The following is a 56,455-nucleotide window of genomic DNA, read 5'->3' as shown; positions in this document are numbered from 1 at the left end:
CGGATTCGGTTAACATCGTCGATTTCCAATATGGTAAGACCGATGCAAGCGATGCCAACCCGGTCATCGGGTTCGATGTCGCACCGATGGAATTCGACGTGCTGGCCCGAGCCCTGAACGCCGGCGGGTACCAGTTCAGTGAAGTGACTTCAGACACGGATGTCGCCTTCCGGCTCATCCATTATGAATCCAAGCTCTTGTCACACCCCTATTTCATGACCCTGGACTTCCACGAACGCCCCGGTGCCCTCGCCGGATTTCTCAAGGCGGTCAGCCCCCACGCGAATCTATGCTATTTCAACTACGTTTATTCCGGGGAACGTGTCGGTCGCGCCCTGCTCGGCTTTGAATTCGCGGATGAAGCCGACCACAACGCCTTTCCTGATGTTCTGGCGGGCGCCCATGCCACCTACCGTGCGTACGAACCGGTTTCGGCGGAAGTCATGCAGCGAATCCTGGGTTAATCCCAACGCGGCGGGCTTTGACATACTCCGCTTTGCCATCTCCTCAGTCACCTTATAATTCAATAGCAATGCCCACCACGCAACTCATCTTCACCGCGGTCATGCCGATCTTCCTGGTCATTGGTGCCGGCTTTCTGGTACGGAAGCTCGGTTGGCTCGACGCGGAGGCGGACCGCAGCCTGATGTCGGTCGTGGTCAACCTTCTCTACCCCTGCTTCATCTTCGACCACATTCTCGGCAATGATGCGCTACGGCAGCCTTCCAACATATTGCTGCCACCCTTGGTCGGCCTCACCACAATTGTAGCCGGCTTTGCCCTGGCCATGCTGGTGGCCCGCAAATTCGGACTCGGCGACCAGCGAGAATGCCGCACCTTTGCCTTTACGACGGGCATCTACAACTACGGCTACCTACCGATTCCGATCATTGCACTCCTCTTTGACCGCGAAACAACCGGTGTACTTCTGGTTCATAACCTTGGAGTGGAAATTGCGATGTGGACCCTGGGCGTGGGCTTCATCCTTTCGGCCAATGATCCGAAATCCGCTTGGCGCCGTATCTTCAGCGGCCCCGTCATCGCGATCCTGCTGGCCACACCACTGAACCTCCTGCAAATCGACCAGCGGATGCCCGACATGTTCATCGAGTCGATTTCGCTGCTCGGACAAAGTGCCATCCCACTCGGACTCCTCTTAACCGGGGCAACCTTTGCGGACCTGGCCGCCGGAGTCAAAATGAAGGAGAACAAACGGCTGCCGGTCATCGGCTGCCTGCTCCGGCTCGGAATACTGCCCGCCCTCTTCCTGCTCGTCGCGTTTATACTCCCCTTGCCGAGCGAATTGAAGGCGGTGATGTGCATTCAGGCGGCCATGCCCTGCGGCGTGTTCCCCATCGTACTGGCCAGACACTTCGACGGATCGCCCGAGGTCGCCCTGAAACTGGTACTCAGTACGACCCTAATCAGCCTCGTCACGATTCCACTATGGATTACAATCGGACTCAAGCTGCTGGGCTTGCACTCGTAAATATCCCCAGGTCTAACCCAGCATCAAGCAACCGTCCTCATAGAGGCTGGCAGCTTGGAGCGCAGATAAACGACCAAATCGGACACACGGATCGGAGCCTCGCTGGCAAAAGCATCCAAGAAGGACATGTCCTCTCCCCAGGTCACCAAGGGCTGCACGGGCGCACCGTCCTTGACCTGGGCAAGGCCGATCGATGCCATCAATCCATTGCATAGGCAGCGCTTGCCCACGGTTTCTTCGGCCGAACCGCCCTTCTTTTCATAGACATGAGCGGGCGCAACCGGGCAACGGTAGCCGACTTCACCGGACTCCGTACGGTAGAGTTGGCGCAAGTAGCCGAGATCGCAGGGATAGCGTGGTTCCTCACCGTCGTTGCAGGCGAGATCAACCCGCTTGAAAGGATACCCGGTCGGAGAAGCCTGATAGTCCGTAATGACATCCAAGTTTCCGGAGCGGTAAAGTTCGATCACCTCTGCCTTGATTTCAGGCAGCATCCCGGATTCCTCGGTACAGGCGAAAGCCGTTCCGACCTGGATCCCCTGGGCTCCCAGAGCCAGCGCGTCCAGCAGCTTGTCCGGCGAGGCATAGCCCCCGGCCAACCAGAAAGGGCGCCCCAGCTCGGCAATCTTCGAAATATTGCAGATATCACGCTCGCCATAGCCGTCCTTGCTCCGGGGCGGCGCATTATGGCCACCTGCGGAATAGTGCTCCACCACAAATCCGTCAACGTAGCCACTGGCTTTCTTGACGAGCGTTTTGGCCAGGACTTCCGAAGAAATAATAGCCAGAAATTTCGGGCGGCTCAGGGGTTTGGCATCCTGCGGCAGATGCGCCATCGGGTCCAAACACATGCGGGGTGCCTCACCACAGGGGAAGCCGGCAACTGACATCTTCAGCTCGGCAGGCTCCAGACGCGCGAGCGCATCCAAAACAGCCGGAATACCGATCGGAATACCGCCTCCCATCAAAACCGCATCCACTCCCGCCAGCATCGCCCCAAAAATCGAGGCAAGAGTCGGCACCTGAATCTTCTCAAGCAAATTGATGCCCACAAAACCATTGTGCCCCTCTTTCGCCAAGTAGATCTCAACGAAATTCGCGACGATACAGAGCTCGACCTCGGCGATCCCCATGTCGACCACCGGCAGCGGCTTCATTTTGTAGGGGGCGTCTGCGGCCTTGCCACCAGGGATAAACCAGCGATCCACAATCGGCTTGACCATTTTAGGATAGGGAAAGGCGGCCAACGCGCGTCGCATATGCCCGTCCGGATCGCCATCCTGCAGGCGGCGAATCAGGACGCTGTCCAAGGCAGTCCCGGACACGACTCCCAACTCACCACAAGTTGAGACCGCACGGGCAAGGCGCCAATTGGACACAGCTACGCCCATCCCGCCTTGAATTATCATTGGCAAATTCTTGTCGTTTCCTGTTTCCATCTTTTTCACTACTTTCGCTGTGTGCGCGCACTCCAGCCATTAATCCTGCTTACAACGACACTAAAAAAGAATACAGGTTTCTTATAAGTTCTGCTGCTACCTGCTAGGAGGAAACTTGCATCTGCACTCGGATACGGGCAGCATGGCCGGATGTCACTCGCCCAGAATTTTTTTGAACTCTCCAACTCATTGCAGGCCAATGCTTATAACCAAAATTTGGAGGTACTAAAATCCGCCGGAAAGATGATCGCCCGGTCCATCGCAGCCGATGGCGTACTCCACACCTTCGGCAGCGGACACTCCCAGATCCTGGCTGCCGAAATTGAGCGACGCGCCGGCGGCCTGGTTCCCGTCAGCAGTATCAACGACCCCGCCGACGGCTGGCCCGAGCAAATTCCGGGCTACGGCAAACGGCTTTTCCAGCGCTATGCCTACCAGTATGACGTGCAAGCAGGCGATGTCGTATTGGTGATCTCCAACTCCGGCCGCAACGCCAGCCCGATCGAAGTCGCGATGGAAGCCAAGGAAAACGGGCTCAAAGTCATCGCCCTGACCTCGCTGGAAATGTCCAAGGCGACCAACTCGCGGCACCCATCGGGCAAGAAACTCTACGAAATCGCCGACTACGTCCTCGACAATGGCGGCGTGCCAGGCGATGCCGCAATCGACGCACCCGGATTCGCCTACAAAGTCGGCCCGACCTCGACCATGAGCGGCGCGCTCCTGCTGAACCTGCTCAACATGGAGATCATCGAGAACCTCATCGCCCTGGGCGTCACCCCACCCACCTATGTCAGCCAAAACGCCGACGGCGGCGCCGAACACAACGAGGCACTGGCCACGAAATACCGCCATCGCATTCGGCGCCCTATTTAATCGTCAAAATAGAATAGATCATTGCATGCACATAAGTTCGTTAGTACAGATAACGAAATGAGACACATACTCCTATTTTTCTTGGCTGTAATATGCTGCCATGGGTCGGAACTGGTGCAGAAGGCAGATCTGATCGAACAAATACTCGAACAAACGAGCGAGGAGGAAATCCTGAATACATTCGAAGGCGTTTCGATCATGGGCGCATCACTGCACGCGATTCAGACGCGGGGCGAAAGTACTGAAAGCGAAAAGGCCTTCAAAGCCAAAATATCGGGAATCATTCGCGAAACAGTGGGAACTGCCGCAATCGACACATTTACATCTGAGGAGTTAAAACGCTTGAAGGAACTACACGAAGGCACCGAAACAGAACGGAGCATTGCGCTCAAGACGCTGTGCCTCAGCATTTCAAACAAGCCATACGCCATGCAGAAATTCAGCAAGGTCGTCATAGAGCAATCACAATCAGACTTTCAACACGTTCGTGAAGTCAGCCGCGAAAAGATGATACGCAACAATCTCCGTCAAATCGCCAGCGCGGCCGACCAATACTTCCTTGAGACGGGGAAAGACACGGTCAAGCTGCAGGAACTTGTCGGCCCTCAAAAGTATATAAAAATCATACACCCAGCCAAAGACGAGACCTACCCCGAAACCATCACTAAGAAAGACAAGAAAATCATCGCCACGCTATCTGACGGCAGTGTGATCGCGATCAACTTCTAAGCTCTGTACCAAGGAAGATGTCCGGCAATTCGCCCCACTCGACATCCGGATCGGCGGTGATACGGGCGATCTTGTCATCCATCGCCTGCCACTGTTCCTCAGTGCAGAGCTCGTAGCTGTGGCCCCAGAAGTAGAAGAGGCCACAATTTGATGCCTTGGCCTGCTCGTACAGCTCCCAGAATTGTTCAGAGTGGAAGTGGCAGTCCGAATGGAAGAACATCGGGTCTTCCACCGGCAGGCAGGGTGTCGCATTCTTGGTCGTGCGCGCGTAGCAATGCCCCGCTTCGCGGACGACATCGGCCGTAGCTTGGTCGCAGTCGCCGAAAGGATAGACAAAACCGTGTATGGGTTGCTGGAACCAATCCTGCAAAACCTTGCGGGCATCCACCACTTCGCTCTTCCAGTCTTCCAACGGAATCCGCGTTGGCCAAGGGTGGCTCATGCTGTGGTTGGCAATGGTGAAGCCTTCGTAGACCGCCAGAAGCTCATCCTTGGCCAAACGCTGAATCGTCTTGCCCCACTTCTCATTAAACCCGCCCTCGCGCTGCGCTTTGTGTGACGCGGGGTTCAAGTTAAACGAAGCCTTGGCCCCGTGTTTGCGAAGAATCTCGATCAGACGGATGTCATCATTGACCCCGTCATCCCAGCATTGAACGACTTTCATGGTATTTGAGTGGAGGGTTGTGCTCCGTCACAACCGAAGTGTTGTCAGTTAATTCTTTGAGCATGCGAGGCAACGACGGAGCGTTGCCCTCCTAGATCACAGCCCCATCATGAATTCAAACGTCGCCTCCGGTGCACCCGGCAGACCTTCGTGACCGAAGTCCGGATAGATCAGATTCGACTTCTCCGATTGGATTGCATTGTAGGCAGCAAACTGAGTCGAAGGCGGACAGATATTGTCGATTAGGGTAATCGCCATAAGCACCTCACCTTTGATGCGTGCCGACAAATGGCTGACATCGATATAGCCCAGCTTTTCAAAGATGGCATCCTCCCGTTGATGCAGCGGGTCGAACCGGCGAAAGTAATCGCGCAAACCGGCGTACGCATTCTGGTCGAGGTCCATAGTCCACACACGCTTGTAGTCGCTCAGGAACGGAAACTGTGAATACACACGCTTGATGCGAGGCTCCAGGGCCGCACATGCCAAGGCCAACGCACCGCCCTGGCTGCCGCCGGCCACACCCACACGGGTCGCATCGACATCGCCAAGGCCCATCACGATACGGGCCATCAACGCTGTATCCAAGAATACATTACGATAGTACATTTTCTCGGGAACATCATCGAGCCCCTTGATAATGTGACCGTGCAAGGTATTCCCCTTGGTCGGGACTATATCCTCGGACAATCCGCCCTGCCCCCGGCAATCAAGACCGGCGACCGTATACCCGGCCGCGACATAGGGCAGCATTTCAATCCAATGCGGCGCCGCACCGGTATACCCATGAAAGAAAAGCAAGGCCGGCCGTGGACCAGCAGGCGCGTTGAGGGGCGTCGCAAGCTTGGCATGAACCCGCGCACCACCGGTACCTGTAAAATGCATGGACTGGCACTTTGCGTAGGGCGCTTGAAATTCCGCATCCGAGAAAGCAAGCTCCGGATCCAGGGCATCCAACTCGGCTAGGCCCTTGTCCCAAAAGGCGTCAAAGTCTGCAGGCTTCGGATTGCTGCTCGTGTATTCAAGTAGTTGTTCTAGGGGTTTATCGACGACTGGCATAAACACGATCCAATAAGGCCCAACATTCGGATGGCAAGCTAGAGGAAATTCAAAGTCGTTAAATAACCCGAACTACTAGCGAAGATCGCAATACGTTACGAACCAGGAAACAGGTTTAATTGGAGGGAGCCAGCGGCAGTGAAACCGTGAAAACAGTCCCGTAGACCGGATCGCTGGAAAAGTTCAGCTGTCCCATCAAGGACTGCTCGGTAATAAGCTTGGAGCTGTAAGTACCGAGTCCACGCTGAGTCCCCTTGGTCGAATAGGACCGCTTGAATATCTGCAGCTGGACTTCAGGAGGGATCACTCCCTCATTGCGAACCCGGAAGATACCCCGATCCTCCGAACGAAAGAATTCGAGCTGAACCACGCCCCCCGGAACCGTCGCCTCAAGCGCGTTCTTGACAAGGTTCCCCATGACCCGGCGCAACAATCCGGGGTCGGTACACAAGGCAAAACCCTCCGAAACCGGACTGACCTGAAGCTCTTTCCCACGCGCCATCTCGCTGCACTGGTAGTGAGACATAATGCGGGCTACGATATCGCCGGCCTGGGCTGAAACGAGATCGGGTACCAACTCGCCGGCTTCCGCCAGAATAAACTGCTGCTGGGAGTGAATCTCCTCGATCAGCTGGCAGGACAGGTCGTGTATCATGGCCCCGTACCCGGAAGCCTCTCCATCCGCACACAGGAACTCGGACAAGCCATGAATCCCATTCACGGTATTGAGGATATCGTGAAAGAAGATCCGCTCAAGGGCCTCCTGGCGCTTGAACTGGGAAATATCAGTGAGCTGAAAGAGCGTAAAGGACTCCCCGCCAAGCGCGTAAGGAGCCGCATGCACCTTAAAATTCATAGCCGAGCCGTCTTTCATAGAGAGTTGGCACTCACCTTTGGTCGCCACCAATGCCTCGTTCGCAAGGAGGATCGAATGCAAGGCTCCGCAAACGCTGCAATACGCAGTCGCGCCACAACCGTTACCCGAAGACGATCCCGCATGAATGCATCCCGCCAGATGCCCCGGCCGAAGTCCCTCGATCCGCTCTCTCGATTCGATCCCGAAAAACTCCATCGCCGCCCGGTTCACAAACACCACTTGCCTGGATTGGTTCAAAACCAGAATCAAACCGGGAAGCGAATCCAGCAAATTCACCACCTCAGGCCTCTCCCGGAAAATACCACACTGCCGGGACAGCTCCGCCACCGGCACAAGTTCGTCCGAAGAAAAACACCCCGGTTGGAGTCGCTCTCCCTCCACATACGGACTTTTACTGAAGCCGGCCATACACGAATGGTAAAAGGGCGCAGGGTATAGCGAAGCAAACGCTCGTCAATCAATGATTGTATAACAAACCCGTAAAGATAAGCCAAAGCTGGCCACAAAAGGTGTGCCAAAGCTACCTCGACTGGAGGCGCAGCTTATTCAAACGATGGCTCCGACATAGATCCATCACCAGGGTCACGTGTTTGAGCGGCGCGTCCTCGTCGGCGATCAGCAAAACAGGCATATCCGGGGTGGTATCACCGGCCAATTGAACCAATCCCTCCAATTGCTCCTTGTCCACCGGCCGGTCATTATAGAAAAACTCCCCCTCGGCACTCACTGCGATCAATATCTGCTCCTTGATCTCGTTCTTACCTGCCGTCTCGATCTTGGGTACGGTAATATTCAGGACACTCACCTGCTTAAACTGCATGGTCACGAGAAAGAAAAACAGCAGAACCGTGAGCACATCGACCAGCGGGACGATGTTGATGGCGGGAGGCCGGCGTCTTCGATTGACCAGTGACATGGCTCAAGCCTTGGGTTTCCGGGAGAGCTCGGTCATGCATTCCACACCCACACTGATCCGGGCTGCCAGCGACTCGACGCGACGCAGCAGGTAAGCGTGGGCGGCCAGCGAAGGGATCGCAATCGCAAGGCCAAGGATGGTGGTATTCAGCGCCAGAGCAATCCCCTTGATGAAGGCAGCCGGATCCGGCAAACCGGTATCCGCCGAAAACCCGCCGAAGACCTGGGTCAGGCCGGTCACGGTCCCGAGCAGCCCCAATAATGGCGCTGCCCCAATCACCACCTCGAGCAGGAAGATTCCCCGCTCCATCCGGCTGACCTCCAGGCGGGCAAAGGCATTCAAAGCGTCGGGATCGGGCTTGCGTTCTCGGTAGAATGAAACGATGCGCCCCGAGACGGAATCCAGATCCGCTTCCACCTGCTTCAGATCGCCGAGCACAAACGCATCCACCAGATGCTTGGGAATCACCCGTGAATTCCGCAGGGCGATCAGTCGCTCTATAGTGATAAAGACCGCGAGAAAAGAACAGGCCGCAAGCGGATAGATAAAGATACCGGCGTTGGAGAGTAGATCCATAATTTAAGAGATAGGAGACATCACTCGGAGGTCATAGGCAAGCAATCGATCATGAGGAAGAAATGGCCGAATACGAAAAAGGCGCAACTTCCGCTGCGCCTTTTGTCTGATATGAAATCAATTTGTTCCCCGATTACATGACTACCAGGATCGCGTGAATCACGGCCGGTATCCAAAAGAGGAAGCAGAGGATGATATTGATGATTAGGCCTTTGCCGGCCCCCTGCTTGAGGAAAACCGCAAGCGGAGGAAGCAGGATGGCCAGAATGATTAATACGATTTTATTATCCATAGCTGTGATTAGTTAGTGTGAGTATGTTTATGTCGAATTGACACCATCACACTAGCAATCATCGGGCCGAAGTCACGCCTGCATGTAGGGCAAGCCGGCCGCCACGGCGTCCACTTCCTTCCCCCCGCTAATCAGTTCGTCAAGCGGATCGTAGGTCCCGCTCATGAGGCTGTCACGGGCGCCGGCCTTGATATCGCACGGCACCCACTGGTCGCCGAACCAAATTTTGTGAGACTCGACATTGATCGTGATTTCGAGCTCCGGATTCCGTTCGATCGCATCCTGCAAGAGCGCACGGTCCTCATCAGAGGCGGTCACACAGACAATCCCGAGATTGGTCGAATTGCCAAAGAAGATCTCGGCGAAGCTGCCGGCAATCACAGCATTGAATCCGGCGCGCATGATCGACTGGGGCGCGTGCTCTCGCGAGCTGCCGCAGCCGAAATTATTGCCACTCACAATAATGCTGGCATCGGCGAAACGCGGATCGTTCAAGTTATGTTTCTTATCCTCCCCGCTTTCGGTCTTGCGGACGTCATAGAAGAAGTATTCGCCAAGACCGTCGAAGGTGATGCACTTCATGAAACGAGCGGGGATAATACGGTCGGTGTCAATGTCGTCACCGGGGATGTACACGCCCTTGCCGGCGACTTGAGTGATAGGTGTGGAAGCCATAGCTATAAAATTTGGAAATTAGAATTACGAAAGAAGAATACCGTTAAGCCATTGCCGGCTCGGCGACACCGAAAACCTCGCGGGCATCGGAAACCTCACCGGTCACCGCGGCCGCAGCGACCATCAGCGGGCTCATCAGCATGGTGCGCCCGGTCGGGCTGCCCTGACGGCCCTTGAAGTTGCGGTTCGAAGAACTCGCACACAGCTGGTCACCGACCAACTTGTCCGGATTCATAGCCAGACACATGGAGCAACCGGCAGCGCGCCATTCGAAGCCCGCATCCTTGAAAATCTTATCCAAACCAAGTTGTTCGGCGATCTGGGCAACCACTTGCGAACCCGGCACCACGATGCCCTGGACGCCCGCAGCAACCTGACGGCCCTGAACGTACTTGGCGACTTCCTGAAGGTCAGACAGGCGTCCGTTAGTGCAGGAACCGATGAACGCGACATCGATCTTTTTGCCCTTCACCGGAGACCCGCCTTCGAACTTCATGTGCTCAAGCGCTTCGGCAATGGAATCGCGATCCGACTGGGTCGCGCCCTCTTCGACAGCGGGGATATTCTCGTCAATGCCCACGCCTTGGCCCGGAGTGATCCCCCATGTGACGGTCGGCTGGATGTCAGCTGCATCGATATTCACCACATCGTCATACTGGCAGTCCACATCCGAGGCAAAGCCCGCCCAACGCACGACGGCAGCATCCCAATCGGCTCCCTTCGGCGCATACGGACGACCCTTCAGGTATTCGAAAGTGGTTTCATCCGGATTCACATAGCCCACGCGAGCACCACCCTCAATCGACATGTTACAAACAGTCATGCGCTCTTCCATGGTGAAATTGTCGAAGACCGTGCCAGCGTATTCGTAGGCATAACCGGTACCGCCCTTGGTACCAAGCAGACGGATGATATGAAGAATCACATCCTTGGCGTAGACACCCGGACGCAAGCTACCGTCCACATTGATACGGCGGACTTTCAACTTATTCAGCGCAATCGTCTGGGTCGCCAGAACATCACGGACCTGACTGGTACCGATACCAAAGGCAATCGCGCCGAAGGCACCGTGCGTGGAGGTGTGCGAGTCACCACAGGCAATGGTTGTACCCGGCTGGGTGATCCCCTGCTCGGGACCAACAATGTGCACAATCCCCTGATGCCCGGTATTGGTATCAAAAAAGGTGACTCCGTTCTCCGCACAGTTCTTACGCAGCTCCTCAATCATGCCCTGGGCAAGTGGATCGCTGTAAGGCTCCGCCACTTCATTGGTCGGAACGATGTGGTCGACAGTTGCAAAAGTACGATTCGGAAACTTCACCGACAATTTCTTATCCCGCAGCATACCAAAGGCTTGCGGGCTGGTCACCTCATGAATCAGGTGCGTGCCGATCAGCAATTGCGTCTGGCCGTTGGCCAACTCGCGCACAGCGTGCGCTTCCCATACTTTTTCAAATAAGCTCTTGCCCATAGTTATCTCCTGTGAAGGGGTTTCATTCTCAAAAGCGTCTCAATAAGGAGAGATTTCCGCCCTCTGGCAACCGCAAAGCGTAATTTTCATCTGGGCCCGGCATGAATCCAGCCTCCGGGGGCTGCGTCCGCCCCGGGGCGGGGAACTGGCAACAAAAAAACCCGCAGCCTTCGACTGCGGGTTTTTGCAAAACGAACCAGGGGTAACCTTAGAGCGCAGCCTTCAGACCAGCGCCGGCCTTGAACTTAACAGCCTTGGAAGCCTTGATCTTGATCTTCTCGCCAGTTTGCGGGTTGATCCCGTCACGGGCTGCACGCTTAGTTACAGTGAAAGTGCCGAAACCGATCAGTTGGACAGTCTTGTCCTTCTTGATGCCCTTTTTCACACCCTCGAGAACGGCTTCGATAGCGCGCTCAGCGGCTGCTTTAGAGGTGTCTTTACCGAGTGATTTTTGCACTTCTGCAACGAGTTCTGCTTTGTTCATATATGTGTAATGTACGTTGAGGTTGATTGGTGTAATAACCGTCATCAAGCAGACGGCTCCAAAATCGCATCGTCAACAGTAAATCCGCTCCAAGGCCCTATTTTTTCAGGATTAGAGCCCCTCAATCGGCCTGAACGGGCGTGATCAGCCACTTCCACCGTCTTGCCGAGCCTCAATCACCTGTTTCAAGAGGTTCTCAGTGGCTTCCAATTTCGAAATTCCACGTTCTTCGGAGAGCTGGCCCGCCCGTTTCAACAACTGAGAGGCCATGGTTCGCGCCTGTAATTCAGACGCCCCCCAATGCTGGAAAAGCCGGGTTACCTGCTCCAACTCTCTCCCCGAACCGGGCGCGCTCATTCCGGCTCCTTTCGCAAGGGACCGGACAGACGCAAGTTCGCGCCGGCACAATCCAAATCATGTGCCGAAGCAACCACGTAGCGCAACTTGAGAAGCGCCACGCCAGTCCAAGCTTTGCCATTATAATATGCCGTACGCAGCTCCCCGATCGTTTTCCCAGCGGAATTGACAAGCATCATCGGCAAAACGGGGAGTTCCCCCCGCCCTTCCACAACGAATAAGGCACGCTGGGATTTGCCCACATTTTGCATGCGGGCCACAACCTCCTGGCCGAGGAAGCAGCCTTTGCTAAAAGAGACGGCATCCCGCTCCAAACCACCTTCTCCGGGAAGGTCTCCCGGTCCGATCTCGGCGGGGACAGCAGGAAACCCCGCACGGACACGCTCCAGCTGTATCCACTCATCCGATACGAACTCCGGATCCTCCTGCAAGCGCCCCAGAAAAGCGGACCGATCTTCAGCACAGTCAAAGACAAATTCACAGGCCGGCCGGCCCGAACGGCGGGATGGCAGCAGACGCAGGCCATCCCTATCGAGAAACCGTCCCGCGGGGGGAATGGCAAGCCCCATACGATCCAGGATACCGGGCAAATCCTCCCCGACCAGGCAGAGGCCTGAAGCAGCCGGCTCCGGCTCGATCACAACCTCATCGGCAATGATATGATGCTCGAGCTTTTCCCGGATACGATCAACCGGGCTATGGAGACTGTAGATCCGGAAGGATTCGTCCCCCTCGCAACAGACATACCCATCCGCCACCACCTTCCCCTTCACGTCCAGCCACAAGCCATACACACATTGCCCTGCCTCAAAAGGGCGCAAGTCGTTGGAGAACTGGCTTTGCAGAAAGTCGGCAGCATCCTCATCGGTCACACGGAGCCTCGCGGCCCATTCAAAACTGTGTACATAGAGCTTCCCCATAGCGCGAAACTGTGGGCATATGGCCTGATTTTCAACCCGAGATCGTCAGAATTCGGGCTTGTTCCTGAACCCGCAGTTCGTTACACCTCCCCGCCTTGTGAAAAAAGTCACCGACATCAATATTACTTCGAAGACGCTCCTGCCGACACCGGTCGAGCTCTGCACGGAGATCCAGAGAACCGACAAAGCGGAAAAATTTGTAGCGGAAAGCCGCGAAGCCATTCACCGTATCATTTTCGGAGATGACCGCCGCCTGCTGGTCGTGGTGGGCCCCTGCTCCATCCACGACATCGAATCCGGCCGCGAGTATGCGCGCAAGCTGGCCAAACTGGCCGAAGAGGTAAAGGACCGCATGCTTCTGGTCATGCGCGTCTATTTTGAAAAACCGCGCACCACGGTGGGCTGGAAGGGTCTGATCATGGACCCCAAGCTGGACGGCACCAGCGATATACCCGAAGGGCTGCGCATTGCCCGTCGTTTCCTGCGCGAAGTGATCGAGATGGGGGTTCCCACCGCCACCGAGCTGCTGGATCCGATCACACCGCAATACATCGCGGACCTGGTTTGCTGGTCCGCCATCGGAGCCCGCACCACCGAAAGCCAGACGCACCGTCAAATGGCCTCCGGACTTTCCATGCCGCTCGGCTTCAAGAACGGCACCGACGGCGGGCTGACGGTTGCCATCAACGCGATCAAGGCCGCAAGCCAGCAGCAGACTTTTCTCGGCATCGACAACGAAGGCCGCGCCAATGCTCTGACAACCAATGGCAACCCGTACTGCCACATCGTCCTTCGCGGCGGTTCCCACGGCCCGAACTATGGTGCCGACGACGTGGCTCAGGCCCGCGAGAAACTAACCTCGTCCGGCCTCGTTCCCGCCATCATGATCGACTGCAGCCATGCCAACAGCGAAAAGGATCCGGCCCGCCAACCCGAGGTTTTTGCCGAACTGGTCCGCCAAAGCCTGACAGATACCACCGTCATCGGCGGGATGGTCGAAAGCAACCTGAACTTCGGCAACCAGGCTTTCCCCCAACCGGTCGAAGACCTGAAATACGGCATATCCATCACCGACGGTTGCATCGACTGGGCAACAACCGAGCAGATGATCCGGGAGGCACACAGCGCACTGGCCCCAATCTTCAGTTCTAACGAATCCCATTAGGCCGACTTCTGTCTAAACCCACTGGGGAGATAGGCTTCAAAACGGCTGTCTTCCTTTCTAGTTCTCCTTCGATCCCTACAACCCGAAAACAAGATATTATGAGCAAAGAACCCATCCGTGTCGCAGTCACCGGGGCAGCCGGAAATATCGGCTATGCCCTCCTCTTCCGAATCGCTTCAGGCGCCATGTTCGGCCCCGACCAACCGGTCGCCCTGAACCTGATCGAAATCCCTCCGGCCCTCGACGCCCTCAAAGGCGTGGTCATGGAACTGGACGATTGCGCCTTCCCGCTGCTCAAGGATGTCGTCGCGACGACCGACATGGACGAAGGCTTCAAGGACGTAAACTGGGCGCTCCTCGTCGGCTCCGTACCCCGCAAGGCAGGGATGGAACGCGGTGACCTGCTCGCCATCAACGGCAAGGTGTTCACCGGCCAGGGCCAGGCAATCGGCAAGAATGCCGCTCCGGACGTCCGGGTGCTGGTGGTCGGCAACCCCTGCAACACAAACTGCCTGATCGCCATGAACAATGCCGAAGGCGTACCGAACGACCGCTTCTTCGCCATGACCATGCTGGACGAAAACCGTGCCAAGACTCAACTGGCCCAGAAGGCCGGCGTGGAAGTGACCGAAGTCACGAACATGACCATCTGGGGCAACCACTCCGCCACCCAATACCCGGACTTCTATTCGGCGCAGATCAGCGGCAAGTCCGCCGCCGAAGTCATCGGTGACGAAGCTTGGCTGAAGGACGAATTCATCCCGACCGTGCAAAAGCGTGGCGCCGCCATCATCGCTGCCCGTGGTCTTTCCTCCGCCGCTTCTGCAGCCAACGGCATCGTTGATTCCGTGCGCAAGCTCACCACACCGACTCCGGCAGGTGACACCTTCAGCATGTGCCTCTGCTCCGACGGCAGCTACGGCACTCCGGAAGGCCTGATCATCTCGTTCCCCTGCCGCACTGACGGCACTCAGATCGAGATCGTCAAGGACGTCGATATGAACGACTTCAGCCGTGCGAAGTTCGATGCTTCCGTCAAGGAACTGGAAGAAGAACACGAAGCGGTCAAAGACCTGCTCTAAGCACACAGACACAACCAATCCTTTCCAAAAGCCCGGCACACGCCGGGCTTTTTTCGGTTTTCATGCCGAGACTCAAGTTTCACCACGAAGATCACAGGCTAAGTATTGACTCAGAATCCATGTTCTCCGAAAAAATCCTTCAACGCGTCCCCACAGGCGCATCCCGTTACTAACAGAGCATGCTGCCCTATCTCCATATTCTCGTCCGAGTCGAAGACGATGGCTCCCTCCATGCCCTGGGCGCATTCACTACAAAGGAGAAACAACTGGCCTACCAGAAGGCCTCCGGACTGGCCGACAATCAAGTACGCTTTGATTTCTACAACGGCCCCTTTGAGGAGGAGATAAAGGTGATTTATGCAGGTCACCGGCGGTGGAACATGGACCGCTTCCAACTGGGTGGCTACTTCAAAAGCGAAGGCGAAGCCTGGACCTGGGTGACCCAGGAGGGCTATGTCAGCGTGCTTCGCATCGACACATCCTACGAGGAGGAGCGGATACTGGAGAAGGAGGCACTGGAACGCTACGCGAAACTGCAGAAGCGTTGGCGCCTCGCCTCCTATGAGGATCTTATTGCGCGGGAAGGCGCAGAAAAGGCCCGGGCCAATATCGTCCTCCGCTTCTACGAAGATGCCCTCGAGTCCTTCAAGCCGAAGTCGCAACGAGACATCCGCGCACTTTACGCACTCGTGATACTCATCCTCGCGATGCCCATTGCTGTCTTTTTCTTTCTAAGTAGTGCACCGGAATACGGTGAAGACATGGAAAGCGTCAACTGGCTGCCGGAATATGCCAGCATGGTCTCCTTCTACCGGTCTTCGCAAGTGCAAGTCTATGAATTCAAGGTCAGCGCGAGTAACTTCAAACGCTGGGCCGAAAGCCAGGGCATGGTCGTCCGCCGTCTGGCAGGCAAAGAAATACTCAGCCGCTACAAAGCCTACATCCCAACGGATCTGAGCGAGTCCGGCAATCCAGCCAAGACGGACGGCAACTTTAGTCCGGAAGATTTCAGCGTCTGGCAGAATGCCATCAGCATCAGTCTCAGCGAAGGACTGATCGCCGAAAGCGACGCCGGCGCCTACGCGCTTTATGACCCACAAACCGGAAAAGCCTACTTCGAGCACTTGATCGGTTTTTAGCCGAGGCTTCCGACAGCATGGTTTTTGGCATTAAAACTGACGCCTCAGCTTGCAAAAATAACCAAACTCGCGTAGTTAGCGAATAGGCAAAACACCCTAGAGGATGAAACAGCATACTACCAATGCATTCTCTCTGATCGAGCTGATGGTCGTGGTGACGACAATCGGTCTGCTTGCTTTATTGGGTGTACCAGGCATTCGCAAGACCACCGAGCGGGCCGAGGCAACGAGTGCCGCCAACAACATCCGAGTCTTTGCGGATGCAGTTGAATTCTACGCGACCTCGCATGGCAGCTACCCCAGCTACATGACTTATACGAACATGCCTCCGGATGTCAGCGCCTACCTGCCCAGTTTTTGGAAGGATGGGTCCTATAGCTGGTTCTATAACAGCACAGAGGACTTCACCTATGTTTACGTCTACGGCATGAAGTTTACACCCGAACAAGGCGTTCAACTGGACACCATCCTCGACGACGGTAATATCGCGACCGGCAACCTCCGCGTGGCCTACAACGGCAGCGGCATGGTATACTTGTTTGCAAACAACAGCGGCCTGCTCTAGTAAGGACCGTGATGCGGAGAGCGTAAAAAGCATTCGACCTCCGCTCTCGAATGCCTGATCCTGTCAGCGCAATGGAACCGATCCAGACCATTTGTTTTGCCGTTAACACCACAAAGCCGGGAGCGGAAGATGCCGCCCGCTATCTTGCCGGCTTGGCGGAATGCGAGGGCGTCAAGACCTGCATCACCACCGACTACCCGCTACCGACTGACGCTTTGGCCGGGCAGGACCTTTGCTGTGCGATCGGCGGAGACGGGACTCTGCTCGGCGTACTTGACGCAGCCTTGGAATCCGGAGCCGCAGTCCTCGGCGTCAACATGGGCAAGCTCGGCTTCCTCGCCACTTTCACCCAGGAAGAAGCCGCCAAGGACTTACCCGCCCTGATCCAGGGACATTACAGTATCGCAGAGCGTTCCGTGCTTTGCTGCACCAACCAAGCCGGTGAATCCGTCTACGGCCTGAATGATGTGGTGATCAAGGAAACCGAAGGCCGGGGCCTGATTCGTCTCTGCGTCTCCTCCAATGGGAATACCGTATCGGAATACCATTGCGACGGCCTGATTTTTGCCACACCGACCGGATCCACCGCCTACAACCTATCCGCCGGCGGTCCGATCATCGGACCACTCGTCAGCGCGATTGCCATGACCCCGATCTGTCCACACACCTTGGGGAATCGTTCGGTCATCTTCGACCAATCCTCTAAAATCACGGTAAGCAGTGGCGAAGACGCCCCCAACCCACGCATCACCATCGACGGGCGCAACCGTTTCAAGGGGGATACGAATTTCCCCATCAGCATCACCGTCGCGCAGCGCAAGTTCCGCCTCATGCAGAATCCGGATCACTCTCATTTTGCGATCGTACGCGACAAACTGCGCTGGGGCGACCCGACCATTCGTGTGCGTTAAGCAAAGCGAGTAACAAGAACCACTCGCTAGGACACACGGAAGAGGTAACGAGCTGAATCGATCCCATGACTTTGACGGTATTAGACAACATTGCGCCCAAACAACGAAAGGCCTGCATGCAGGTCGCCGAACTCCTGCGGGATGCCGGGGGACGAGCCCTGCTGGTCGGAGGCTGTGTCCGCGACGCCTTGCTCGGCCTGCCCTGCAAGGATGTGGACATCGAAGTCTATGGCCTGTCGCCCGACCATGTCGAAAGCACGCTCAAGCCACATTTCCGCCTGGATACAGTTGGCCGGGCATTCGGGGTCTTCATCCTCAAAGGCAAGGAGATCGACTTGGCTCTGCCGCGCCGAGAATCCAAAACCGGCCCCAAACACACCGACTTCGTAGTCGAAGGCGACCCGGACATGAAGCCGGAGGAAGCCGCCGCCCGGCGTGATTTCACCATCAACGCCATCGCCTACGATCCCCTGTCCGACGAATGGCTGGACCCTTTCGGGGGCCGGGACGACCTCCGTGCCGGACGCCTGCGCCATGTCTCGGCCGCCTTTGGAGAAGATGCCCTACGGGTGCTGCGCGGCATGCAATTCATCGCCCGATTCTTACTCACGCCCGCTCCGGAAACGATCAAGATCTGTCGTGAACTGGATCCCAGGCACCTACCGGCGGAACGCCTCTGGGAAGAATGGAAGAAACTCATACTCAAAGGTCAGAAGCCCTCCGCCGGACTCGAATTTCTCCATGCCTGCGACTGGCTGCAGTACTTTCCAGAGCTTGAAGCGCTGGTCGGCTGCGAGCAGGACCCACATTGGCACCCTGAAGGTGATGTCTGGAAGCATACCCTGCACTGCCTCGATGCCTATGCACGCAACCGCATCGGCGACGAATGGGAAGACCTCATTGTCGGGCTCGCCGTGCTCTGTCATGATTTCGGCAAACCGACGACCAGCTATGTGGATGAAAAAACCGGACGTATCCGCAGCCCTCGTCATGACGTGCAGGGCGTGCCGGTCGCACGTACCTTTCTGGAACGCATGACTCGGCAAAAGAAGGTCTTCGAGGAAGTCCTGCCCCTGGTCGAACAACACATGCGCCCGCTGGCCCTCTACCGCGACGGCGCGGGAGATTCCGCCGTACGCCGGCTGGCCGCCCGGGTCAAACGCGTCGACCGCCTCACCCGTGTCGCGTATGCGGACAAGTGCGGGCGGCCTCCGATCGAGGTCGACAGCAATCCCGAGGGCGAATGGCTGCTGGCCAAGGCCAAAGCGCTGGAAATTCAGGACAATGCGCCAAAGCCGATTCTGCTGGGCCGGCACCTGCTCGAGCTTGGCGCCAAACCGGGGCCCACGTTCAGCCGCATGCTGGATGACGCCTACGAAGCCCAACTCGACGGCAAGTTCCACGACGAAGCAAGCGGGCGCGCCTATCTACGGAAAGCTTACCAAAACCACAGCGCCTGAACCGGGTTTCCCGGCCGCCGACCGGGCAGGAACCATACGGCACAATTCGAATCGGTGATCCGGTACCGGCCTCATGCTTGGAACAAATCGACCGCTCCCCTCCCCGGCAAAGGATCCGCTCTTCGGCAGCAAGAGCCCATTGCTGAAACTGTGGCGCTAGCTGCTACTCACTCCCACCGGTTCGCGCTTTTTTCAGGGCCTGTATCCGTTCAAAGCTCCCCTCCGGACCGAGATGCTGCCGCCAAGCCTCATCCCAGCTCCCAAAAGCGCTCTCGACCCGGAAGCGCTCGATGTCCGGAAGCACGCCAGTCTCTCCGTTCACGCGAAACCCATACCTGCTTGCCAGCAGCTGGCCACCTTCGCTGAAAAGAAGTTCCAGATAACGCTGGCTCCAAAGCTCTGCCTCATGTTCCCGGGCATGCATGGGCAATACGCTGACCACAGGTTCCGCCCGGATGCTGAATCCGGGGTATACCACCTCGACTCCGGAATCAACATCCATGCCTGCAAGGTAGCCCTGTGCTTCGCTTTCCCAAGTCAACAGGACATCGTCCATAAAATTGGCAAGAAAGGCTGATAATGAGTGGCGTGCTCCCGACTCAATGTAACGAATGCGCGCCGCCACCGCGTCAAACGACTCCTGGCTGCCCGGTTCAACCGGCATCCTTCGGAAGGACTCAACCAGCGCGAGATAGGCATAACGCCCGGCCGCACTCACCCGGGGCGAAGGCATCACCGTGCGCACCTCCAGGCGCCGCAGGTCCTCCCAACCTGTAATTCCCTTCGGATTCCCACGCCGGACCAGAAAAACGATGGTTGAGGAAAACGGAGAGGCCCCGTCCGGATACCGTTCCTGCCAGTCAGGCGGCACATCATATCCTCCGCGCACCAGCTCCATCATTTCGAAGGGACTGCCTAGACAGATCAGATCCGCCACCACTCCCTCGGTCAGCGAACGGGCCTGACGCACCGATCCGGCGTGTAGCGTCATCACCCGGGGCGGCGATTGCCCCTCCCAATCCATGGCTTGATAAGCCAGATCCAACTCATGCTGAAACTCACGGCTGGCATCAAAGGACAAGACGCGCAGGACCGGCCCCGAAGCGACAAAGAAGTGGAACCAGACCGCCCCGAGCAGCAACAGCGTCGCGACCGAAACAATCAAGGCCATGCGCCGACGCAAGAGATCGTAACGACCGCCGTGCTCCGTGGCCTGATCCGCTTTTTCATACAGGCTCATGATTCATTTTCCGCAAATAATCTAAGCTGGAGTGGACAAAAGTTCAACAAGTTCCGAACGTCCCTCAGCGTTCCGGGCAAAGACACGGGTGTGCCGGAATCCGACTCGGACGAGCTGGCCAGACGCGATCTTCAGTACGGAAAGATCTGCACGCGAGATTTCCGCTTCCAGCAAATCGGCCCCCATCTGTAGCGTCACGCGCCCCACACTTCCGGCTGAAAACACATGCAAGACCTTGGCTTCCATTCCAAATGGTGCAGTCAATGGTCCAATTTCGATATCATGTGGCCTCACATAGTAGGTATCCCCATTCATGCCCAGTCCCTTCAAACGGTTCACATTTCCCATAAATTCGATCACAAACGGAGAAGCCGGATAATCAAAAACTTCCTGAGGGCTGCCCACCTGCTCGACCCGCGCATGGTTCATGACAACCACTTCATCTGCCAACTCCAGCGCTTCCTCCTGGTCATGCGTCACAAAAACCGTGGTCAAGCCAATCCGCTCGTGGAAGGTACGAAGCCAACGACGAAGGTCCTTCCGGACTTTCGCATCCAATGCACCGAAGGGTTCATCCAAAAGGAGGATCTTGGGCTCAACCGCCAAGGCGCGTGCCAGCGCCACGCGTTGCCGTTGCCCACCGGACAGTTGCCCCGGCAGACGGCGCTCGTAGCCATTCAGTTGAACCAGATCCAGCAATTCGAGCACCCGCCGACGGATCACCGCCTTCTCGGGACGTCTTGCCTTTGGCCGCACTTTGAGGCCGAAGGCGATGTTGTCAGCCACCGTCATGTGCCGGAAGAGCGCATAGTGTTGAAATACCATGCCGACTCCGCGATGACGCACCGGCAGTTCTGAAACCGCTTCGCCGTGAAAGCGGATTTCACCACTGCCCGCATCCGGAAACTCCAATCCGGCAAGGATTCGTAGCAAAGTGGTTTTGCCCGAACCGCTGGGTCCGACCAAAGCGACGAGTTGGCCACTGGAAATGTCCAAAGACACGGAATCCAAGGCGACGGTCGCGCCAAAATGCTTGGATATGTTTTCGATGTGTATGCTCATAATGGGTTATCGGTTGAAGCGAGGGCCATGGGGGGATTATCGGGCTCACGTTCACCCTCAGGCAGTTCGACCGCACGTTGCGTCCACAACTCGATCGCGGATTTCAAAACCAGCGTTACCAGTGCCAGCAAGGCGAGCAGTGAAGCCACGGCAAAGGCTGCCACGAAATTGTATTCGTTGTAGAGGATCTCGACGTGCAGCGGCATGGTATTGGTGGCCTCACGAATATGTCCGGAAACTACGGAGACCGCCCCGAACTCCCCCATCGCGCGGGCATTGCAAAGGATGACACCATAAAACAGGGGCCACTTGATATTGGGCAGGGTCACCCGGCAAAATGTCTGCCAACCGGAAGCACCGAGGGTCAAGGCCGCGTATTCCTCGTCATTGCCCTGGGACTGCATCGCCGGGATTAACTCCCGGGCAACAAAGGGAAAGGTGACAAACACCGTAGCCAGCACAATCCCGGGCACGGCAAAAATAACCTGCACATCGTGTGAGTCCAACCAGGGCCCCAGCCAACCATGCGCACCGAAAAGCAGGACATAAATCAAACCGGAGATGACTGGAGAAACCGCAAAGGGCAGATCGATCAGGCTTAGCAGGATGCTCTTGCCCGGAAACTCGTATTTCGCAATCCCCCAGCTGGCACAAAGACCGAAGACGGTATTCAGCGGCACGGCGATCGCCGACACCAGTAGGGTCAGTCGGATCGCATGCAGCGCCGCCGGTTCCACAAAAGCCTCAGCGTAAGCGCCCCATCCTTGCCGCAACGCCTCGTAAAAAATCGAGCACAACGGCAACAAGAGGAACAGTAGCAAAAACGCCAAAGCAACGGCGATCAACAACCCGCCGGTCCAAGGATTGCCGTTATCGGCAGTCCGGGAGTGCGACCTTCGACTTGCTTTCAATTTGAGTCGGGAATGTGTGGCTCCAGCCATATGTATCCTGTTTTGAGTAATGAAGTCAGCCCGGAAATCGTCAGCTGATCCGCCGGTGCGACCAGCGCTGTAGCAGGTTGATTCCAAAGAGCAGAAAGAAGGAGAAGAGCAACATGACCAGAGCGATTGCAGTCGCTCCGGCATAGTCGTATTGTTCCAGTTTCGAAACGATCAGTAGAGGCGCGATTTCAGTGCGCATCGGCATATTGCCGGAAATGAAAACGACCGATCCGTATTCCCCGATGCCACGGGCAAACGAGAGGGCGAAACCGGTCAAGAGTGCCGGCAAGAGAACAGGAAAAACCACCGAGCGGAAGATCCGGAAGCGCGAGGCACCGAGCGTCGCAGCCGCCTCTTCGAGCTCGCGGTCCAAATCCTCGATCACGGGCTGCACCGTGCGCACAACGAAAGGCAGGCCCACAAAGACCAACGCGACGCCGATGCCGATCGGGGTGAAGGCCACCTGCAGGCCCAAGCCTTCAAGCCAACTCCCCATCCAACCGTTGCGCGAGTAGATCGCGGTCAGCGCAATCCCGGCAACCGCCGTGGGCAAGGCGAAGGGCAGGTCCACCAACCCGTCCAGCAACCGCCGCCCCGGGAAGCGGTAGCGCACCAAGACCCAGGCCAGCAACAATCCGAAGAGCGCATTGACCAGGCCCGCAAAGAACGCCGTGCCGAAGCTCAAACGGTAGGCCGCGAGAACGCGGGGAGAGAAGCCGGCTTCAATGAAGCCGCGCCAGCCCATTCCCGCGCTCTCGACGAAAACCGTGGAGAGCGGAATCAGGACGATCAATCCCAGATAGACCAAACTCAAACCGAGGGTCAGGCGAAATCCGGGCAACACCCGTCGTTGTTTGAGTTTGCATCGCTTCGGGAAGTTGGAATTTTCCGTGTTCATAATTTAACTACATCCGATTGATCCGTTCGGAATATCCGCAAACCTACTTCAGGTAAATCCGGTCGAAAGTGCCACCGTCGTCGAAGTGGATCTTTTGCGCCTGTTGCCACCCACCGAAGGCCCCGTCGACGGTCACCATGCGAATATCGGGGAATCGAACCAGATCCTCCTTGTCCACAAATTCGGGATTGAATGGGCGGTAGTAATGCTTGGCCGCCAGACGTTGCGCATCCGCCCCATAGAGTCCCTTCAGGTAGGCCTGCGCCAACTCCAGATTGCCCGCAGGCATGGCATTGCCGTCAACTACCGTTACCGGCGGCTGGGCAAGAATGCTCAACGAAGGCACCACGATTTCAAACTCGTCCCGCCCCAGCTTTTCTTTGGCGAGAAAGGCTTCGTTCTCCCAGGAGAGAAAAACGTCGCCGATTCCCCGCTGCACGAATGTCGTGGTCGCGCCGCGGGCACCCGAATCGAGGACAGGCACGTTTCGGAAGAGGCGAGCCATGTAGTCATGGATCTTCACTGCATCGCCTTGATACCGGTCCGACGCCCACGCCCAGGCGGCCAGATAGTTCCATCGCGCGCCGCCCGATGTCTTCGGGTTGGGCGTGATCACTTCGATGCCGGGACGAATCAGGTCATCCCAGTCCCGAATGTCCTTCGGGTTCCCCTTCCGGACGAGAAAGACGATCGTTGACGTGTAAGGCGCGCTGCCATTGGGCAAGCGGCTTTGCCAATCCGGAGGAATCTTACCTGTTCGCTCGGCGATCGCATCGATATCGTAGGCCAATGCCAAGGTCACCACATCCGCTTTCAACCCGTCGATGACCGCCCGGGCTTGCTTACCGGCACCGCCGTGCGACTGGCGTATCCGGATACTTTCTCCGGTGCTCGCTTTCCACTGTTCGACGAAGACCTTGTTGTATTCCTGGTAAAATTCCCGGGTGGGATCGTAGGAGACATTCAGCAATTCACGTGCGCCGAACACGGGGACGACCGCCAGTAAGGCGACTAGTAATCCAATCGTTTTCTTGTAGGTATTCATAACAATTCCTTTCCATTTCATTTTCGCTCGTGCCCCGGACTAAAAGGCCAGCTGTATTCGGGTTATGAATACATGCTCGTCCTCCAGGGCGGCACCGCCACCGAATCGGGTGTAATCGTAAGAAAGCATAAGCCGGAGATTATCCTCCGGATACCAGCTCAGGAAGGTCCCGAAGTTGTCGGCCTTACGCGCACTGGCCAAAGGATCGGACAGCCGCGTGCCGGTATCACCGTCAAACACGTCCTCACTGACTTCTACCCCGGCAAGACGCACGCCAGCCATCCAGGCTCCGGTGCCGCCCTCACTCAGCGTGACACCGTCATCCAGCTTCACCCCGCCGAATCCGTTCGTGCCGCCGCGGAGCACCCACGAAGCGGTCAGGGTCCAACCGAGTGTCTCGACATCCCGCGCGATTCCGCCCCGGGAAAAGCGTTGTTCGTCAAGAATCAGTTCACCGAGGAGCCCGAAGGCGCCGTTGTAATAGTAGAAGTTCGGGTTGATCCGGCTGTGATCGCCGTCGGCTTCAACGCCGCTTGCATACCGGAAAAAAGTCTCACGCCCAGGTGTGCGTTGGCGCGGAACCGCCGCACCGTCTTCGTTCCCGAAGCTGAAACCGAGACCGAAGCCAAGCCCCGCAAGCAGGGAATCGCTCTCATTCACCCAAGGCGTTGCAAACAGTCGGGCGGACATGGATTTCTGATTTCCGGTATCGGCATCGGGCCGACCGTCGTTTTCAGCTCCGTTGAAAACACCAATCTCATAGAGCAAGGTGGAATCGAAGAGTTTGCCGCTTGCTTGAATCCCGTTGTCCCGGGTCGGTGTCAGGTTTGACGCCAGACCACGTTCAACGGATGCCGTATTCGCATATCCCTGCAAGCGCTCCAGTCCCACACTGGTCTTCTGCAAGCCGGCACGCAGCCGCAAGGCATCGGAGTAGGTATAGCGCAGGTAGCTGTCGTAAAGTCCGCTGCTCTCGAAATCGTATTGCAAGCGAAAATCCCAGTCCTTGTGCAATGTCCCCCGTAACGAAGGCCTCGCACGACGAAGGTCGAAGCTATCCGTGCCGCCATCACTGCCAAACCAGCGACTGTCGAACTGGACGGCACCGTCAAGGCGCAAACCGTATCGCCCGTCGGACGAGCTCAGGCGTAGCCCCTTCTCGTCCAAGCGTATTTCCGGCATTCGCTCCATGCGCGAACCGTTCGCTTCGATAAAGGACTGCGTCCGGCTTTGCCCTTGTTCCAGCTCCACAAGACGCCGATTGAGCGCGGCCAGCTGCTGCTTCAAGGATTCGATCTCGGTATCCGTTTGTGCCGCAGGAACGGTCGGCGCGCCCGCAAGCAAAGCCAACGCGAGGACCGTGCCCCCCCGGCGGTAAATCTTGTTTGTAATCATCTAGTTTCTTTCCTTTTCGGAACGAAACCTCCGGATGTCCGGTCAGATGCGTTGATATCTCTATCGTTTTTATCGTTGCCGCCGGTTTATTCCCGGTAGGCCTTAAATTATTTATCTCGATCAACCCAGCGGGTTGCTCGCCGGTGAGCGATCCTCCAACCGGGTCTTTTCTGTGACTTCGATCTGGGTGACCTTCCCTTCGTGGACCACGATCTGGACCACGCCGAAACGGATGCCGGCCACCTTCCCGGCGACGATCTCCATCCATTGCTTGCGCGATGGTGTTTGGATTGAATTCGTTTTCATTTGTCCATTCCCTTCATAGCCGAGGTCAATTCGGCAAGAAAACCTTCCTTCGGATCCACCGGGTTGAAATCGGCGGCCCGGCTTAGGGCCCGTGTCAGATCGGCCTCCTCCCCCTCTGTATCGGCAAATGGCAAGGCCCCCCCATTACGGCGGATCTTGCGTAATGTCACCTCCACGACATTGGCCAATGTATAGCGGTCGAGAATGTTTGAAATCGCATTGCGCACATCGATCATGAGCATGCGCAGTCCGCAGTGCGTTTCGTCCGGACAACTGCACTTTTCGTAGGCGGTCTGGCTCGCACAGGCAATCGGCGCCAGCTTCCCATCCACATGGCGGATAATGTCGCCGATCCGAATCGAATCCATCGACCGCGCCAAATAATAGCCGCCGTATTTGCCGCGCTTTGTATCGATGAATCCCCCCGTCCGGAGCGAAAACAAGATCTGCTCGAGGAACTTCAAGGGCAGCTTCTCGCTCTCGGCGAGCTCTGTCACGCTCAGGTGTGGGCGTCCCAACTCCTGAGCCAAGCCTAGCTTGATCAAGGAGCGTAACGCGTATTCACCTTTACGGGTTAAATTCATAATAACTCAATGTTGATAGATTAAGTATAGTTTAAACCTCGAATAGCAAGTCCAATTTTATTTTCATTTTTCATCGGTGCTCGGCATTCGATTAAATGCCTGAATGACAGGCCATACACTTTCCGCATTCAATGTTCGACGTCCGACGTTCAATGTTCGACGTTTTCCCCATGTCCAAAACCCTTTACCTGCTCGATGGAATGGCACTCGCCTACCGCGCCCATTTTGCGCTAATCCGCAGCCCCATCTACACCTCGAAAGGCTTTAATACCTCCGCAATTTTCGGTTTTACCGGCACGCTGATCGAGCTGATGACGAATCAGAAGCCCAGCCATCTAGCCGTGGTGTTCGACACCTCGGCTCCGACGGAGCGCCATGAACTGCACCCCGCGTACAAGGCCCAGCGTGAAGAAATGCCGGAGGATCTGGCTGCCGCGCTCCCCCACCTCGACCGCATCGCCGAGGCATTCGGCATTCCGGTCCTGAAAATGGACGGCTACGAAGCCGACGATATCATCGGCACCTTGGCACATCGTGCGGAAGCGGACGGCTTCGACGAGATCTACATGGTCACCCCGGACAAGGACTTCGGCCAGCTCGTCACGGAAAAGATCAAGATGTACCGCCCCTCCCGCAAAGGCGACGGCGCGGAGATCTGGGGCGTGCCGGAAATCTGCGAGAAATGGGGGATCGAGCGGGTCGAGCAAGTCATCGACATGCTGGGCTTGTGCGGGGATGTCTCCGACAACATCCCCGGCGTCCCGGGGATCGGACCTAAAACCGCCGAAAAGCTCCTGAAACAATATGACAGCGTCGAGAACCTGATCGCACATGTCGACGAATTGAAGGGCAAGCAGCAGGAGCGGGTGCGCGACAATGCCGAACAGGCCCTGCTCTCCAAAAAACTCGCCACCATCCAACTCGATGTGCCGATCGACTGCGACTGGGACAGCCTCAAGCTGGACGAGCCCAGCAAGGACAAACTGGTGCCGATCTTTACCGAGTTCGAATTCCGCACACTCGGCAAACGGATCTTCGGCAGCGACTTTTCCGTCCAGGAAGCCGCCAACGATCTGGTCCTCATGAGCGAGGACGACGAAAAGGCGACCGCCAAGGGCACGGCCCCCGCCGGACAAATCGAGCTCCTGCCGGATATCCAATTCAAGAAACTGGCCGACCTGAAGACCAATTATCGGATTGCCGACAACCAAGACTCGCTCTCGGAGTTGGTCGGTGAATTGCGTTCGGCCGGCTACTTCGCCTTCGACACCGAGACCACCGCACTCAACCCCCGTGCCGCCGGTCTGGTCGGTTTCTCATTCTCAACCAAGCCCCACAGCGGCTGGTGGGTCCCGGCAACTGAAGCATCCATTGAAGCGTTGCGTCCGGTCTTTGCCGACGCCAAGCTCAAGAAAATCGGGCACAACCTGAAGTTCGACCTCTCGGTCTTGGCTGAAAAAGACTGCCCGGTCGAAGGGCCCTGCTACGATACGATGCTGGCCCATGCCCTGATCGACCCCGAGCAGCGACACAACCTCGACACCCTGGCCGAAGACTACCTCCAGTATTCCACCATCCGGTTCAGCGACTTGGTGCCGGATGCCAAGAAGGGCGCGATGGTCGATTACAGCCGAGTCGACCCCAAAGCGCTGGCCGACTACGCAACCGAAGACGCCGACGTGACCTTGCAACTCTGGCAGCTCTTTGAACCGAAACTGGAAGAGACCGGACAGGCCAAAGTCTTCTACGAGATCGAGACACCACTGCTGCCCGTGCTCGTGAGCATGGAACTCGAAGGCATCGTGCTCTGTGAAGACACCCTCAAGGACATCAGCCGCTCCTTTGAAGGCCACATCGTCGAATTGCAGGAAGCGGTCTACCAGGCCGCCGGACGCGAGTTCAACCTCAACTCCCCCAAGCAGCTAGGCGAAGTGCTTTTCGACGAACTCAAGCTGGTGGAAAAGCCGAAGAAGACAAAAACCGGACAATATGCCACCAACGAGCAGGTGCTCTCCTCCCTCGCCCCCAAGCACAAGATCGTCGCCGACCTACTCGAATACCGTCAGCTCACGAAACTGAAGAGCACCTACATCGATGCGCTGCCGCAAGCGGTCGACCCGGTCAGCCACCGGATCCATACGCATTACGGGCAGGTGCAAACCGCCACCGGCCGCCTTTCCTCCAACGACCCGAACCTGCAGAATATCCCCGTCCGCAGCGAACGAGGCCGTGAGATCCGCAAGGCTTTCGTCCCGCGCAAAGGCTGGAAACTGCTTTCCGCAGACTATTCGCAAATCGAACTTCGCATCCTCGCCGCCCTGACCGGCGATGCAGGCCTCCTCTCCGCATTCCAGGAAGGCCGGGACATTCACACCGCGACCGCAGGCAAGATATTCGAGGTCGCCCCGGACGAGGTCACCCGAGAGCAACGAAGCACGGCCAAGATGGTCAATTTCGGCATCCCTTACGGCATCTCTGCCTTCGGGCTCGCCCAGCGCCTCGGCACCGTCAGCCGCACCGAGGCACAGGCCATCATCGACAGCTACTTCGCCCAGTTCCCCGGCATCCCCGGCTACATGCAGGCCCAGCAGGAATCCGCCAAGGAGAAGGGCTATGTCGAAACCGTCACCGGACGCCGCCGCTACCTGCGCGACATCAACTCGAGCAACGGCACCGTGCGTGCCGCCGCCGAACGCAACGCCATCAACATGCCCATCCAGGGAACCGCCGCCGACATGATCAAGCTGGCCATGGCGCGTATCCAAAAATCCATGTCGCAAAAGGCCCTGAAAAGCCGCATGCTCCTGCAGGTACACGACGAACTCGTCTTCGAGATGCACCCGGACGAGGAAAGCACACTCCGCGAACTCGTAACCGAGGGCATGGTCGACGCACTCGAACTCGCCTGCCCCATCGAGATCGAAATCGGCACCGGCGACAACTGGCTGGAAGCACATTGATCCAACGGCTCTCCAGGCTCACAAAGATACCATGCAAAAATTAAGACTGCCCCTATTGCTCCTCCCCCTCTTATCGATGGCAGGATGCTTCGTCATCTCGCTGCATCCAGCATACCAAGACAGTGACATCATCGAACATAAAAGCCTACAGGGCAGTTGGAAGGTGGAGAATAAGGAAGTATGGACTTTTACTGCCGAGGCAGACGGCAAACTCTATCATCTCGCAACGACCGATTTGGACGAGAAGCACGGTTATTTCACCGCAACTCCTTTCAAACTGGAAAACCATATTTTCATAGCGCTTCGACCAGACCGTGACGCAGACGAAATGGCTTCCAGCAATGTTTTCTATCAAATACATAACATACCGGCACATTCCTTTATCCAGCTCGTTGAAAGCGAAACCGGAATAACCCTCAGACTACCGAGTTACGACTGGCTCGACGATTACCTGGAAGAGCATCCGGAAGAACTCAAGCATGAGCGCATGGATGGTGGGTTTGTCGTTGTCACCGCAACGACCGACGAACAGCAGGCATTTTGGTTGAAGCACATGAATACACTGGATGCCTTTTACGAGAGTCCGATGCAAAGGGCCACGAGCCCAACAAACACAAACAACGATTCTGTAGATCAATAATACGACCTAAACCATGACCGAAGACGAAAAACGAAGCCAGGCCTGGATCGGCGATGCCGTGCTCGCGCTCTATGCCCGTAAGTGGATCCTGAAACAAAGCGACATTACGCCCAAGCAACGGGCGAGCGTCTTCACCGAAATGACCTCCAACCATTTCCTGAGTTCCCTGGGCGAACCGACCGCGATGGAAGCCAAAATCGGGGTGGTCTATGAATCCGAGGGCCTCCAGGCCGCCTTCGATTACATCGAAAGCAAGTTCCTGCCCGTCTTCCTCAAACAACGCAACCGGCAGAGACGTCCCGGCAGCTACCGAAACAAGAAGTAAGCCCCTGCAGATGCACGGGTGATCATTTTAACTTCCACGCTTGCTCTGCCCGATTTTCAGTAAACCTTAATAGCGTATCATTTATGAAACGCTACCTTCCGGCTCTTGGCGGCCTCTTACTCGCCTTGTATTCAACCATACTGCTCTTGACCGAGTACAAATTCGGGCAGGACACGGTACGCATCTTCTTCGGCGATCTGCCCGGGGCCGGACGTTTCCACTATTTCAATACCAGCCTCTGCTATCTCCTCTTCTGTGGAACCGGTCTACTCTTCCTCGTGGCCGCCAGTTTTCAACCGGACGACGCTGGCCCGCGCCAAGGGACCTTTCTTTTCTCTCAAGTTATCATCTTCGGCTATCTGGGCCTGGATGACCGCTATGTCCTGCATGAACAGATCGGCACCGCAATCGGCATCGACGATGTGTTTGTCCTCCTGGTACTCGGCGGCATGGAACTGACACTACTGCTGACTGCCGGGCGCACTTTCCTAAGAAGCAAGATGACGCTGGCCTGCCTCGGTCTGGCCGGCGGTTTCTTCGCGTTGATGGCGTTCTGCGACGGCGCGCTCCCCCTCGACATGCCCATGCGCTTATCGATGGAGGATCTCAGCAAGACATGGTCGGCCTTTTTCCTTTTTCTCTATGGCTGGACCGTACTCAAACAAGTGCTGAAGCCGGAAGACAGACAGCTGAAAGCTCACTCGACAAAGCCTACCGGAGCATAAAGCATGCGGCCCGATGTATTTGGACTTTAAATTCGGGCAAGCCAACTGTGAAGCCTTCCAGACCGGCGAACAACTGCTTGTCGCCCTAGCCAACCAGGACCTGGGCTCGGCGCTGGTGGAAAGCTGGGACTTTCCCGCCTTGCAAGCACGCCAAGGCAACCGATTCCACTGGCTGGAAGGACAAGGTTTCCGCATCGGGGCCTGTGCCGTTCCGGTGAATCCATCCAACCTGCAGGCACAGACCCAGGCCTGCTACACGGAGCTACTGGCGGTCTGCCGGGAGCAGGCACTTTACCGCATCTGGAATTTCGTGCCGCAGATCAACGAAGTGCCAACCGGCTCGATTGAGAACTACCAGGTCTTTTGCAAAGGGCGCTCGCTTGCATTCGAGGCGCAGTATGGCGCAGGCTTCGACCTGAAGCTGCCCGCCGCTTCCGCGGTGGGCACCAATGGCTCCCACCTGCTCGTGGTCGCGGTGACCGGCGAGGGTGAAGCGCTCCATCTGGAAAATCCGGACCAGACCCCGGCCTACCGCTATCCGGCTACCTACGGGCCACGGCCCCCCAGTTTTGCAAGGGCCACGGTCTGCACAAAGGCGGGACTCCCCAAGCTATTCATCTCCGGAACCTCCAGCATTCGAGGCAGCCGCAGCATCGGCACGAGCACGACCGAGCAACTCTCGATCACACTTGAAAACCTGAATAAGATCGAGGGCGCGTACCTCCGCCAGCAGGCCACATCCGTTCCGTACGCCCGGCGTATCCGGGTCTACCTGCGCAATCCCGAGGACAAAGCGATCGTCGCCGAGCAGTTGGCACAAGACTACCTGAAAGACCGGGACGAGGTCTTTTACCTACACGCCGACATCTGCCGCAAGGAGCTGCAGATTGAAATCGAAGTCACGCTCCTGTAGCCTCCCGGGATCGTCGGGCTAGCGGTGATCCCAGGGCAACTTCACCTGGACCGGGGTGTGATCCCACACCTCGAAGGGTTCAAAAATCTTTCCGGGGTTCAGTATGCCTTTCGGATCCAAGGCCTTCTTCACCGCCAGCATGGCATCCAACTCGGCCGGATTGTGCTGCATCCCCATGAAAGGTATCTTGGCCAATCCGATTCCGTGCTCTCCGGTAATGACACCTCCGAGGTCGACGACCTTCTGCATCAGTTTCTTGATGCCGGCCTTGGCCTTGCGGGCATCCGACTTGTTGCCCCGGTTGTACATGATATGCACATGCAGGTTGCCGTCCCCGGCATGACCGAAAGTCGGTGTCGCCAAACCGATTTCCTGTTTCAACTGGCGGGTATATCGGATCAGCTCGGCCTGCTTGTTCAGCGGAACCACGACATCCTCGTTCAACTTCGTATCGGCCAGCGAAAACATCGACTGCGAACAGGTCCGGCGCACCTTCCAGAGCTGCTCCGCATCGGACTCCTTCCGCGCTTCTCGGTAGGCCAGCGCACGGTCTTCCATAAAATCCAACAATTCCTTGCGTTGCCGGCGTACCTCAGCCGGAGTGCCATCGACCTCAATGAGAAGGATGGAGGATCCGGAGTAGCCCTCGAAGATAGGCTTGCCCGTATAAGTCTCGGCACAGCCCACGGACTGGCAGTCAAGAAACTCGCAAATGGACGGCTGGACCCCTGCCTTCAACATGCCGACAACCGCTTGAAGCGCCTTGGATTCGGACTTGAAAGCAAACATCCCGGTCCATCGCTTTTCCGGCTTGGCGATCAGCTTCAGTGTCGCCGAGGTGATGACACCAAGCGTCCCCTCCGAACCGATCCACAAGTCCTTGAGGTTCAGTCCGGAGACATACTTTTTGAGCGGCGCGCCCCAACGTACAAAGCTGCCATCCGCCAGGTAGCCTTCGAGGCCCAGCACATAGTCACGGGTCACCCCGTACTTCACACAGCGCATGCCGCCCGCATTGCAGGCGATGTTGCCACCAATGGTGGAGTATTTCTTGGAGGATGGATCCGGCGGAAAAAACAAGCCCCGGGCTTCGACCTTGGCTTGGACGTCGGCGGTCACCGCCCCGGGGCCAACCGTCACCATGCGGGCAACCGGATCGATCCGGACCGAATTCAACTTTGTCAAATCCAGCGCCCAGCCTCCTGCGACCGGTACCGCGGACCCCGTGGCCGAAGAACCCGCACCGCGCGGCGTCACCGCGATCCCGTTCGCATGCGCCAACTTAAGGACCACACCGACATCCTCAGGCTTTTCAACCGTGACAACCGCATCGGGCAAAAATGAAAGTCGTAGATTATCCAATGAGGCACGGAATCGGCTCTCATCGTCACATGCGACACATCCCGGCAAAGCCTGCTGCAGTTGTTCCAAGACCTGAACGGCCCTTTTCGTATTTCCTTTTGCCGCAACGGCTTTGATTGGCTTCGTTTTCTTCATCGCTCTAGTACGCTCCTCCTACCGACTTTAATCTACCCACTAGCCAAGGATGCAAAAGAAAAAGAAACTCGATCTTGAAATCGCCATACTCGGCGGCGGTTTCGCGGGCGTTTACTGTGCCCAAAACCTGGGCAAGGCTCTGAGCCGCAGTTCCCGCACGCGGATTGGTCTGATCTCCGATGAGAACTACATGGTCTTTCAGCCAATGCTGCCGGAAGTCGTAAGCGGCTCGCTCTCTCCCCGACACGTCGTCAATCCGGTACGCCACCTCTGCCGCGGCATTGAAGTCTACAAGGCCAGTGTCGAGAAAATCGACATCCGGAACAAGCAGCTTACCTTGCGACCCGGTCCTTTCTCGCCGGAAATTCTCATCCGGTTCAAGCACCTGGTGGTCGGACTCGGCGCCAAGGTGGATCTGGCCCGTGTTCCCGGCATGTCGGAACATGCCTTCCTCATGCAAAATGTGGGGGACGCGATGAAACTCCGGGCCACCGTTCTGGCCCGCTTCGAGGAGGCCAACCTGGTAACGGATCCGGATCAACGGCGACGCTTGCTGACCTTCGTCGTGGTGGGCGGCGGTTACTCGGGTGTCGAAACCGCAGGACAGATCTTAGACCTGTTCAGCGACATCAACAAGTACTACAGCAACGTCGGCTCCGAGGATTTTCATGTCTATCTCGTCCACAGCCGCGACCACCTGCTACCCACCCTCAGCCGTTCACTCGGGAAATACGCGCAGGAAAAACTCGCAGCCCGCGGGCTCAAGCTCTGCCTCGAACGGCGAGTGAAAGCAGTGACCGCCCATCAGGTGCAATTGGACGACGGCAGCCACATCGAAAGCAACACGATTATTTCCACAGTGGGAAACTCGCCCCACCCATTGGTGACCCAGCTCGCAGCCGAAACCGGCGTCGAAACCGTGCACGGCCGGATCAAGACCACCGAAACCCTACAAGTACCAGGCTATGACTGGCTCTGGGCGGCGGGCGATTGCGCAGCCGTTCCCATGCAGAACGGTGAGATCTGCCCTTCCACCGCCCAGTTCGCGATGCGTCAGGGCGCACTCCTGGGAAAGAACCTGAACGCCTTCCTCCGTGCTGAGAAAGTCAAGCCCTTCACCTTCAAAGGACTCGGCGAGCTCGCTGCGATCGGGCACCACACAGCGGTGGCCGAAGTGATGGGCATGAAGTTTTCCGGATTCATCGCATGGTGGATGTGGCGTACCATCTACCTGTCAAAGCTGCCCGGGCTCGACCGTAAACTCCGTGTCCTGATCGACTGGACACTCGACCTGTTCTTCCCAAGGGATATCAACCTGCTCAGTCCCCGCTATTCACGCACCCTGCAGGAAGCCTATCTACGGGAAGGTGATGTGCTTTTCCGGGCGGGCGAACCCGCGTTCTCCTTTTATGTGGTGAAGCGCGGCTGTATCCAGATCACAGATACCGGTGGCAAGCCGATTAAAACCGTATCCGCAGGCGAATTCTTCGGAGAGCGCGCCCTGCTCTCGGACCAGCACTGGCGCTTTACCGCAACCGCCGCCGAAGAAACGCAGCTCATCGGCCTCGGCAGCCAGGAGTTCAAAGCCATCCTCGAAAACAGCAAAGGGATGCGGCAAATGCTGGAGCGCTCCGCCGACCAGTACAGGTCCTCCCAGGAAATCGACCGCATGTGCGCCACACTGCCCGGCCATTTACTGGAACAGAGCGCCGACTCCATCATGACGCGCGAAATCGTCCGCCTCCGTACGGATGCCTCCATCATCGACACCCTCAAACGCTTCAACAGCGACCGCCATAGTTTCTACCCCTTGGAGGATGCAAGCACCGGCAGACTCAAAGGTGTTCTGGCGCGAGACGATTTCTACCACCATGTACAAATACACGGGTTGAACAGGGATGCGACCGTGGCAGCCATCCCGGCCACGGAACTACCCGTGGTACGTCCCCAGACATCCATCGCCGACTGTATCGAGACCATGACGCGGAGCGGAAGCAACAAGCTGCTGATCGCGGACGAATCCGACAAGCTACTCGGCCTGCTTTCGATCCGAGACGTACTGGCCGCTGCGGCAGAGTAAGCGAACCGGAAGACGACCGGCTAGACAGTCGGAACAGCCAGGACACCGGCATCCAACTCCAGCACAAAGCGCGAACCGCTACGATCCCGACGTGCTTCGTAATACACGTCCCCCTTATGCGACTGAGCGATCTTCTTGCAGATGGAGAGGCCTAATCCTGTACTGGTTTCATTGCCGGTCGGCTGGACCGAAGTCTTTCCGAAATCGGTGAACAACTTATGACGCTCTTCTTCGGGAATGCCCGGACCTTCGTCCTCCACGACAAGTTTCAGATTAACGCCTTGCTGCTCAGCGATAATCCGGACACGTGACTCCGGCGGCGAATACTTCACCGCATTGCTGAGCAGGTTGTCCACCAGACGGCGGAACTGCATCTTGTCGAGCATCAGCAAGTCCGCCACACCGCCTCGATCATCCAGCTCAAGCTTGATGCCCTTCTTATTGGCTGTGAATTGGTAAATATTCAGTGATGACGACACCAGATCCAAAACTTGGCAGGCCTCCAACTCTGAGCGTTCCTCGCCACTTTCGATGACCGACAAGTCGAGCAATTCATCCACCAACTGCAGCATCGAATCCGACGTGGACTGGATAGTGCGCGCCACATCCTTCTGTTCCTCGTTCAAAGGGCCCAGATCGGCCAGAAACTCGGAGAGTCCCCGGATAGAGGCCAGAGGATTGCGCAAATCGTGCGAAGCCACCCCGATAATGCGATTTTTTGCCAGATTCGCCTTCTTCAAGCCATCGATAAACTCACGCTGCAAGCGCATCAAGACGCGCATCTTCAAATGGTTCCGTATCCGCGCCAAGGCTTCATGCCGGTTGATCGGTTTGGTGATGTAGTCACTCCCGCCGGCATCCAAGCCCTCGACAATCGATCCTGTATCCGAGCGACCGGTCACAAAAATAATCGGGACCTCGTCCATACCAGCCAGGCTCTTGACCTTCCGACAGGTGAGAAATCCGTCAATCCCGTCCATCACCACGTCCAGCAGGATCAGGTCGGGCGCGTGGGCATTGATACACTCAATCGCCCGCTCGCCGGAAGCCGCCTCGTCGACAACGAATCCACTGCGCTCCAAGACCCGGCGCAGCAGCTTACGAATTATTTCATCATCGTCGACGACCAGAATACGAGAGGCGTCAATATTTACGTCTTCGGCAAGATTCACTAGGGCGAGGGTTTTAAATTAAGAATGCGTACACTTAAAGAGAGGCCCGCCGCCAAAGTCAAACAATGCATGGAATAAGCAAAACTTAGCAAGGCCGCCCGAAAGAGGACTTGCATTTAGCATTGCACAGGCGGGGACGGACTTCATTTTTGCCGGCTATGCTACAAGCTGGTATCGTAGGACTCCCCAATGTGGGCAAAAGCACACTCTTCAACGCACTGACTCGCACCCGCAAGGCCGAGTCGGCCAACTATCCGTTTTGCACGATCGACCCGAACGTCGGTGTGGTGCAGGTGCCGGATGAGCGCCTGGAGCCGCTGCGCGCGATTTCCAAGACCCACAAGGTCATTCCGGCAGCGATCGAGTTCGTCGACATCGCCGGTCTCGTCGCAGGAGCCAGTAAGGGAGAAGGCTTGGGCAACAAGTTCCTCGCCAATATCCGGGAAGTCGACGCCATCGTCCACGTCGTCCGCTGCTTCGAGGACGACGACATCATTCACAATATGGGCTCGATCGACCCGCTCCGCGACATCGAAGTGATCAACACCGAACTGATTCTAGCGGACATCAGCTCTCTGGAGAGCCAGAAGGAGAAGCTGGTGAAAAAGGCCCGTGGCGGAGACAAGCAGGCCGCGGAAAACATCACACTGATTGACCGCCTGCTCCCCCACCTGAACGAGAACAGGCCGGCCATCACCCTGGACATGACCGACGATGACCACGTCGTACTCAAGCGCCTCTGCCTGCTTTCGGCCAAGCGCGTGCTGTACGCCTGCAATGTGGCCGAAAACGACCTCGCCGATTCCTCCGGCAATCCCTACGTGGCCAAGGTGGAAAGCTATGCGAAAGAGCACCACGGCGCCGGCATCTGTGTGATTTCCGCCGCAGTGGAAGCCGAGCTGATCGATTTTGATGACGCCGAAGCCGCCGAATACCTGGAATCCCTCGGCGTGAAGGACTCCGGGGTCTCCCTGCTGATCCGCGCCACCTACGACCTGCTCGGACTGGCCTCCTACTTCACTGCAGGGGAACAGGAAGTCCGTGCCTGGACCTTCCGCAAGGGTATGAAAGCACCGGAATGCGCAGGCGTGATCCACACCGACTTTGAGAAAGGCTTCATCAAGGCAGAAGTTGTCTCTTACGACGACTTGCTCGTGGCGGGAAGCACCTCAGGCGCCCGCGACGCCGGCAAATATCGACTCGAAGGCAAGGACTATGTCTTCAAGGACGGAGATGTCGCCCTCTTCCGATTCAACAACTAGATGAACTTTATTCATGGGTTAAGGTCGCTATAAGGCCTCACTCATGCTACTAAGCTGTTCATCATTTCAACCCTCAATCATACGATGCGCCACCCTCGACCAACCACATACGCCGCATTGCTGCTCGTGCTGGCCTTAAGCGCCTGCGACCGCCCGGAACCGGTCACCTACACGATCCCCAAGGAACAACGAACAGTCGAGATGCCGGCGCCCGCCGCATCCACCCCGGCCGCCCCGTCCGGCATGCAGGTACTGCCCGGCATGGCCGAAGCCTCCGCATCGGCAGGCGAGTTCAAGTATGCGGTCCCGGAGAACTGGGAGGAATTCCCAGCCAGTGGAGTGCGTAAGGCCAACTTCAAAGTGAGCAATGATAATGGCAATGCCGAGGTCACGATCACAAGCTTTCCCGGCGACGTAGGCGGCACCTTGGCAAACGTCAACCGCTGGTGCGGGCAAATCGGCGCCCAGCCGGTCACCGACGCCACCCTGCCCCAGGTCGCGGAACCGGTCCAAATTTCCGGACACGGCGGCTTGCTGGTCCATCTGGAGGGCTCGAACAGCAGCATCCTGGGCGGCATCCTCGGTTTCCATGGCTTTACCTGGTTCTTTAAGATGCAGGGAGACAGCGAGCTCGTTTCCGGTCAACAGGCGGCTATGAAGACCTTCCTCGAATCAGTCGAACTCGAAGACACACAGCACTAAGACATGCCGGCCGCACTTAAATTCCTGGCATCGCTACGCCTGACCGTCGTCCTTCTCGCACTCTCGATGTTGCTGATTTTCTTTGGCACCATCGACCAGGTCGAATACGGAATCTGGCACACACAGAAACTCTACTTCGAAAGTATTCTCGCGATTTGGGCCTACCCGAAAGCCTTTCCCGGCTATGATTACCTGCACTGGCTGCGTATTCCGGTTCCCGGCGGCTACCTGCTCGGAGGGCTCCTGCTGGTCAACCTGGTCGCCGCGCATTTTGTCCGCTACAAGGCCGAGTGGCGAAAGCTCGGGATCGTGCTCATCCATACCGGCTTGGTCCTGCTCCTAGTCAGCGAACTGCTCACAGATGTTTTGGCCGTCGAAAGCCAGATGCCGGTGGACGAAGGAGGCCGAAGCAACTACTCCCAAAGCTTCCGCGAAAACGAGTTGGTCCTGATCGACCGCAGCAATCCCGAACAGGACACGGTCCACAGCATCCCGGTCGAGCTGCTCAAGCCCGGCAAAATCATCAACGTGCCGGATACCCCGCTGCAGATTCGCACAGTCCAATATTTCAAGAACGCCCAGCTCGGCCGCGGAGACGGCACCCAAGCCTCGCCGGCCAACATGGGTGCGGCCGCCCGCATGAATATCGTCGTGCACCCGACCGCGGTCACCTATGCCGAGAATGCCGTGAATACGGCCACCGCCTATATCGAAGTACTGGGACCGGAAGGGTCGCTCGGCATTTGGCTGGTGTCGAATGTGCTGGATGAACGCTTCCCCCCTCAAATCGTACAGGTCGGCGATCAAAGCTGGGAAATGGCGCTGCGCTTCCTGCGCCATTACTATCCCTTCGAGCTGGAGTTGATCGATTTCAAGCACGACAAATATCCGGGCACTGAAATCCCTTTTAACTTCTCCAGCGAGGTCATGGTGCACCACCAGGACAGCAGCAAAAACCAGAAGGCCCTCATCTACATGAACCACCCGCTCCGCTATGAAGGCCTGACCTTCTACCAAGCCTCCTTTGCGAATCAGGACACCACCTCGATCTTTCAAGTCGTCCGTAATCCCGGCTGGCTGCTGCCCTATTTCAGCGTCCTGCTGATGGGAGTCGGCATGCTCGTCCAATTCGGCATGCACTTCTTCAAATTCCTGGGAAAACGCAATTAACCACTACGAAAAACGCTAAAGGACGCGAAAGATGACGACTGAAATACTATACAAAGAGGAAAGCTATCAGATAATCGGAGCCTGCTTTGAGGTGTATAAAGAGAAGAGGAACGGATTTCTAGAAGCGGTCTACCAGGAGTGCCTGGCAATGGAGCTCAAGGACAAGGCCATCCCCTTTGAAGAAAAAACGCGACTTTCCTTATTCTACAAGGGACGTGAGCTAACACAAAAATATGAACCCGACTTTTTCTGCTACGATCAAATCATACTCGAAATCAAAGCCGTAAAATCCATCACAGACGAACACCGATCTCAAGTGATCAACTACCTCAAATCAACGAATCTCAAGCTAGGCCTACTGGTCAATTTTGGCCATCATCCCAAAATTCAATACGAACGCTTCGTCAACGAAAGCTAGGCTTTCGCGTCCTTTCGCGCTTTTCGTAGTAGCAAATCACACTGTGAAAAAACTCATCTACATCATCGTCGCTCTGCTGGTCGCCATGGTGTTTGCCCGGCAATTCAAGCCAGAGCAGTCCGACGAGGGCTTTGACATCCAAAGTTTTGCGGAACTGCCGGTCCAAGTGGGCGGACGCATCAAGCCGCTGGACTCGGCCGCCCGCAACACCCTGCTGGTGCTGGCCGGTCGCCAAAAAGTCCAAACTCCGGAAGGTGACTACCTGAGCCCGATCGTCTGGTTTATGGACCTGACCATGAAGCCGGACCGCGCCGACACCTACCGGGTCTTCAAGATCGAATATCCGGACGACTTGGGCTTCGCCGGGCTCGCCCAGGAAGGCCAGCGCTATTATTCCTTCAACGACCTGCGCCCGTTCTTCGGCGAGATCCAGAAACTGTATTCGAAAATCAACCCCGAACCCAAAAAGCGCAGCGCTTACGAGCAGCAAATTGCGGATTTGAACGACGGCCTGATTCTCTACAACCGGGTCATGCACTCGCTGCACCCCATCGGCGACGCGGAACGCCTCGACAAGCTGGTGGATGAATACAGCAGCTACGTCAGCCTGATCCGCCCGGGGATGGAAGCCCTGCGCAAGCAGCAAGCCAACGAGGAGTATGACGCGGAAGCGCTGCGGGCCTTCATCAACTACGGCGACGATTACCTGCGACTGTCGCAGATCGCCTATTTGCGCGTCGTCCCCCCCCCGCCCCCGGTCGACCCGCTCGAGGACTGGAAAAATGTCGGTCAGGAACTGCTGGATGTCATGCAGGGAGACGGGCTCAGCCCCTATGTCACGAGCTATGCGGCCCTGACCATGTCCTACCGGGCCGGTGATGCGGCGACATTCAACCAGGAAGTCGCCGAAATGAGGGCCCGTTTCGCCGCGGATTTCCCGGGTGACATCGGCCGGGTCCATTATGAGCGACTCTTCAATTTGAGTCAGCCCTTCTACCTGTCCATGCAGCTCTACGTACTGGTCTTCCTGGCCGTCTGTATCTCCTGGCTGCGCTGGCCCGAAGAACTCAGTAAAGCAGCCTTTGCTCTTCTGGTACTGGCATTTCTGATTCATAGCTTCGGCCTCGTCTCCCGAATGTACATCCAGGGCCGGCCGCCGGTCACGAACCTCTATTCTTCCGCTGTCTTTGTCGGATGGGGAGCCGTCTTGCTGGGCACCATCCTGGAGCGCCTGTACCGTAATGGTGTCGGGGCAGCCATGGCTGCCGTTGTCGGCTTCTGCACCCTGATCATCGCCCACCACCTGGCCATGAGCGGCGACACGCTTGAAATGATGCGTGCGGTACTGGATTCCAACTTCTGGCTGGCGACCCATGTCATCGTGATCACCTTCGGCTACTCCGCGATGTTCTTCGCAGGTGCCCTCGCCATCGCATTCGTATTTCTCGGCCTAATTTCCAGAAAATTCTCCAAAGAAGCCGCCCGCAAACTCAGTGGCATGGTCTATGGTATCACTTGCTTTGCCACTCTCTTCAGCCTGGTGGGAACCATCCTCGGCGGCATCTGGGCCGACCAAAGCTGGGGCCGTTTCTGGGGATGGGATCCGAAGGAAAACGGCGCGCTCATGATCGTGCTGATGGGGGCCATCTTCCTCCATGCCCGCTGGGGCGGGATCTGCAAGGAACGCGGCCTGATGGCACTGGCCATCTGCGGCAACATCATCACGGCCTGGTCTTGGTTCGGCACCAACCTCCTCGGGGTCGGGCTCCATTCCTACGGATTCACCGACAGCGGATTCCTCTGGATGATGGCCTTCGTCGCCAGTCAGGTCGCTCTCATCCTACTCGCCAACCTGCCCTGGCAGTACTGGCGGAGCCCCTTCGGCCTCGATAAGAGCCTGAAAGAACGCAAGCGTATCCTCATCGCCGCAAGCGGCTCTGAAAACAGCGCAGCTAGCGACGGCGAAGTTTGACGCACCCCAGAACTGCCAAGCCGAGCAACAAGGCATAGGTCGCCGGTTCCGGGACGGGAGAGGTGCCATCGGCCGTGTATGGATCCGAAGCTGCCCCCAGCTCGACCCATGTTGTGGTATCCTGCTTACTCACCGCACCGCCTTGATTATCATACCCACCCAAATCCTGATTGTAGGCATTCGGTTGAGTGGAAGTCGCAACCAAGAATGTCATCGCGGTCATGAGATCCAAAGTCGGAGGTGTGCCACCAGGATTGGACTCCAGGTACGAATCTTCGGCAGCCAAGATGACGGTCGACATGCTGAGCTTGAAGCTTGCAAAATAATCCAGCCCGTCATTCCCCAGATCTGTGTCCAGAGGAGTGGTCGAATCAGTCGTCGCACTGACAGGTAAGTAGGTAAATATTGAAGAACTCAGGGTATTTTGCCCTCCAACTGTTTGCGCATATGCGGACAACTCGCTGACGCTGGTAGTACTGGGGGAGATATTCAGATCATCACCGGTCGCATAATAGCGAATATTCTGGCTATTAGCTGCGACAAATAGATCCAAAGCGCCTTCGCCACCTATATCGATCCCCACAATCAGGTATTTCGCATAGCCGGGAGTACCTTGATATGTGGTCCCTCCGAATTCACTCAGGCGCACCCGGAAGGCAATTTCATCATCCAGGAGACTCTCGGTTCCCTTATCATCGTAAGCTTTGTAAAAGCCTGCATAAAAGGGGGCACTACCATTGGCACTCCCTACGATATCAGCAGCTCCTTGTCCGGTACCTTGGTCGCCGATGAAATCCGACTGGGCCGGCGAGGAATAGGTAATCGCGCTCCAACCGGACGATCCATCCAGTGAGATTACGGCATAAGTAGTAGAAGAGGATAGCAGTACGGCTATCGCAAGCAGATTGGTAGGGCGTAGCATTCAATCGGTCTAAGCTATTCACCCTATAAGAATCAAGTCATTATTTTCGTGTGCCCATCACCCAGAACAAACAAAAAGCCGCAATCAGCAGGGCAAAATCCTTCGGCTCCGGAAGTGCTCCCTCTGATTCCGGAGAGTAAGGAAGCGAAGAACCGCCCCCCGGGTCCGTCCAAAGGACCGTCGAATTCGGGTCGGTTCCGTCCACCCCGTTAAAGTCATTGTTGATCTGCTGCAGGTTCTGGGAGGTAATCGCCACAAAAGTAATTTCATAGCTCTCGTCAAAATCCCCGCCAATCGCCGCCACCAGATCCGCAAAGGGAACCGAGAAACTGAGTAAATAATCATCTTCACCTTCCCCGTCCACATCGACCGGTTCATCATTACTCAAATCGGAGTCCTGATTGTTAATATTAGCGACACTCTCCCAGCTGAAATTGCTTTCATCCGCCTCATAACCGTAGATTTGAGCGCTGGGGGAGGCCAAGGCGACCTTGGTTTCCGCAGGGGTTGAAGCGACTCCGGTAAACTGGTAGATCCCGATGTCGAATTTCAGGTTACCACCCACGCCGTCAATCTCGACGCCGATATAATAGTCCAAAGACCCATCGCCGTTGATATCCATCCCGATGATCGCGGCTGAATCATAGCCATTCGGATTGCTGTCGGCTCCAAGGCGGATTCGAAAGGCCAAATCCGTGCCATCATAGAGCTTAAATAATGCCGCAATATCCGCATCGCCCACGATGTCCGCTTCGGTACCCGCCCCCGAAGTTTGCTGGTCTCCTGCCGGGTCTGAATCACTCACGTAGAGAATCGGGACCCATTCACTACTGGGACTAGTCAGACTGATGACGGCATCTGCACGCCCTAGAAATACCAAAAAGCAAACGAACGCGCAGAAATACACCCTAACACACATAGGGCAATTACGTAGTTTAAAACTAGGGTATAATCCATACACAGCGGCAGAATCCATGTACCCCACACACTCCACAGGCAATGAAATTTACCATATAGAAACAAGCCTAACTCACCAAATAACAACGACTAATAAGAAATCATGTCGCACCCCTCCAGATTTCCACCCTTCACAAACGACCTGAAACGAGGCCCTAAAGCCAAACTCAAACGCCCGGAAGTACAACGACAAGCACACGCAAATACCCCACAAAAAACAGGGAATACACCCCGCACCCATTCCGATAAAAGCGGACTAAAATTCCTAAGCTCTGGGATGCGCCTGACGGTGCGCCTCCTTCAGTCGCGCAATAGACACATGCGTATAGACCTGAGTGGTCGAAAGGTTTGCGTGCCCCAGCAGCTCCTGAACGGCCCGAAGGTCAGCACCATTGTCCAAGAGATGTGTGGCGTAGGAGTGCCTAAGCTTGTGCGGTGTCATATCGAGCGGCAATTCAGCCGCCGCCAAATGGGTCTTGAGCAGACTCTGCACTTGCCGGGGGCTCATCGGCTTGCCGTTTCGCTGACAGACAACCGGCGCATCCAATCCTGCTTCGAGTTCAAAACGAGACACGAAAGTTTTCAGGCACTGCATCGCCACCGGGCCGAGCGGGCAGAGCCGCTCTTTGCGCCCCTTGCCAAACACGCGCGCAACCCCCTGCCCCGTATCGACATCCTGATGCCGCAAGCCACAGAGCTCGCTCACACGTAAACCACCGCCATAAAGCAACTCCAAGATCAGGGTATCACGAAAAGCATCAAACTCCCCCAGCTTCCCATCCTTCCAAAGCAGGAGTGGTGCATTCAGCAAGCCTCTCATTTGGGACTCGGTCAGGAACTTGGGCAGATTCTTCTGCAACTTCGGAAGGGTCACGCCGGTAAACGGGTTGGTAGCGACCGCCCCTTTCCGACGTAAATACACATAAAAGGCACGCAGACCCGACACATGGTTGTGCAGGGTTCGACGCGACAAGCGGCGCCCCTGCTCCACCAAAAACGAACGGACCTGAACAGGACGAACCGCATCGAAGCGGCCGGACCACTTGCCGGACAGCTGCAGCCATTCGACGAAATTCAGGACCGCCGCACGGTAATTGCGCACAGTATACCCGGACGTTCTGCGCTCCAATGCAAGATATGCGCAGAAAGCCTCGAGTTCAGGAATCTCAGCAGGCTCCGGCATTTTAAAAAGCGCGCTCAGGATGCCCCGAGCGTGAAGCGCTGGATGATCTCGTCAGCCAGGTAGCGATAGGCATTCGCCCCGGAACTGTGGGGGTCGTACTCGAAGATCGACTGCCCAAAGCTAGGAGCCTCGCTCAAACGAATCGAGCGTGGGATCATATTGCGAAAGACCAATTCATCAAAGTGGTTCCGAACTTCCCCGACCACTTGATGGGCAAGATTGGTCCGCTGGTCGAACATTGTCATCAAGATCCCGCCCAGCTCCAGGCCGTCGTTAACACCGGCTTCACGCAGCTTCTCCACGACTTTAAGTATCTGCCCCAAGCCCTCCATTGCCAGATATTCGCATTGCAAGGCAATCAACAGATAATCCGCGGCAGCCAGGCTATTCATCGAAAGCATCCCGAGGGCCGGCGGGCAGTCGAGAATGATGGCATCAAAATCACCCGACTCGCGCAAAGGCTGAAGGCATTCCCGCAACTGGATCAGATAGTTGTCCCGCTGCACGAGCTCGATCTCAATCGCCGCCATATCCACCTCGGAAGGAATGACAAACAGGCAATCGCTAGCCCCCACCGGTTGCACCTTTTCGAGAGCCGAACCCTCGCCGCAAAGCGGGCCGTAGAGGCTGCCGCCTTCGCTCTTTTCCAACCCCAAGCCACTGGTTGCATTGGCCTGTGGATCCAAATCGACCAAAAGGGTACGAATGCCCTGCTCTGCCATGGCATAGCTGAGATTAATCGCGGTGGTCGTTTTCCCAACACCGCCCTTCTGGTTCGCAATCGTAAATACGGTAGCAGACATGCCACCAAGTTGAAGGGTGCCTATCTACTGTCGAGCAGAAAGCTTGGACAAATATGCCCGAACGTCAGTGAACGCATCTCGCTGGTCTGTATCGACCTGTATTAAATCCAAGATCTATAAAATTGAAGAGCCACTATTCCGCTTCCAAGGAGCTTCTCTTGCTTGAACAAGATGCAAAATCTTCGGCCTTGAGTAGCATAAGCTCTTTGCGGAGCAGTTCGTCCTTGCGAAGGGATAAGCGCAATGCCTGATTGCGTATCGCCTGTTCGAAAAGGTTGCGGACATAACGCCCGTTTCCAAAGTGTTGCTCGTCGGATCCCAGAACATCGTCGAATAGCTCGCATGCCTTCTGCTCGGCTTCCTCGCTCAAATGATATTCGTTCTTGTTGCAGAATGACTTGAGGATATCCAGTAGCTCACTGACCGCGTAGTTCGGGAAGTAAACACTTGTGGAAAAGCGTGAACGCAACCCGGGATTGGTTTCGATAAACTCCTCCATTTCCCTAGGGTAGCCGGCAACGATAACGACTAGACGGTCGCGGTAATCTTCTATGCGCTTGACGAGTGTGTCGATCGCCTCTGCACCAAAGTCATTCTCGCCACTTTTACTGACTAGGCTGTAGGCTTCGTCAATAAAGAGGATGCCGTCCAAAGCCTGGCGCACCACCTCGTCGGTCTTTTTTGCGGTATGGCCAACATATTGACCGACGAGTCCCATGCGGTCCGTTTCAACCAGATGGCCTTTCTTCAATATATTCAGTGACCGAAAGACCTTGGCAATGACCCGTGCCACTGTGGTCTTACCTGTGCCGGGGTTACCGGTGAAGACCATGTGCAAGGTTAACGGTGGTTGTTTCAGTTGGTGCTGACGACGTTGGGCCTGTATCTCTAGATAGCGTGTAAGTCGTTCGACTTCGTGTTTGACGTCATCAAGTCCGATAAGCTCATTGAGTTCGGCGAGACATACCTCGACTGACTCATGGACCGTCGTGAAATTTTGGACCGGAATAGGTGCGTTACCCAGCAGGGACGCATCCGTAAAAGCCGGTTGGCGCTTGCATAAGCCCAGCGCTTCGTTGAGCAATGCCTCGCCCTGACCGGGTGCCAAGATGCCTTCCAAGTTCTTGAAGAACAAACGCTCGTCTTGGGACAAGTCGCAGTCATAGGCCGCGAGAACGCCGGCGACCTTGAAGATCAAGAGACCTAGATCCGGATTGTGGCGTGCGGCCACAAAATGCTCAAAATCGTAAGAGGGAAGACTGGTTATACGATCTTTCAGTAACTGCTCGTGCAGATCCGACCAGTTGAGGCAGTCCTTGACAGCTCGGACGAATGCACGCTCGGAGCTGTTGGTGTCACCGTCAATCAGTGCGGTTAGAAACAACGCGAAGCGTAATTCAAAATCGATCTGGAAGCTGGAATATCCACCACAGGACACGGCTTTGTTTTTTAGCGGTTCGTAATCCTTAAGTGCTTGCCCTGCTATGCCGTATGCGTTGCTCACCGCGTATTGTCTTTCGGGTTTATGCCCGCGGGGCGACGTTCAAACTCGCGCGAAGAAACATGCCCGGGCTTGAGCCAGTCAATGAGTCCCTGCTTGATGCGCAGTGCCACCACTCGCTCGCCACAAGTGAAGATGTCGAAGGCCGCATAACCATGTTCCGGCCACGTGTGTACGGTCACGTGGCTCTCTGCGATAACGATTACCCCGCTTACGCCCTGCGGTGCAAATTGGTGGAAGACCGTCTTCACACGAGTTGCGCCACTATCGTCGACGACCTGCTCCATATTTGCCTCCATCATGCGCGGATCAAGCAGCGATTTCGCATCGCACCCGGAGAACTCAAGCAGCAGATGGCACCCCATGGGAGCATGACACTCCATGGGGGCACGGGCTTGCGTGGCTGCGTTGGAATCAAGCATTCTCGGACTGGTTGCCCATCTTGGCCTTCAGCGCCGCAAGCTTGTCGTTGACCTCTGGACTGTTGCCTGAGGAGCCAAGGTTGGCGAATTCATCCTCAAGGCTGTCGGCGGTCATATCTTGAGCCATTTCCTTGGCCGCATCGGCCTCATAAGCCTGGCGTTCAGCCTTTGCCTGCAGGCGTGCCATCAGGTCGTCAGCATTATGCTTCTTTGTGATGCGTGCCTTTGCCTCGTAGATGTCCTTTTTGACGCTGGCGGCTTTGCTCTGCGCGAGGATGAAATCCTTGTTGCGCTTGTATTCGGCCAACTGGTTTTCCATCGAGATAATGTCTTTTTTCAGTTCATCAACCGAATCACGCTGTGACTGCCAGTTCGGCTCGAGAGCTGCGGCCTTTTGCTCATGTTCGGTGGCACGCTGCAGCGCCTTGACTGCGAGGTCTTCGCGGTTGGAGCGCATTGCGGCTTCGGCTTTCTGTTCCCATGCAAACTTGTCTGCCTTTTCCTTTTCGAGCAGGGTCTTGGTTTGGCGCTCCGTGGCGATGCACTCCTGCACGGACTTCTTGGCTTCGCGGATTTGCTTTTCCTTGTCGCGGATGGCCTGATCGAGCATTAGCTCGGGGTTTTCCATCTTGTCGACAACCTTGTTTACGGAAGCTTCTCCGATTTTGAAAATACGCTTAAAGATGCTCATAGTTCTGAATGTTAAGGTTTCTGCTTAGGATTGCAGCGCTTCACCAAGGACTTGTTCCGCGCGGTCAGTGGCGAGTTCCAGGGCGTCAAACACACTGAGGACTTCCTCAGTGCAGAGGTCGACGGTTTCACGGCTTTCCACCAGTACCAGACGGGGGTCTTCCGGGTTCGTATTATTGATACCAAAACTCACGGGCAGGACCTCTGTGTTCATGTCCAGCAGTTTGAAATAAAGCTCCTCCGAAGCGATACCTGAGATGTTCCCTAGGTCGACTTCGAAATAAATTTCCTTCTCCCCCTTCTTGATAAAGACGGGCAGTTCCCCTTCGCGCGTGGCGACGAGAACATCGTTTTCGAGCTCTTTTACCTCTATGTCATGCATGACGAGCAGACGGCTGAGCTCTTCCTGGGTCTGAGTCTTTACAATGATATCTTTCATAGTTTGATTTCTGATAGTTGGGTTTTGAATGAATCGATGCAACTGCGGTTGCGAGCCAGCGCGATGTAACGGTCACCGGGCTCGATCTCTGTAGAGCGGCCGGGGTTGAGCATCACACTGCCCTGACGCACAATGCCGATAATCTGAACATCATCGGAGAACCTCAGCACCTCAATCTGTAGGTCGATGAATTTACCACTGTCGTGCGATGAGTCGATCGTATAGATCTCGCTGCCTTCGGTCGTGGTCAGCAACTGGGAGAAGACATTCTGCGAACCGGGCGTCAACAGCTCCTGCACCAGTAGCCGGTCCGACAACCCATCGGCCATGACCAAGCCGTCGATGCGCGCACGCGTCATCATACGCTCGTTCTTCGGATTGATAACCTCCACGACGGTCCTCAGTTCCTTCCCGGCATCGTCGCCGATCTGCTCGACGATGGAACCCGTGGCATAGGATTCCGCATCGCAGGCTGGATCACATGGATCGCGCGCCAGGATGATTATACCGGACGATTCGATAATATTGGCCTGCAGCATGATGGTTTCCACCACGGGCCGTCCGCGAACAAAATCGATATTCTTCTCGACGAATTCCGACGGGTTTTCCTCCAGATTATCGGCGACAACGACGATTGGCAGTTTCGAGTCGTGGAAACGCAATTCATCGGCAATACGCAGCACCTTGTCTGTGTGTGGACAATTACATATAATAATATGCCCTGTGTGTTTGATTTTCATAAAGCCTTTTCGTTTGCGTGATAGGCGGTCGATCATGCCCTCGGCAACTACACCTAGCAGGTAACCGATGATCCCGATCCCTAGAATGAAACAAGGATAGGATACCAAGAAACGTCCCACCCACGTCGTAGCAAAGAAATCGCCGTAGCCCACGGTTGTCATTGTGACCATGGCCCACCAGAGTGAGTCGACTAGTGTGAGTCCCTCTTGTGCGTTTCTCTCCGCGAAGTAGAACAGCACTCCGAAGGTCACATTCAGTAGCAACGCCACAATAAGGGCGTTTACCAGCTTGAAGGCCAACCGTTCTCGGTTAGCAAACCATCTGCGAAGGAAAAAAATCATCAGATTGCCCAGTCATCTTTTGAGAGCTTGGATTGAAAGTCGGGATCACGGAACTTCGAATAGTCCACCGCATCATCTGCCCCAGAGTTCCATTGGTTGTCGCGCAGGTGCTTGCTGACACCGATTTGCTCCATTACGGTAAGGCCCTGCTCGTAGATGTCTTCGATGACTTCGCCTCCGGAGATGGTTTCGCCCTCGTCCTCGTAAGACAGGTCCTCGACATGTAAGGCGTTGGCACAAATATTTAGGATCGTATCCCATACAGAACCCAACAAGAGGTCGAACTGCCATCCGGTTTCATTGCGGCCGAACCGCTTTTCATTAATGAAGCTCATGAATACGATCTCGACCGCGTTGGCATTCAAATGCTGCGCAATAGCGATGCGCAGATCCTCCCAGCGTTCGTTTTCCAAAAATGCCTGCCACTGTTCTTCGTTGTCGAATTCACCCGCGTTGGAGAATGCGAACTCACCGGCTTCGAGATCTACGGCACAGAACACATCGTAGCAGGTCAGGTATTCGCGATAACGCTTGTTGAAGCGTTCCAGGGTTTCCCTTCCTTTCGCGGAAGCTTCATAGTAGTCGTTGTTGACGATCTTGAGGCAGTCACGCGTGAGCAACCATTCGAGAACAGGCTCCAAGTCTTCTTCGTCGTCTTGGAGGAAGACGGGGAAGTGCTTTTTCTGGTTGATCACATACTCCAGCAGATAGATTCCGGCATACTGCATCCGGCGATTCTCTTCGATCTGGTATTGCCTGCCCATGGTTTAACCGAAGGAAGCGATGATGATGAAAGACACACCGACCATACAGGCGGTTTCGATCAGCGCCACGCCCCAGTTCTGGTCGCGCTGAATTTCTTCATCTACTGCAGACTTCGGCAATACGACCTTGTCGATCACATAACGGCAGGCGAGCAGGAGGAAGGTGCTGATGATAAACCATACGACCAAGCCGGGCAGTGAAGGTGAGTAGCTCAAGTATCCCGCGGTCAGGATGCCGCATGCGGTCAATGCACCTCCGAAGGATATACCGGCGGCGACATTGTCCTTTTCTATTTCTTGGTGGAGATCGTATGGTGTCACAGCTTGGTAAACAAAGCCGAATACAACTAAGCACAATTGCCCGACAAAGAAGTATGCGAGGGTGAGGCCAAGGTCGGTCAGGAAGTTGCCCTGACCTTCGCCCATGACTGACACCTGCACCACGAACGCCGCAGCCAAATAGGAACCAGCCAGAACGGCACCGGTGCCAACATTACGGTCGCTTACCAATTCCTTGCGGACCTCGAATTTGGGAAGCAGCAACTTGTCGTTGATCACGCGGGCGACCAGAAGCAGCCCCACCCCGATGACGCTCCAGATGAATGTCGAGGCAAGGTCCGCCCAGAAGTGATCGCTAAGGTTTACACCATTGACGGTGGAAGATGGTGAAACCAGCACGCCCCATACGATAATGGCCACACTGAGCAGAAAAGCCGAGAAGCTCACGCCGATCGCTTTGTTGTCTTTGGCAGTCAGTTCCTCGTCCAACTGATAAGCCGACAGCATGCTGTTGATGATCTTGGCGATAATGAGAACAGTCAGGGCGATGGCAACGTAGACCACCGCCTGAGAATCAAGAACCTGACGAGCAACACTGACATCGAGCCACTCGGAGGCTGCAAAAACGGGTTGATAAAACATGGTAATCAGTTGAGTCGGGATGAGTTATTTGCCTCCGCCGCTGAAGCTGCCGCTGCGACTTGGACTGCTGCTACGTATGGAAGGGCTCGAGGTTGTTTTGGAGTTTGAAGAACTGTAGGAACTTGTGGTCGCGCTCGAGCTGGACGTAGTCTTGGTGGACTTGCCGAAGCCGCCGCTCTTAATCTGCTTGGAGGGATTTCGCGCCTGGAAGCTTTTTTGCGTCGTGGTCGGGTTCTTCAGCGGGGCCTTGATATTGGTCGCGTTTTTACCCGCGTTGGGCGAAGTCGCCGAGGTCGACAGACTGCTTTGGGAAGTGCGGTTCAATGAACTGCCTGCGGTATAGCTCCTGGTTGTGGATTGGTAGCGGTCATAGGATTGAGTATTCCAACTGCTGTAGGTGTATGGATACCTATTGTACCCGTATGGAGAGTAATAACGGTCGTGATCGCCAAACATCCACCGTAGCATCAGATAATCGCCGATGCCAAAGCTGGAGTGGTAATAATGGTTGTGGCCATAAATATGTGGATTCCCCTGGATCTCGTAAGTACCGGTCGTTTCCGTTTCTTTCGATATGTCGATCGAAGCGATTTCCTGGACTTGTGGGGCGGTCTCCCCCTCCAGTGGGGGCAGCTCCACGAATAGCGAAAGGCCGCGATTACTCTCGGCGCCATATTCCTCGACTTGAATGTAGTCGACTTTCCCGTCCTCATCGAGGTCGAGGTTGTGTAATGCAGGGGAATTGTTGTTGAGGCGCTTCTCAAGGGCACCGGCATCGGCGGTTTCTTGGAGAAGCTGCTCGAGCACGCGCAGATCGAACTGCTCCGAGGCGTCTACCAAGTCTTGGCTTGCAACAATGGTGCGTGTCTCAACGGTTTCACGAACCGGTGTGGAGGTTGTGTAGCTATTGCTGTAATGCCTGCGGCTGCCGCAGTTGCTAAACATACTGGCAACTACAATGAGCGCAAAAACGCAGATAACAATGTTCTGTATTTTCATAGTGTGGTCTCCCATGCCTTCAAATATAATTGATAGATGGTCGATGAGGTCAGGGTGGTGATACCGTCCCGTTCGGCTTGAAGCTGGCCTTTGCCAAAGGTGAACGACGCCTGCATCACCTCGGGTGTGAGATAGCGGGTATGTTCATTTATGGTTTGGGCCTCTTCCACCATGCCGAGGATCGATTTGGTTTCGTAAAGTCTGGCGTTGCCACCAATCCACCAGCCCCATTCTCCAAACGAGGGCACGTTGTCATGGTAAGGAACTGCCGCGAAGCCGGCTGCTTCAAGAGTGCGGCCAATGCACAGAAAAACTTCCTTGGCGTGGATTGGAGATGTTGACTGTTGCGCGAACAATCCGTCCGCAGTCAGTTTCTGTTTCATCGCTTCGTAGAAAGGCAGGCTGTATAGTTTTGCTAGGTCCGGTGAATTCGGATCGGGAAAGTCCATCAGTATCACGTTGAAACGCCCGGGAGCCTGTCGCACAAAATTGGCTGCGTCCAAATTATACACCGACACACTGACCTCCTCGGATACCTCACGGTCATAGCGCAATCCCCGCTTTGTTATGTTCAATGCTGTAGCCAGCGGTTCGCCGATCGCCTGGTTCTTGATGTTGACCACACGTGCATCGAGCAGGCTGCCTGCGTTCAGTTCACGCAAGTAGTCGTTCTCGCAAGCCAACCGGGTCATCGCCGGATCAATGTCCACGAGCACGACCTCTCGCACGTCCGGGTATTTTAATACTTCCCGCAGAGCCAGGCCATCCCCGCCGCCAAGGATGAGCACGCGGTCACGGCGTGGTGCCAGAGTCATCACGGGGTGGACCAGGTTCTCGTGGTAGATGTATTCGTCCACAGAGGAAAACTGGATGTGACCGTTTATGTAGCAATTAACGCGGTCATGCGCTCCCTTGGTCAGCACAATGTGTTGGTATTGCGTCGTGTGCGAAAACACCACCTCATCGCGGTAAAGTGCCTGCTCCGCCGCATTTGCCCACGCCTGGGCCTGGAGCAGCCCGACCAAAGTCGCTGCGATGGACAATGTCAGCATCGCCAGTAAGGGACTGCGCCAGCGTAGCATTGGCCAGAACAGATAAGTGCAAAATGCCGATGTGGCGAATGTGGCGAGTGCAACGAGGAAAGCAATCTGCGTAATCGAGAAGAAGTTGATCAGCACGAACACCCAGACGAGTGCACCGATCAACGCACCGATGTAATCCATCTTGAGCACCCGCGCGATATTGAAGCGCACGTCGATGTCCTTGCCCTCGTTCAGGCGCAGCATCAGCGGAATCTCAAAGCCGATGAGCAAACCGACAAGCGCAGTGAAGCCATACTGGATCAACGCGAAATGGACGGGGTCCCATGCAAACACCCGGATCATCGCGAGTGGCCCGAATGCCCCGGACAACCCGAGAAGCAACTGGCTGCCGATTAGCTTGTCGGCAATGCCCTTTCGGTCGACATGCTTTTGCAAGTCGGCCCCCAGTCCCATAGTGAAGAGCATAATTGCAATGACGATCGCCCATTGACGTACACTGTTGCCTAGCAAATCCGATGCGACCTTGCTGAATGTGTATTCATAGGCGAGTCCGCAAGCTCCCATAGAGAACATAGCCACTCCCAAGCTCCAACCGTAAATACTGCATGGCTTGCCCTGACCAGGCGAGGGGGCAACTTGGGATGAGACATTCACGGTTGGAAGGTATGCTAATGCGACTAACCGTGTAAATTATAAACAGTTTTGCATTTCAACCCACAATCCCCCTTATGTTGCCCATAAATCCTACTTTTCCGTGTCAGGTGATAGATCGTCCTAGTTAGTTTCATGTCAGCAAGTCAGGGTGGACTGCCGAAGACCCAGTGGCAACTCCCTCCGCTATTATGCACACTCATCCGTGCCTGCAGATCCACAGTATAACCCACATAATACTGGGAACGATCGGTTTCCGAACGAAGGATATACACGTAATGCATGGACAAGCAGGATTCAAAACGCCCGTGCGTCGCCCCTAAGGGGCTATGCAGGGCATGCTCGCTAGCTGCAATCTCCACATGGCGAAGCCATGCGTAGCTCGCAGAGCGAAGCTTCAATCCGGGAGTAAACGTTTCGACGCAAACGCCTTACCAGAATGCGACTTCAGGTACAATTCGAACGCTTTCGCTTTCCCCTCGTCCGGAAACGCGCAGTAATAACACAGTTCCCAGGGCATGTATTTCGAGGTATGATGACTCCCTCCGCTATTATGCACACTCATCCGTGCCTGCAGATCCACAGTATAACCCACATAATACTGGGAACGATCGGTTTCCGAACGAAGGATATACACGTAATGCATGGACAAGCAGGATTCAAAACGCCCGTGCGTCGCCCCTAAGGGGCTATGCAGGGCATGCTCGCTAGCTGCAATCTCCACATGGCGAAGCCATGCGTAGCTCGCAGAGCGAAGCATGGTGCCCGGGGCGGGACTTGAACCCGCACGGCCTTGCGGCCAAGGGATTTTAAGTCCCCAGTGTCTACCATTCCACCACCCGGGCCGGGTCAGGGATGGAAGGAAGCAAGTGGACCTTGCCATGGCAAGAACGGAAAAGATAAGCGATGGAAAAACAGGGAAGACTTGGACAAGCGGGTGAAAGGCCCTAAGTTATTGCCCATGAATGAAGATGGCTCACTGGAATCCTTTCGCTCCTCACTGGATGCGAACTACGACTGGCCCTGCCTGTATCCATTCAAATTCATCGTTCCGATCGAGTCCGCCGAGAGCGTTCTGGGCCTCTTTGCGGACGATCCCGTACAGGAGCGCCCCTCCTCGAGTGGACGCTACATCGCCTATACAATGGAGATGCATGTCCACTCCTGCGATGAAGTCATCGCCATTTATCAGCGTGTCGCACAAGTCCCCGGAGTGATTTCCTTGTAACACCGGAGTCTCCGATGAACGGGCGGTAGGGAATAAGATAGGTCGGAATACCTCTTACAAACAGACAGGAAATCCCCCCCCTATACGACAAAAGCCCGATGACACTCGCAAAAACAATCTGCCTTCTTATTTTTACACTGGCCGGAACGAGTGCCTGTTCCGCAGAAAGCGAATCACCATCCGACATGCCGACATTAAGCGAAGAGGAAAAAGCAGGCCTTGAAGTGGCCTGCTTTGGCGCGGGATGTTTTTGGTGCGTGGAGGCCGTCTTTGAACGCCTGGATGGCGTGAAGGAGGTTGAATCCGGCTACATGGGCGGCGATGTCCCCAACCCGAGCTACCGTGAAGTATGCACAGGCCGCACGGGGCATGCCGAAGTCACCCGTATTTATTTTGA

59 protein-coding genes and 1 tRNA gene (2 of these 60 running past the window's edge) are annotated in these 56,455 nt (G+C 56.0%); 23 read left to right on the top strand and 37 right to left on the bottom strand.

Annotated features, from left to right (window positions below; translation table 11 throughout):
- Window positions 1–464, top strand: partial view of a threonine ammonia-lyase, biosynthetic gene (ilvA, locus tag O2597_RS15095; RefSeq protein ID WP_269526165.1) — the 3' end only. 1,060 nt of this gene lie to the left of the window's left edge; 464 of the gene's 1,524 nt are visible here — the last part of the coding sequence; its start codon lies off the left edge, out of view; its stop codon occupies window positions 462–464.
- 68 nt (window positions 465–532) lie between these two features.
- The gene (locus O2597_RS15090) at window positions 533–1,489 is read left to right on the top strand and encodes an AEC family transporter (protein WP_269526163.1); all 957 of its coding nucleotides are present in this window, start codon (window positions 533–535) and stop codon (window positions 1,487–1,489) included.
- Window positions 1,490–1,512: 23 nt separating this feature from the next.
- Here the strand turns inward: O2597_RS15090 and O2597_RS15085 are convergent, their stop codons facing one another.
- Window positions 1,513–2,898, bottom strand: coding sequence for a nitronate monooxygenase (locus O2597_RS15085; protein ID WP_269526161.1), 1,386 nt, complete (start codon window positions 2,896–2,898; stop codon window positions 1,513–1,515).
- Between the two features lie 180 nt (window positions 2,899–3,078).
- On the opposite strand from O2597_RS15085, the gene O2597_RS15080 reads away from it, so the two are divergent.
- Both O2597_RS15080 and O2597_RS15075 read left to right on the top strand, forming a co-directional pair.
- A complete protein-coding gene (locus tag O2597_RS15080) occupies window positions 3,079–3,804 on the top strand; it encodes an SIS domain-containing protein (RefSeq protein ID WP_269526159.1) in 726 nt (241 codons plus the stop codon).
- Between the two features lie 114 nt (window positions 3,805–3,918).
- Window positions 3,919–4,533, top strand: a complete 615-nt coding sequence (locus O2597_RS15075; RefSeq protein ID WP_269526157.1) for a hypothetical protein — start codon at window positions 3,919–3,921, stop codon at window positions 4,531–4,533.
- Here the strand turns inward: O2597_RS15075 and O2597_RS15070 are convergent.
- From O2597_RS15070 to ygfZ, 10 genes are all read right to left on the bottom strand, one after another.
- On the bottom strand, window positions 4,523–5,197 hold the full coding sequence (locus tag O2597_RS15070) for a polysaccharide deacetylase family protein (RefSeq protein ID WP_269526155.1): 675 nt from the start codon (window positions 5,195–5,197) through the stop codon (window positions 4,523–4,525). The two genes, O2597_RS15075 and O2597_RS15070, sit on opposite strands and share 11 nt — an antisense overlap.
- Before the next feature lie 96 nt (window positions 5,198–5,293).
- Window positions 5,294–6,256 carry an alpha/beta fold hydrolase gene (locus O2597_RS15065; protein WP_269526153.1) on the bottom strand — a complete coding sequence of 321 codons (963 nt, stop codon included), beginning with the start codon at window positions 6,254–6,256 and terminating at the stop codon, window positions 5,294–5,296.
- Window positions 6,257–6,371: 115 nt separating this feature from the next.
- The gene (locus O2597_RS15060; RefSeq protein WP_269526151.1) at window positions 6,372–7,541 is read right to left on the bottom strand and encodes a PAS domain-containing sensor histidine kinase; all 1,170 of its coding nucleotides are present in this window, start codon (window positions 7,539–7,541) and stop codon (window positions 6,372–6,374) included.
- Between the two features lie 112 nt (window positions 7,542–7,653).
- Complete coding sequence (locus tag O2597_RS15055) at window positions 7,654–8,049, bottom strand: ExbD/TolR family protein (RefSeq protein ID WP_269526149.1); 396 nt, start codon at window positions 8,047–8,049, stop codon at window positions 7,654–7,656.
- Window positions 8,050–8,052: 3 nt separating this feature from the next.
- Entirely contained in the window at window positions 8,053–8,625 is a 573-nt protein-coding gene (locus tag O2597_RS15050; RefSeq protein ID WP_269526147.1) for a MotA/TolQ/ExbB proton channel family protein, read from the bottom strand.
- Between the two features lie 133 nt (window positions 8,626–8,758).
- A complete protein-coding gene (locus O2597_RS15045; protein ID WP_269526145.1) occupies window positions 8,759–8,917 on the bottom strand; it encodes a YqaE/Pmp3 family membrane protein in 159 nt (52 codons plus the stop codon).
- Window positions 8,918–8,989: 72 nt separating this feature from the next.
- On the bottom strand, window positions 8,990–9,592 hold the full coding sequence (leuD, locus tag O2597_RS15040) for a 3-isopropylmalate dehydratase small subunit (protein WP_269526143.1): 603 nt from the start codon (window positions 9,590–9,592) through the stop codon (window positions 8,990–8,992).
- Window positions 9,593–9,635: 43 nt separating this feature from the next.
- Window positions 9,636–11,063 (bottom strand): 3-isopropylmalate dehydratase large subunit, encoded by a 1,428-nt coding sequence (leuC, locus tag O2597_RS15035; protein ID WP_269526141.1) that lies wholly within the window; start codon window positions 11,061–11,063, stop codon window positions 9,636–9,638.
- A 208-nt stretch (window positions 11,064–11,271) separates the two neighbouring features.
- Window positions 11,272–11,547 carry an HU family DNA-binding protein gene (locus O2597_RS15030; RefSeq protein ID WP_269526139.1) on the bottom strand — a complete coding sequence of 92 codons (276 nt, stop codon included), beginning with the start codon at window positions 11,545–11,547 and terminating at the stop codon, window positions 11,272–11,274.
- A 353-nt stretch (window positions 11,548–11,900) separates the two neighbouring features.
- Window positions 11,901–12,824, bottom strand: coding sequence for a CAF17-like 4Fe-4S cluster assembly/insertion protein YgfZ (gene ygfZ, locus O2597_RS15025; RefSeq protein WP_269526137.1), 924 nt, complete (start codon window positions 12,822–12,824; stop codon window positions 11,901–11,903).
- Window positions 12,825–12,921: 97 nt separating this feature from the next.
- On the opposite strand from ygfZ, the gene O2597_RS15020 reads away from it, so the two are divergent.
- The 6 genes from O2597_RS15020 to O2597_RS14995 all read left to right on the top strand — a co-directional run bounded on the left by O2597_RS15020 (window position 12,922) and on the right by O2597_RS14995 (window position 19,146).
- Window positions 12,922–13,989, top strand: coding sequence for a 3-deoxy-7-phosphoheptulonate synthase (locus O2597_RS15020; protein WP_269526135.1), 1,068 nt, complete (start codon window positions 12,922–12,924; stop codon window positions 13,987–13,989).
- 98 nt (window positions 13,990–14,087) lie between these two features.
- The gene (locus O2597_RS15015; protein ID WP_269526133.1) at window positions 14,088–15,071 is read left to right on the top strand and encodes a malate dehydrogenase; all 984 of its coding nucleotides are present in this window, start codon (window positions 14,088–14,090) and stop codon (window positions 15,069–15,071) included.
- Window positions 15,072–15,250: 179 nt separating this feature from the next.
- Window positions 15,251–16,210 (top strand): hypothetical protein, encoded by a 960-nt coding sequence (locus tag O2597_RS15010; RefSeq protein WP_269526131.1) that lies wholly within the window; start codon window positions 15,251–15,253, stop codon window positions 16,208–16,210.
- A gap of 103 nt (window positions 16,211–16,313) precedes the next feature.
- Window positions 16,314–16,775, top strand: coding sequence for a type II secretion system protein (locus O2597_RS15005; protein ID WP_269526129.1), 462 nt, complete (start codon window positions 16,314–16,316; stop codon window positions 16,773–16,775).
- A 50-nt stretch (window positions 16,776–16,825) separates the two neighbouring features.
- Window positions 16,826–17,686 (top strand): NAD(+)/NADH kinase, encoded by an 861-nt coding sequence (locus tag O2597_RS15000; RefSeq protein ID WP_269526127.1) that lies wholly within the window; start codon window positions 16,826–16,828, stop codon window positions 17,684–17,686.
- A 65-nt stretch (window positions 17,687–17,751) separates the two neighbouring features.
- Window positions 17,752–19,146 (top strand): CCA tRNA nucleotidyltransferase, encoded by a 1,395-nt coding sequence (locus O2597_RS14995; protein ID WP_269526125.1) that lies wholly within the window; start codon window positions 17,752–17,754, stop codon window positions 19,144–19,146.
- 163 nt (window positions 19,147–19,309) lie between these two features.
- Here O2597_RS14995 and O2597_RS14990 read toward each other — a convergent pair whose 3' ends face one another.
- The 8 genes from O2597_RS14990 to O2597_RS14955 form a co-directional block, all read right to left on the bottom strand.
- Window positions 19,310–20,386 carry a sulfate ABC transporter substrate-binding protein gene (locus O2597_RS14990; RefSeq protein ID WP_269526123.1) on the bottom strand — a complete coding sequence of 359 codons (1,077 nt, stop codon included), beginning with the start codon at window positions 20,384–20,386 and terminating at the stop codon, window positions 19,310–19,312.
- A 21-nt stretch (window positions 20,387–20,407) separates the two neighbouring features.
- Complete coding sequence (locus O2597_RS14985; protein WP_269526121.1) at window positions 20,408–21,448, bottom strand: sulfate/molybdate ABC transporter ATP-binding protein; 1,041 nt, start codon at window positions 21,446–21,448, stop codon at window positions 20,408–20,410.
- On the bottom strand, window positions 21,445–22,389 hold the full coding sequence (gene cysW / locus O2597_RS14980) for a sulfate ABC transporter permease subunit CysW (protein ID WP_269526119.1): 945 nt from the start codon (window positions 22,387–22,389) through the stop codon (window positions 21,445–21,447). Before cysW ends, O2597_RS14985 begins: the two co-directional genes overlap by 4 nt.
- A gap of 40 nt (window positions 22,390–22,429) precedes the next feature.
- Window positions 22,430–23,287 (bottom strand): sulfate ABC transporter permease subunit CysT, encoded by an 858-nt coding sequence (cysT, locus tag O2597_RS14975; RefSeq protein ID WP_269526117.1) that lies wholly within the window; start codon window positions 23,285–23,287, stop codon window positions 22,430–22,432.
- 43 nt (window positions 23,288–23,330) lie between these two features.
- The gene (locus O2597_RS14970) at window positions 23,331–24,332 is read right to left on the bottom strand and encodes a sulfate ABC transporter substrate-binding protein (RefSeq protein ID WP_269526115.1); all 1,002 of its coding nucleotides are present in this window, start codon (window positions 24,330–24,332) and stop codon (window positions 23,331–23,333) included.
- A gap of 39 nt (window positions 24,333–24,371) precedes the next feature.
- Complete coding sequence (locus O2597_RS14965) at window positions 24,372–25,727, bottom strand: OprO/OprP family phosphate-selective porin (protein WP_269526113.1); 1,356 nt, start codon at window positions 25,725–25,727, stop codon at window positions 24,372–24,374.
- 120 nt (window positions 25,728–25,847) lie between these two features.
- Window positions 25,848–26,033 carry a YezD family protein gene (locus O2597_RS14960; protein ID WP_269526111.1) on the bottom strand — a complete coding sequence of 62 codons (186 nt, stop codon included), beginning with the start codon at window positions 26,031–26,033 and terminating at the stop codon, window positions 25,848–25,850.
- Entirely contained in the window at window positions 26,030–26,617 is a 588-nt protein-coding gene (locus O2597_RS14955) for an RrF2 family transcriptional regulator (RefSeq protein WP_269526109.1), read from the bottom strand. Before O2597_RS14955 ends, O2597_RS14960 begins: the two co-directional genes overlap by 4 nt.
- Window positions 26,618–26,787: 170 nt before the next feature.
- Between O2597_RS14955 and polA the strand changes: the two genes are divergently transcribed.
- The 5 genes from polA (at window position 26,788) to O2597_RS14930 (ending at window position 32,180) form a co-directional block, all read left to right on the top strand.
- Window positions 26,788–29,577: a DNA polymerase I gene (gene polA, locus O2597_RS14950; protein ID WP_269526107.1), complete on the top strand. Its 2,790-nt coding sequence runs from the start codon at window positions 26,788–26,790 to the stop codon at window positions 29,575–29,577.
- A gap of 31 nt (window positions 29,578–29,608) precedes the next feature.
- Window positions 29,609–30,217 (top strand): hypothetical protein, encoded by a 609-nt coding sequence (locus O2597_RS14945; protein ID WP_269526105.1) that lies wholly within the window; start codon window positions 29,609–29,611, stop codon window positions 30,215–30,217.
- A 13-nt stretch (window positions 30,218–30,230) separates the two neighbouring features.
- The gene (locus tag O2597_RS14940) at window positions 30,231–30,542 is read left to right on the top strand and encodes a ribonuclease III domain-containing protein (RefSeq protein ID WP_269526103.1); all 312 of its coding nucleotides are present in this window, start codon (window positions 30,231–30,233) and stop codon (window positions 30,540–30,542) included.
- 83 nt (window positions 30,543–30,625) lie between these two features.
- A complete protein-coding gene (locus O2597_RS14935; RefSeq protein ID WP_269526101.1) occupies window positions 30,626–31,267 on the top strand; it encodes a hypothetical protein in 642 nt (213 codons plus the stop codon).
- A 13-nt stretch (window positions 31,268–31,280) separates the two neighbouring features.
- On the top strand, window positions 31,281–32,180 hold the full coding sequence (locus tag O2597_RS14930; RefSeq protein ID WP_269526099.1) for a chorismate transformation FkbO/Hyg5 family protein: 900 nt from the start codon (window positions 31,281–31,283) through the stop codon (window positions 32,178–32,180).
- Between the two features lie 18 nt (window positions 32,181–32,198).
- Here the strand turns inward: O2597_RS14930 and O2597_RS14925 are convergent, their stop codons facing one another.
- Window positions 32,199–33,677 (bottom strand): FAD-binding oxidoreductase, encoded by a 1,479-nt coding sequence (locus O2597_RS14925; RefSeq protein WP_269526097.1) that lies wholly within the window; start codon window positions 33,675–33,677, stop codon window positions 32,199–32,201.
- Window positions 33,678–33,726: 49 nt separating this feature from the next.
- On the opposite strand from O2597_RS14925, the gene O2597_RS14920 reads away from it, so the two are divergent.
- Window positions 33,727–35,757: an FAD-dependent oxidoreductase gene (locus O2597_RS14920; RefSeq protein ID WP_269526095.1), complete on the top strand. Its 2,031-nt coding sequence runs from the start codon at window positions 33,727–33,729 to the stop codon at window positions 35,755–35,757.
- Between the two features lie 20 nt (window positions 35,758–35,777).
- Here the strand turns inward: O2597_RS14920 and O2597_RS14915 are convergent, their stop codons facing one another.
- A complete protein-coding gene (locus O2597_RS14915; RefSeq protein WP_269526093.1) occupies window positions 35,778–36,929 on the bottom strand; it encodes a hybrid sensor histidine kinase/response regulator in 1,152 nt (383 codons plus the stop codon).
- Window positions 36,930–37,087: 158 nt separating this feature from the next.
- On the opposite strand from O2597_RS14915, the gene ychF reads away from it, so the two are divergent.
- The 5 genes from ychF to O2597_RS14890 all read left to right on the top strand — a co-directional run bounded on the left by ychF (window position 37,088) and on the right by O2597_RS14890 (window position 42,453).
- Entirely contained in the window at window positions 37,088–38,191 is a 1,104-nt protein-coding gene (gene ychF / locus O2597_RS14910; protein WP_269526091.1) for a redox-regulated ATPase YchF, read from the top strand.
- Window positions 38,192–38,275: 84 nt separating this feature from the next.
- Window positions 38,276–38,893, top strand: a complete 618-nt coding sequence (locus O2597_RS14905; protein WP_269526090.1) for a hypothetical protein — start codon at window positions 38,276–38,278, stop codon at window positions 38,891–38,893.
- A gap of 3 nt (window positions 38,894–38,896) precedes the next feature.
- Complete coding sequence (locus tag O2597_RS14900) at window positions 38,897–40,063, top strand: cytochrome c biogenesis ResB family protein (RefSeq protein WP_269526088.1); 1,167 nt, start codon at window positions 38,897–38,899, stop codon at window positions 40,061–40,063.
- A 31-nt stretch (window positions 40,064–40,094) separates the two neighbouring features.
- Window positions 40,095–40,481 carry a GxxExxY protein gene (locus O2597_RS14895; protein WP_269526086.1) on the top strand — a complete coding sequence of 129 codons (387 nt, stop codon included), beginning with the start codon at window positions 40,095–40,097 and terminating at the stop codon, window positions 40,479–40,481.
- 43 nt (window positions 40,482–40,524) lie between these two features.
- Window positions 40,525–42,453, top strand: coding sequence for a cytochrome c biogenesis protein (locus O2597_RS14890; RefSeq protein WP_269526085.1), 1,929 nt, complete (start codon window positions 40,525–40,527; stop codon window positions 42,451–42,453).
- Here O2597_RS14890 and O2597_RS14885 read toward each other — a convergent pair.
- The 16 genes from O2597_RS14885 to O2597_RS14815 all read right to left on the bottom strand — a co-directional run bounded on the left by O2597_RS14885 (window position 42,434) and on the right by O2597_RS14815 (window position 55,675).
- The gene (locus tag O2597_RS14885) at window positions 42,434–43,375 is read right to left on the bottom strand and encodes a PEP-CTERM sorting domain-containing protein (RefSeq protein WP_269526084.1); all 942 of its coding nucleotides are present in this window, start codon (window positions 43,373–43,375) and stop codon (window positions 42,434–42,436) included. The genes O2597_RS14890 and O2597_RS14885 overlap by 20 nt on opposite strands.
- A 40-nt stretch (window positions 43,376–43,415) precedes the next feature.
- The gene (locus O2597_RS14880) at window positions 43,416–44,180 is read right to left on the bottom strand and encodes a hypothetical protein (protein ID WP_269526083.1); all 765 of its coding nucleotides are present in this window, start codon (window positions 44,178–44,180) and stop codon (window positions 43,416–43,418) included.
- A 417-nt stretch (window positions 44,181–44,597) separates the two neighbouring features.
- Window positions 44,598–45,515 carry a tyrosine recombinase XerC gene (locus O2597_RS14875; RefSeq protein WP_269526082.1) on the bottom strand — a complete coding sequence of 306 codons (918 nt, stop codon included), beginning with the start codon at window positions 45,513–45,515 and terminating at the stop codon, window positions 44,598–44,600.
- A gap of 14 nt (window positions 45,516–45,529) precedes the next feature.
- Window positions 45,530–46,318, bottom strand: a complete 789-nt coding sequence (locus O2597_RS14870; RefSeq protein ID WP_269526080.1) for a ParA family protein — start codon at window positions 46,316–46,318, stop codon at window positions 45,530–45,532.
- Between the two features lie 133 nt (window positions 46,319–46,451).
- Window positions 46,452–47,822, bottom strand: a complete 1,371-nt coding sequence (locus O2597_RS14865) for an AAA family ATPase (RefSeq protein ID WP_269526079.1) — start codon at window positions 47,820–47,822, stop codon at window positions 46,452–46,454.
- Window positions 47,819–48,241: an adenosylmethionine decarboxylase gene (gene speD, locus O2597_RS14860; protein ID WP_269526077.1), complete on the bottom strand. Its 423-nt coding sequence runs from the start codon at window positions 48,239–48,241 to the stop codon at window positions 47,819–47,821. Before speD ends, O2597_RS14865 begins: the two co-directional genes overlap by 4 nt.
- Window positions 48,234–48,932 (bottom strand): PspA/IM30 family protein, encoded by a 699-nt coding sequence (locus O2597_RS14855; RefSeq protein WP_269526075.1) that lies wholly within the window; start codon window positions 48,930–48,932, stop codon window positions 48,234–48,236. Before O2597_RS14855 ends, speD begins: the two co-directional genes overlap by 8 nt.
- A 24-nt stretch (window positions 48,933–48,956) precedes the next feature.
- Complete coding sequence (locus O2597_RS14850; protein WP_269526073.1) at window positions 48,957–49,370, bottom strand: hypothetical protein; 414 nt, start codon at window positions 49,368–49,370, stop codon at window positions 48,957–48,959.
- Complete coding sequence (locus O2597_RS14845) at window positions 49,367–50,452, bottom strand: ion channel (protein WP_269526071.1); 1,086 nt, start codon at window positions 50,450–50,452, stop codon at window positions 49,367–49,369. The genes O2597_RS14850 and O2597_RS14845 overlap by 4 nt, the downstream gene beginning before the upstream one ends.
- Window positions 50,452–51,216 (bottom strand): hypothetical protein, encoded by a 765-nt coding sequence (locus O2597_RS14840; RefSeq protein ID WP_269526069.1) that lies wholly within the window; start codon window positions 51,214–51,216, stop codon window positions 50,452–50,454. The genes O2597_RS14845 and O2597_RS14840 overlap by 1 nt, the downstream gene beginning before the upstream one ends.
- 3 nt (window positions 51,217–51,219) lie before the next feature.
- Window positions 51,220–52,137 (bottom strand): DUF350 domain-containing protein, encoded by a 918-nt coding sequence (locus tag O2597_RS14835; RefSeq protein WP_269526067.1) that lies wholly within the window; start codon window positions 52,135–52,137, stop codon window positions 51,220–51,222.
- A gap of 24 nt (window positions 52,138–52,161) precedes the next feature.
- A complete protein-coding gene (locus O2597_RS14830; protein ID WP_269526065.1) occupies window positions 52,162–53,136 on the bottom strand; it encodes a hypothetical protein in 975 nt (324 codons plus the stop codon).
- A complete protein-coding gene (locus O2597_RS14825) occupies window positions 53,133–54,833 on the bottom strand; it encodes a polyamine aminopropyltransferase (RefSeq protein WP_269526063.1) in 1,701 nt (566 codons plus the stop codon). Before O2597_RS14825 ends, O2597_RS14830 begins: the two co-directional genes overlap by 4 nt.
- Before the next feature lie 143 nt (window positions 54,834–54,976).
- Window positions 54,977–55,114, bottom strand: a complete 138-nt coding sequence (locus O2597_RS18670; RefSeq protein ID WP_345783023.1) for a GIY-YIG nuclease family protein — start codon at window positions 55,112–55,114, stop codon at window positions 54,977–54,979.
- Window positions 55,115–55,227: 113 nt separating this feature from the next.
- The gene (locus tag O2597_RS14820; RefSeq protein WP_269526061.1) at window positions 55,228–55,590 is read right to left on the bottom strand and encodes a GIY-YIG nuclease family protein; all 363 of its coding nucleotides are present in this window, start codon (window positions 55,588–55,590) and stop codon (window positions 55,228–55,230) included.
- Window positions 55,590–55,675 (bottom strand) — tRNA-Leu (locus tag O2597_RS14815). The genes O2597_RS14820 and O2597_RS14815 overlap by 1 nt, the downstream gene beginning before the upstream one ends.
- Window positions 55,676–55,791: 116 nt before the next feature.
- Between O2597_RS14815 and O2597_RS14810 the strand changes: the two genes are divergently transcribed.
- Together O2597_RS14810 and msrA are read left to right on the top strand one after the other, a co-directional pair.
- The gene (locus tag O2597_RS14810; protein ID WP_269526059.1) at window positions 55,792–56,058 is read left to right on the top strand and encodes a DUF493 domain-containing protein; all 267 of its coding nucleotides are present in this window, start codon (window positions 55,792–55,794) and stop codon (window positions 56,056–56,058) included.
- A 98-nt stretch (window positions 56,059–56,156) separates the two neighbouring features.
- Window positions 56,157–56,455, top strand: partial view of a peptide-methionine (S)-S-oxide reductase MsrA gene (gene msrA / locus O2597_RS14805; RefSeq protein WP_269526057.1) — the 5' end (the start) only. It continues 325 nt past the right edge of the window; only the first 299 of its 624 coding nucleotides appear in the window; its start codon is at window positions 56,157–56,159; its stop codon lies off the right edge, out of view.

Source organism: Coraliomargarita parva (assembly GCF_027257905.1).
GTDB lineage: Bacteria > Verrucomicrobiota > Verrucomicrobiia > Opitutales > Coraliomargaritaceae > Coraliomargarita_A > Coraliomargarita_A parva.
Note: the sequence above shows the minus strand (reverse complement) of the source record. Positions and strands in the feature narration are given on the sequence as shown.

What these genes read in the sequence shown, in the direction of transcription:
- O2597_RS15090 (WP_269526163.1), top strand. Translation starts at nt 533, where the DNA reads ATGCCCACCACGCAACTCATCTTCACCGCGGTCATGCCGATCTTCCTG.
- O2597_RS15085 (WP_269526161.1), bottom strand. Translation starts at nt 2,898, where the DNA reads ATGATAATTCAAGGCGGGATGGGCGTAGCTGTGTCCAATTGGCGCCTT.
- O2597_RS15080 (WP_269526159.1), top strand. Translation starts at nt 3,079, where the DNA reads ATGTCACTCGCCCAGAATTTTTTTGAACTCTCCAACTCATTGCAGGCC.
- O2597_RS15070 (WP_269526155.1), bottom strand. Translation starts at nt 5,197, where the DNA reads ATGAAAGTCGTTCAATGCTGGGATGACGGGGTCAATGATGACATCCGT.
- O2597_RS15065 (WP_269526153.1), bottom strand. Translation starts at nt 6,256, where the DNA reads ATGCCAGTCGTCGATAAACCCCTAGAACAACTACTTGAATACACGAGC.
- O2597_RS15060 (WP_269526151.1), bottom strand. Translation starts at nt 7,541, where the DNA reads ATGGCCGGCTTCAGTAAAAGTCCGTATGTGGAGGGAGAGCGACTCCAA.
- O2597_RS15055 (WP_269526149.1), bottom strand. Translation starts at nt 8,049, where the DNA reads ATGTCACTGGTCAATCGAAGACGCCGGCCTCCCGCCATCAACATCGTC.
- O2597_RS15050 (WP_269526147.1), bottom strand. Translation starts at nt 8,625, where the DNA reads ATGGATCTACTCTCCAACGCCGGTATCTTTATCTATCCGCTTGCGGCC.
- O2597_RS15045 (WP_269526145.1), bottom strand. Translation starts at nt 8,917, where the DNA reads ATGGATAATAAAATCGTATTAATCATTCTGGCCATCCTGCTTCCTCCG.
- leuD (WP_269526143.1), bottom strand. Translation starts at nt 9,592, where the DNA reads ATGGCTTCCACACCTATCACTCAAGTCGCCGGCAAGGGCGTGTACATC.
- leuC (WP_269526141.1), bottom strand. Translation starts at nt 11,063, where the DNA reads ATGGGCAAGAGCTTATTTGAAAAAGTATGGGAAGCGCACGCTGTGCGC.
- O2597_RS15030 (WP_269526139.1), bottom strand. Translation starts at nt 11,547, where the DNA reads ATGAACAAAGCAGAACTCGTTGCAGAAGTGCAAAAATCACTCGGTAAA.
- ygfZ (WP_269526137.1), bottom strand. Translation starts at nt 12,824, where the DNA reads ATGGGGAAGCTCTATGTACACAGTTTTGAATGGGCCGCGAGGCTCCGT.
- O2597_RS15015 (WP_269526133.1), top strand. Translation starts at nt 14,088, where the DNA reads ATGAGCAAAGAACCCATCCGTGTCGCAGTCACCGGGGCAGCCGGAAAT.
- O2597_RS15010 (WP_269526131.1), top strand. Translation starts at nt 15,251, where the DNA reads ATGCTGCCCTATCTCCATATTCTCGTCCGAGTCGAAGACGATGGCTCC.
- O2597_RS15005 (WP_269526129.1), top strand. Translation starts at nt 16,314, where the DNA reads ATGAAACAGCATACTACCAATGCATTCTCTCTGATCGAGCTGATGGTC.
- O2597_RS15000 (WP_269526127.1), top strand. Translation starts at nt 16,826, where the DNA reads ATGCCTGATCCTGTCAGCGCAATGGAACCGATCCAGACCATTTGTTTT.
- O2597_RS14995 (WP_269526125.1), top strand. Translation starts at nt 17,752, where the DNA reads ATGACTTTGACGGTATTAGACAACATTGCGCCCAAACAACGAAAGGCC.
- O2597_RS14990 (WP_269526123.1), bottom strand. Translation starts at nt 20,386, where the DNA reads ATGAGCCTGTATGAAAAAGCGGATCAGGCCACGGAGCACGGCGGTCGT.
- O2597_RS14985 (WP_269526121.1), bottom strand. Translation starts at nt 21,448, where the DNA reads ATGAGCATACACATCGAAAACATATCCAAGCATTTTGGCGCGACCGTC.
- cysW (WP_269526119.1), bottom strand. Translation starts at nt 22,389, where the DNA reads ATGGCTGGAGCCACACATTCCCGACTCAAATTGAAAGCAAGTCGAAGG.
- cysT (WP_269526117.1), bottom strand. Translation starts at nt 23,287, where the DNA reads ATGAACACGGAAAATTCCAACTTCCCGAAGCGATGCAAACTCAAACAA.
- O2597_RS14970 (WP_269526115.1), bottom strand. Translation starts at nt 24,332, where the DNA reads ATGAATACCTACAAGAAAACGATTGGATTACTAGTCGCCTTACTGGCG.
- O2597_RS14965 (WP_269526113.1), bottom strand. Translation starts at nt 25,727, where the DNA reads ATGATTACAAACAAGATTTACCGCCGGGGGGGCACGGTCCTCGCGTTG.
- O2597_RS14960 (WP_269526111.1), bottom strand. Translation starts at nt 26,033, where the DNA reads ATGAAAACGAATTCAATCCAAACACCATCGCGCAAGCAATGGATGGAG.
- O2597_RS14955 (WP_269526109.1), bottom strand. Translation starts at nt 26,617, where the DNA reads ATGAATTTAACCCGTAAAGGTGAATACGCGTTACGCTCCTTGATCAAG.
- polA (WP_269526107.1), top strand. Translation starts at nt 26,788, where the DNA reads ATGTCCAAAACCCTTTACCTGCTCGATGGAATGGCACTCGCCTACCGC.
- O2597_RS14945 (WP_269526105.1), top strand. Translation starts at nt 29,609, where the DNA reads ATGCAAAAATTAAGACTGCCCCTATTGCTCCTCCCCCTCTTATCGATG.
- O2597_RS14940 (WP_269526103.1), top strand. Translation starts at nt 30,231, where the DNA reads ATGACCGAAGACGAAAAACGAAGCCAGGCCTGGATCGGCGATGCCGTG.
- O2597_RS14935 (WP_269526101.1), top strand. Translation starts at nt 30,626, where the DNA reads ATGAAACGCTACCTTCCGGCTCTTGGCGGCCTCTTACTCGCCTTGTAT.
- O2597_RS14930 (WP_269526099.1), top strand. Translation starts at nt 31,281, where the DNA reads ATGTATTTGGACTTTAAATTCGGGCAAGCCAACTGTGAAGCCTTCCAG.
- O2597_RS14925 (WP_269526097.1), bottom strand. Translation starts at nt 33,677, where the DNA reads ATGAAGAAAACGAAGCCAATCAAAGCCGTTGCGGCAAAAGGAAATACG.
- O2597_RS14920 (WP_269526095.1), top strand. Translation starts at nt 33,727, where the DNA reads ATGCAAAAGAAAAAGAAACTCGATCTTGAAATCGCCATACTCGGCGGC.
- ychF (WP_269526091.1), top strand. Translation starts at nt 37,088, where the DNA reads ATGCTACAAGCTGGTATCGTAGGACTCCCCAATGTGGGCAAAAGCACA.
- O2597_RS14905 (WP_269526090.1), top strand. Translation starts at nt 38,276, where the DNA reads ATGCGCCACCCTCGACCAACCACATACGCCGCATTGCTGCTCGTGCTG.
- O2597_RS14900 (WP_269526088.1), top strand. Translation starts at nt 38,897, where the DNA reads ATGCCGGCCGCACTTAAATTCCTGGCATCGCTACGCCTGACCGTCGTC.
- O2597_RS14895 (WP_269526086.1), top strand. Translation starts at nt 40,095, where the DNA reads ATGACGACTGAAATACTATACAAAGAGGAAAGCTATCAGATAATCGGA.
- O2597_RS14885 (WP_269526084.1), bottom strand. Translation starts at nt 43,375, where the DNA reads ATGCTACGCCCTACCAATCTGCTTGCGATAGCCGTACTGCTATCCTCT.
- O2597_RS14875 (WP_269526082.1), bottom strand. Translation starts at nt 45,515, where the DNA reads ATGCCGGAGCCTGCTGAGATTCCTGAACTCGAGGCTTTCTGCGCATAT.
- O2597_RS14870 (WP_269526080.1), bottom strand. Translation starts at nt 46,318, where the DNA reads ATGTCTGCTACCGTATTTACGATTGCGAACCAGAAGGGCGGTGTTGGG.
- speD (WP_269526077.1), bottom strand. Translation starts at nt 48,241, where the DNA reads ATGCTTGATTCCAACGCAGCCACGCAAGCCCGTGCCCCCATGGAGTGT.
- O2597_RS14855 (WP_269526075.1), bottom strand. Translation starts at nt 48,932, where the DNA reads ATGAGCATCTTTAAGCGTATTTTCAAAATCGGAGAAGCTTCCGTAAAC.
- O2597_RS14850 (WP_269526073.1), bottom strand. Translation starts at nt 49,370, where the DNA reads ATGAAAGATATCATTGTAAAGACTCAGACCCAGGAAGAGCTCAGCCGT.
- O2597_RS14845 (WP_269526071.1), bottom strand. Translation starts at nt 50,452, where the DNA reads ATGATTTTTTTCCTTCGCAGATGGTTTGCTAACCGAGAACGGTTGGCC.
- O2597_RS14840 (WP_269526069.1), bottom strand. Translation starts at nt 51,216, where the DNA reads ATGGGCAGGCAATACCAGATCGAAGAGAATCGCCGGATGCAGTATGCC.
- O2597_RS14835 (WP_269526067.1), bottom strand. Translation starts at nt 52,137, where the DNA reads ATGTTTTATCAACCCGTTTTTGCAGCCTCCGAGTGGCTCGATGTCAGT.
- O2597_RS14830 (WP_269526065.1), bottom strand. Translation starts at nt 53,136, where the DNA reads ATGAAAATACAGAACATTGTTATCTGCGTTTTTGCGCTCATTGTAGTT.
- O2597_RS18670 (WP_345783023.1), bottom strand. Translation starts at nt 55,114, where the DNA reads ATGCATTACGTGTATATCCTTCGTTCGGAAACCGATCGTTCCCAGTAT.
- O2597_RS14820 (WP_269526061.1), bottom strand. Translation starts at nt 55,590, where the DNA reads ATGCTTCGCTCTGCGAGCTACGCATGGCTTCGCCATGTGGAGATTGCA.
- O2597_RS14810 (WP_269526059.1), top strand. Translation starts at nt 55,792, where the DNA reads ATGAATGAAGATGGCTCACTGGAATCCTTTCGCTCCTCACTGGATGCG.